This window comes from Kitasatospora sp. NPDC056731, from assembly GCF_040687675.1.
Classification (GTDB): Bacteria; Actinomycetota; Actinomycetes; order Streptomycetales; family Streptomycetaceae; genus Kitasatospora.
In genome coordinates, this window is the sequence record NZ_JBFBNR010000003.1 from 228,069 (window position 1) to 284,042 (window position 55,974).

49 protein-coding genes, 3 tRNA genes and 1 pseudogene (2 of these 53 running past the window's edge) are annotated in these 55,974 nt (G+C 72.3%); 22 read left to right on the top strand and 31 right to left on the bottom strand.

Annotation, left to right across the window (positions count from 1 at the left end; genetic code table 11):
• The 3 genes from AB0R04_RS05130 to AB0R04_RS05140 form a co-directional block, all read left to right on the top strand.
• Window positions 1-198: the final stretch of a hypothetical protein gene (locus AB0R04_RS05130; RefSeq protein ID WP_363368302.1), read on the top strand. 1,386 nt of this gene lie to the left of the window's left edge; 198 of the gene's 1,584 nt are visible here — the last part of the coding sequence; its start codon lies off the left edge, out of view; the stop codon is at window positions 196-198.
• A gap of 219 nt (window positions 199-417) precedes the next feature.
• Complete coding sequence (locus tag AB0R04_RS05135; protein ID WP_363368304.1) at window positions 418-2,016, top strand: N,N-dimethylformamidase beta subunit family domain-containing protein; 1,599 nt, start codon at window positions 418-420, stop codon at window positions 2,014-2,016.
• 73 nt (window positions 2,017-2,089) lie between these two features.
• Complete coding sequence (locus AB0R04_RS05140; RefSeq protein ID WP_063348514.1) at window positions 2,090-2,989, top strand: phosphoribosylaminoimidazolesuccinocarboxamide synthase; 900 nt, start codon at window positions 2,090-2,092, stop codon at window positions 2,987-2,989.
• Window positions 2,990-3,029: 40 nt separating this feature from the next.
• Here AB0R04_RS05140 and AB0R04_RS05145 read toward each other — a convergent pair whose 3' ends face one another.
• The 7 genes from AB0R04_RS05145 to AB0R04_RS05175 form a co-directional block, all read right to left on the bottom strand.
• Window positions 3,030-3,650, bottom strand: a complete 621-nt coding sequence (locus tag AB0R04_RS05145; protein ID WP_350876631.1) for a response regulator transcription factor — start codon at window positions 3,648-3,650, stop codon at window positions 3,030-3,032.
• 28 nt (window positions 3,651-3,678) lie between these two features.
• Window positions 3,679-4,911, bottom strand: coding sequence for a histidine kinase (locus AB0R04_RS05150; protein WP_363368306.1), 1,233 nt, complete (start codon window positions 4,909-4,911; stop codon window positions 3,679-3,681).
• A 103-nt stretch (window positions 4,912-5,014) separates the two neighbouring features.
• Complete coding sequence (locus AB0R04_RS05155) at window positions 5,015-5,848, bottom strand: ABC transporter permease (protein ID WP_363368308.1); 834 nt, start codon at window positions 5,846-5,848, stop codon at window positions 5,015-5,017.
• Window positions 5,845-6,858, bottom strand: coding sequence for an ABC transporter ATP-binding protein (locus tag AB0R04_RS05160; protein ID WP_363368310.1), 1,014 nt, complete (start codon window positions 6,856-6,858; stop codon window positions 5,845-5,847). Before AB0R04_RS05160 ends, AB0R04_RS05155 begins: the two co-directional genes overlap by 4 nt.
• A 157-nt stretch (window positions 6,859-7,015) precedes the next feature.
• Window positions 7,016-7,091, bottom strand: a tRNA-Gly gene (locus tag AB0R04_RS05165).
• Window positions 7,092-7,130: 39 nt separating this feature from the next.
• Window positions 7,131-7,203: transfer RNA gene (locus tag AB0R04_RS05170), tRNA-Gly, on the bottom strand.
• A gap of 137 nt (window positions 7,204-7,340) precedes the next feature.
• Window positions 7,341-7,658 (bottom strand): Lsr2 family protein, encoded by a 318-nt coding sequence (locus AB0R04_RS05175; protein WP_063348519.1) that lies wholly within the window; start codon window positions 7,656-7,658, stop codon window positions 7,341-7,343.
• Window positions 7,659-8,125: 467 nt separating this feature from the next.
• Here AB0R04_RS05175 and purS point away from each other — a divergent pair, with 467 nt between their 5' ends.
• From purS to AB0R04_RS05195, 4 genes are all read left to right on the top strand, one after another.
• Window positions 8,126-8,380 carry a phosphoribosylformylglycinamidine synthase subunit PurS gene (purS, locus tag AB0R04_RS05180; protein WP_045692676.1) on the top strand — a complete coding sequence of 85 codons (255 nt, stop codon included), beginning with the start codon at window positions 8,126-8,128 and terminating at the stop codon, window positions 8,378-8,380.
• Entirely contained in the window at window positions 8,377-9,078 is a 702-nt protein-coding gene (purQ, locus tag AB0R04_RS05185; RefSeq protein WP_350876623.1) for a phosphoribosylformylglycinamidine synthase subunit PurQ, read from the top strand. Before purS ends, purQ begins: the two co-directional genes overlap by 4 nt.
• Window positions 9,078-11,333, top strand: coding sequence for a phosphoribosylformylglycinamidine synthase subunit PurL (purL, locus tag AB0R04_RS05190; RefSeq protein ID WP_063348521.1), 2,256 nt, complete (start codon window positions 9,078-9,080; stop codon window positions 11,331-11,333). The genes purQ and purL overlap by 1 nt, the downstream gene beginning before the upstream one ends.
• A gap of 117 nt (window positions 11,334-11,450) precedes the next feature.
• On the top strand, window positions 11,451-12,278 hold the full coding sequence (locus AB0R04_RS05195; RefSeq protein ID WP_363368313.1) for a sterol carrier family protein: 828 nt from the start codon (window positions 11,451-11,453) through the stop codon (window positions 12,276-12,278).
• Window positions 12,279-12,296: 18 nt separating this feature from the next.
• Here the strand turns inward: AB0R04_RS05195 and AB0R04_RS05200 are convergent, their stop codons facing one another.
• The gene (locus AB0R04_RS05200; RefSeq protein WP_363368315.1) at window positions 12,297-13,175 is read right to left on the bottom strand and encodes a DUF3152 domain-containing protein; all 879 of its coding nucleotides are present in this window, start codon (window positions 13,173-13,175) and stop codon (window positions 12,297-12,299) included.
• Window positions 13,176-13,297: 122 nt separating this feature from the next.
• Here AB0R04_RS05200 and AB0R04_RS05205 point away from each other — a divergent pair, with 122 nt between their 5' ends.
• The gene (locus AB0R04_RS05205) at window positions 13,298-13,717 is read left to right on the top strand and encodes a DUF3151 domain-containing protein (protein WP_063348524.1); all 420 of its coding nucleotides are present in this window, start codon (window positions 13,298-13,300) and stop codon (window positions 13,715-13,717) included.
• Between the two features lie 113 nt (window positions 13,718-13,830).
• Here AB0R04_RS05205 and fbaA read toward each other — a convergent pair whose 3' ends face one another.
• Window positions 13,831-14,853: a class II fructose-bisphosphate aldolase gene (fbaA, locus tag AB0R04_RS05210; protein ID WP_063348525.1), complete on the bottom strand. Its 1,023-nt coding sequence runs from the start codon at window positions 14,851-14,853 to the stop codon at window positions 13,831-13,833.
• Between the two features lie 342 nt (window positions 14,854-15,195).
• On the opposite strand from fbaA, the gene AB0R04_RS05215 reads away from it, so the two are divergent.
• Entirely contained in the window at window positions 15,196-15,915 is a 720-nt protein-coding gene (locus AB0R04_RS05215) for a VTT domain-containing protein (RefSeq protein ID WP_079135742.1), read from the top strand.
• Window positions 15,916-16,016: 101 nt separating this feature from the next.
• Here the strand turns inward: AB0R04_RS05215 and pyrE are convergent, their stop codons facing one another.
• The 5 genes from pyrE to AB0R04_RS05240 form a co-directional block, all read right to left on the bottom strand.
• Window positions 16,017-16,553, bottom strand: a complete 537-nt coding sequence (gene pyrE, locus AB0R04_RS05220) for an orotate phosphoribosyltransferase (RefSeq protein WP_063348526.1) — start codon at window positions 16,551-16,553, stop codon at window positions 16,017-16,019.
• Window positions 16,554-16,583: 30 nt separating this feature from the next.
• Window positions 16,584-17,579 carry an SRPBCC family protein gene (locus AB0R04_RS05225; protein WP_363368318.1) on the bottom strand — a complete coding sequence of 332 codons (996 nt, stop codon included), beginning with the start codon at window positions 17,577-17,579 and terminating at the stop codon, window positions 16,584-16,586.
• A gap of 93 nt (window positions 17,580-17,672) precedes the next feature.
• Window positions 17,673-19,193: a polyamine aminopropyltransferase gene (locus tag AB0R04_RS05230; RefSeq protein ID WP_363368390.1), complete on the bottom strand. Its 1,521-nt coding sequence runs from the start codon at window positions 19,191-19,193 to the stop codon at window positions 17,673-17,675.
• A gap of 253 nt (window positions 19,194-19,446) precedes the next feature.
• Window positions 19,447-19,977 carry a DUF2617 family protein gene (locus tag AB0R04_RS05235; RefSeq protein ID WP_363368320.1) on the bottom strand — a complete coding sequence of 177 codons (531 nt, stop codon included), beginning with the start codon at window positions 19,975-19,977 and terminating at the stop codon, window positions 19,447-19,449.
• A 508-nt stretch (window positions 19,978-20,485) separates the two neighbouring features.
• Window positions 20,486-21,901 carry an amidase gene (locus tag AB0R04_RS05240; protein WP_363368322.1) on the bottom strand — a complete coding sequence of 472 codons (1,416 nt, stop codon included), beginning with the start codon at window positions 21,899-21,901 and terminating at the stop codon, window positions 20,486-20,488.
• A gap of 92 nt (window positions 21,902-21,993) precedes the next feature.
• Between AB0R04_RS05240 and AB0R04_RS05245 the strand changes: the two genes are divergently transcribed.
• On the top strand, window positions 21,994-22,608 hold the full coding sequence (locus AB0R04_RS05245; RefSeq protein WP_063348530.1) for a TetR family transcriptional regulator C-terminal domain-containing protein: 615 nt from the start codon (window positions 21,994-21,996) through the stop codon (window positions 22,606-22,608).
• On the opposite strand, the gene AB0R04_RS05250 is transcribed toward AB0R04_RS05245, so the two are convergent.
• From AB0R04_RS05250 to AB0R04_RS05265, 4 genes are all read right to left on the bottom strand, one after another.
• A complete protein-coding gene (locus AB0R04_RS05250) occupies window positions 22,588-23,748 on the bottom strand; it encodes a pyridoxal phosphate-dependent aminotransferase (RefSeq protein ID WP_363368324.1) in 1,161 nt (386 codons plus the stop codon). The genes AB0R04_RS05245 and AB0R04_RS05250 overlap by 21 nt on opposite strands.
• Window positions 23,749-23,867: 119 nt before the next feature.
• Window positions 23,868-24,425 carry a YbjN domain-containing protein gene (locus AB0R04_RS05255; RefSeq protein WP_063348532.1) on the bottom strand — a complete coding sequence of 186 codons (558 nt, stop codon included), beginning with the start codon at window positions 24,423-24,425 and terminating at the stop codon, window positions 23,868-23,870.
• Window positions 24,426-24,737: 312 nt separating this feature from the next.
• Window positions 24,738-27,344 (bottom strand): ATP-dependent chaperone ClpB, encoded by a 2,607-nt coding sequence (gene clpB, locus AB0R04_RS05260; protein ID WP_363368326.1) that lies wholly within the window; start codon window positions 27,342-27,344, stop codon window positions 24,738-24,740.
• An 80-nt stretch (window positions 27,345-27,424) separates the two neighbouring features.
• Window positions 27,425-28,375: a LysR family transcriptional regulator gene (locus tag AB0R04_RS05265; RefSeq protein ID WP_363368328.1), complete on the bottom strand. Its 951-nt coding sequence runs from the start codon at window positions 28,373-28,375 to the stop codon at window positions 27,425-27,427.
• Between the two features lie 70 nt (window positions 28,376-28,445).
• Here AB0R04_RS05265 and AB0R04_RS05270 point away from each other — a divergent pair, with 70 nt between their 5' ends.
• The 5 genes from AB0R04_RS05270 (at window position 28,446) to AB0R04_RS05290 (ending at window position 33,279) form a co-directional block, all read left to right on the top strand.
• Window positions 28,446-29,567: a TDT family transporter gene (locus AB0R04_RS05270; protein ID WP_063348535.1), complete on the top strand. Its 1,122-nt coding sequence runs from the start codon at window positions 28,446-28,448 to the stop codon at window positions 29,565-29,567.
• Window positions 29,568-30,145: 578 nt separating this feature from the next.
• Complete coding sequence (locus tag AB0R04_RS05275) at window positions 30,146-31,135, top strand: LuxR C-terminal-related transcriptional regulator (RefSeq protein WP_063348536.1); 990 nt, start codon at window positions 30,146-30,148, stop codon at window positions 31,133-31,135.
• A complete protein-coding gene (locus tag AB0R04_RS05280; RefSeq protein WP_363368331.1) occupies window positions 31,125-31,301 on the top strand; it encodes a hypothetical protein in 177 nt (58 codons plus the stop codon). Before AB0R04_RS05275 ends, AB0R04_RS05280 begins: the two co-directional genes overlap by 11 nt.
• On the top strand, window positions 31,298-32,302 hold the full coding sequence (locus tag AB0R04_RS05285; RefSeq protein WP_363368333.1) for a LuxR family transcriptional regulator: 1,005 nt from the start codon (window positions 31,298-31,300) through the stop codon (window positions 32,300-32,302). The genes AB0R04_RS05280 and AB0R04_RS05285 overlap by 4 nt, the downstream gene beginning before the upstream one ends.
• Entirely contained in the window at window positions 32,302-33,279 is a 978-nt protein-coding gene (locus AB0R04_RS05290; RefSeq protein ID WP_363368335.1) for a helix-turn-helix domain-containing protein, read from the top strand. The genes AB0R04_RS05285 and AB0R04_RS05290 overlap by 1 nt, the downstream gene beginning before the upstream one ends.
• Window positions 33,280-33,286: 7 nt before the next feature.
• Here AB0R04_RS05290 and AB0R04_RS05295 read toward each other — a convergent pair whose 3' ends face one another.
• The 6 genes from AB0R04_RS05295 to dnaK form a co-directional block, all read right to left on the bottom strand.
• Window positions 33,287-33,913 carry a hypothetical protein gene (locus AB0R04_RS05295; protein ID WP_063348539.1) on the bottom strand — a complete coding sequence of 209 codons (627 nt, stop codon included), beginning with the start codon at window positions 33,911-33,913 and terminating at the stop codon, window positions 33,287-33,289.
• A 547-nt stretch (window positions 33,914-34,460) separates the two neighbouring features.
• Window positions 34,461-35,468, bottom strand: a complete 1,008-nt coding sequence (locus AB0R04_RS05300; protein ID WP_063348540.1) for a helix-turn-helix domain-containing protein — start codon at window positions 35,466-35,468, stop codon at window positions 34,461-34,463.
• A 194-nt stretch (window positions 35,469-35,662) separates the two neighbouring features.
• Window positions 35,663-36,187, bottom strand: a complete 525-nt coding sequence (locus tag AB0R04_RS05305) for a helix-turn-helix domain-containing protein (protein WP_079135744.1) — start codon at window positions 36,185-36,187, stop codon at window positions 35,663-35,665.
• Between the two features lie 7 nt (window positions 36,188-36,194).
• On the bottom strand, window positions 36,195-37,352 hold the full coding sequence (gene dnaJ / locus AB0R04_RS05310; RefSeq protein WP_363368337.1) for a molecular chaperone DnaJ: 1,158 nt from the start codon (window positions 37,350-37,352) through the stop codon (window positions 36,195-36,197).
• A gap of 223 nt (window positions 37,353-37,575) precedes the next feature.
• Window positions 37,576-38,211, bottom strand: coding sequence for a nucleotide exchange factor GrpE (gene grpE / locus AB0R04_RS05315; RefSeq protein ID WP_363368339.1), 636 nt, complete (start codon window positions 38,209-38,211; stop codon window positions 37,576-37,578).
• Window positions 38,208-40,040 (bottom strand): molecular chaperone DnaK, encoded by a 1,833-nt coding sequence (gene dnaK, locus AB0R04_RS05320; RefSeq protein WP_063348543.1) that lies wholly within the window; start codon window positions 40,038-40,040, stop codon window positions 38,208-38,210. Before dnaK ends, grpE begins: the two co-directional genes overlap by 4 nt.
• A gap of 339 nt (window positions 40,041-40,379) precedes the next feature.
• Between dnaK and AB0R04_RS05325 the strand changes: the two genes are divergently transcribed.
• The 4 genes and pseudogenes from AB0R04_RS05325 to AB0R04_RS05340 all read left to right on the top strand — a co-directional run bounded on the left by AB0R04_RS05325 (window position 40,380) and on the right by AB0R04_RS05340 (window position 46,247).
• On the top strand, window positions 40,380-42,602 hold the full coding sequence (locus tag AB0R04_RS05325; RefSeq protein ID WP_363368341.1) for a (Fe-S)-binding protein: 2,223 nt from the start codon (window positions 40,380-40,382) through the stop codon (window positions 42,600-42,602).
• Window positions 42,603-42,910: 308 nt separating this feature from the next.
• Window positions 42,911-43,984: pseudogene (locus AB0R04_RS05330) on the top strand (NDP-sugar synthase); the annotation flags it as partial.
• A gap of 208 nt (window positions 43,985-44,192) precedes the next feature.
• On the top strand, window positions 44,193-45,230 hold the full coding sequence (locus tag AB0R04_RS05335; protein ID WP_363368343.1) for a Yip1 family protein: 1,038 nt from the start codon (window positions 44,193-44,195) through the stop codon (window positions 45,228-45,230).
• Window positions 45,231-45,356: 126 nt separating this feature from the next.
• Window positions 45,357-46,247, top strand: a complete 891-nt coding sequence (locus AB0R04_RS05340; protein WP_363368345.1) for a metal-dependent hydrolase — start codon at window positions 45,357-45,359, stop codon at window positions 46,245-46,247.
• An 84-nt stretch (window positions 46,248-46,331) separates the two neighbouring features.
• Here the strand turns inward: AB0R04_RS05340 and dcd are convergent, their stop codons facing one another.
• Together dcd and AB0R04_RS05350 are read right to left on the bottom strand one after the other, a co-directional pair.
• Window positions 46,332-46,907 carry a dCTP deaminase gene (gene dcd / locus AB0R04_RS05345; protein ID WP_063348548.1) on the bottom strand — a complete coding sequence of 192 codons (576 nt, stop codon included), beginning with the start codon at window positions 46,905-46,907 and terminating at the stop codon, window positions 46,332-46,334.
• A 72-nt stretch (window positions 46,908-46,979) separates the two neighbouring features.
• Window positions 46,980-47,201 (bottom strand): hypothetical protein, encoded by a 222-nt coding sequence (locus AB0R04_RS05350; protein ID WP_079135746.1) that lies wholly within the window; start codon window positions 47,199-47,201, stop codon window positions 46,980-46,982.
• A 275-nt stretch (window positions 47,202-47,476) separates the two neighbouring features.
• On the opposite strand from AB0R04_RS05350, the gene AB0R04_RS05355 reads away from it, so the two are divergent.
• Window positions 47,477-47,550 (top strand) — tRNA-Gly (locus AB0R04_RS05355).
• Window positions 47,551-47,782: 232 nt separating this feature from the next.
• Window positions 47,783-48,409: a response regulator transcription factor gene (locus AB0R04_RS05360; RefSeq protein WP_363368347.1), complete on the top strand. Its 627-nt coding sequence runs from the start codon at window positions 47,783-47,785 to the stop codon at window positions 48,407-48,409.
• Here the strand turns inward: AB0R04_RS05360 and AB0R04_RS05365 are convergent.
• The 5 genes from AB0R04_RS05365 to lanKC all read right to left on the bottom strand — a co-directional run bounded on the left by AB0R04_RS05365 (window position 48,404) and on the right by lanKC (window position 55,286).
• Complete coding sequence (locus AB0R04_RS05365) at window positions 48,404-50,176, bottom strand: ABC transporter ATP-binding protein (RefSeq protein WP_363368349.1); 1,773 nt, start codon at window positions 50,174-50,176, stop codon at window positions 48,404-48,406. The genes AB0R04_RS05360 and AB0R04_RS05365 overlap by 6 nt on opposite strands.
• A 32-nt stretch (window positions 50,177-50,208) precedes the next feature.
• Complete coding sequence (locus tag AB0R04_RS05370; protein WP_363368351.1) at window positions 50,209-52,002, bottom strand: ABC transporter ATP-binding protein; 1,794 nt, start codon at window positions 52,000-52,002, stop codon at window positions 50,209-50,211.
• Between the two features lie 148 nt (window positions 52,003-52,150).
• A complete protein-coding gene (locus tag AB0R04_RS05375) occupies window positions 52,151-52,267 on the bottom strand; it encodes a SapB/AmfS family lanthipeptide (protein WP_363368353.1) in 117 nt (38 codons plus the stop codon).
• A gap of 86 nt (window positions 52,268-52,353) precedes the next feature.
• A complete protein-coding gene (locus AB0R04_RS05380; protein ID WP_363368353.1) occupies window positions 52,354-52,470 on the bottom strand; it encodes a SapB/AmfS family lanthipeptide in 117 nt (38 codons plus the stop codon).
• A 188-nt stretch (window positions 52,471-52,658) separates the two neighbouring features.
• Entirely contained in the window at window positions 52,659-55,286 is a 2,628-nt protein-coding gene (gene lanKC / locus AB0R04_RS05385; protein ID WP_363368355.1) for a class III lanthionine synthetase LanKC, read from the bottom strand.
• 462 nt (window positions 55,287-55,748) lie between these two features.
• Between lanKC and AB0R04_RS05390 the strand changes: the two genes are divergently transcribed.
• Window positions 55,749-55,974 carry the 5' end (the start) of an ABC transporter ATP-binding protein gene (locus AB0R04_RS05390; protein WP_063351265.1) on the top strand. The gene runs 497 nt beyond the window's last position, so the window shows 226 of its 723 coding nt (coding positions 1-226); the start codon lies at window positions 55,749-55,751; its stop codon lies off the right edge, out of view.

Sequence of the window (55,974 nt, forward strand, 5' to 3'; positions counted from 1 at the left end):
TGCTGCGCCGCCGTGGACACCGCGGGCGGCGCGCCCGGCCTGGACTGGCTGGACGGTCCGGTGCTGCTGCTGGGCGGGATCCGCCGTACCGACCTGGCCGGGCCGGTCGCCCAGGCCGTCGAGCAGGGCCAGGACGGCCCGCTGCGGGCCTGGCTGGACGCCGCCGACGTCCGTCTGGAGAAACCCGTCCGGTTGTGAGCCGGACAGGCGGCGCTCGGCGCTCCGGCGCGCGCCCCCAAACCGACCGGCGGGCGGCCGTCTCCGCAGGCCGGAGACCCGGCCGGGGGAGGGCGTGAGATTCCCGGCACCAATTGCGACCACAGGGTGACGGAGCGCCAGCACTCTGTGGTGTATTAGACCGCACGCACATCCGGGGGGCACGTGCCAACCGGGCGGAAGTGCACCTGGGAGGGGCGCGTGGGCACGGAACTCAACCGCCGCTGGGAGTCCGGAACGCACGCTTACAGCGTCTCCGACCCCTTCGGCCAGGGCCCGCTGCCCTGGCTGCGCAGCCCGGACCAGTACCTGGCCGATGCCGAGGGCGCCGTCCCCTGGTACGTCTCGGTGGACGCGCCCGGCCAGCGGCCGCTGGCGGTCGGCGCCCGGCCCAAGCCGCCGGTCGGCACCCCGCAGAGCGCCAACGACGTGGACCAGCAGATCAAGGGCTTCGCCTCGGCCGGGGTGATCCGCCCCGGCGGTTCGGTGGACTTCCGGGTCACCGTCAACCCGCCCCGCGAGTTCACCGTGGACGTCTGGCGGATCGGCCACTACGGCGGCGACGGCGCCCGCCACATGACGTCCAGCCCGCTGATCGCCGGGCTGGCCCAGCCCGCCCCGCTGGTGGTCGAGCGGACGGTCTCCTGCCACCACTGGTGGCACTCCTGGCGGCTGCAGATCCCGGTGCACTGGAAGCCCGGCGCGTACGTCGCCGTGCTGACCACCGCGGACATGCTGCACCGCAGCCACATCCCGTTCACCGTCCGGGACTTCGAGGACCGGGAGCACGCCGCCGAGCTGCTCCTGGTGGTCCCGGACGTGACCTGGCAGGCCTACAACCTGTTCCCCGAGGACGGCCGCAGCGGCGCCAGCCTCTACCACGCCTGGGACGGCCGGGGCGGCCTGGTCGGCGAGCCGGAGGCGGCCGTCACGGTCTCCTTCGACCGCCCGCACGCCACCGCCGGGCTGCCGCTGCACGTCGGCCACGCGTACGACTTCATCCGCTGGGCCGAGCGCTACGGCTACGACCTCTCCTACGCCACCGCCACCGACCTGCACGCGGGCCTGGTCGACCCGGGGCGGCACCGGGCGCTGATCTTCCCGGGCCACGACGAGTACTGGTCCGAGCCGATGCGCCGGGCCGTCGAGCAGGCCAGGGACGACGGCACCTCGCTGGTGTTCCTGTCCGCCAACACCATGTACTGGCGGGTCGAGCTGACCGCCGCCGCCTCCGGCGAACCCAACCGGCTGCTCAACTGCCGCAAGCGGCAGAAGGTCCAGCCGGGCAGCCCGGCCGTCGGGGTGCCCGGTTCGGCCAGCGCGCTGTGGCGGGACGCCGGCGAGCCCGAGCAGCAGGTGCTCGGCCTGCAGTACTCGGGCCGGGTCGCCGCGCCCGTCCCGCTGATCGCCCGGCACACCGCGCACTGGCTCTGGGACGGTACGGGCTTGCAGGAGGGCGACGAACTGCCCGGCTTGGTCGCCGGCGAGGCCGACCGCTACTACCCCAAGGTGGCGCTGCCCGAGCACACCGAGCGGGTGCTGCTCGCGCACTCGCCGTACCAGGACCTCGGCGGCCGCACCCGCTACCAGGAGACCTCGCTGTACCGGGCGCCCAGCGGCGCGTACGTGTTCGCGGCCGGCACCTTCGCCTGGTCGCCCGCGCTGGGCCGCCCCGGCCTCACCGACGAGCGGATCCAGCGGGCCACCGCGAACCTGCTCGACCGCCTCGGCAAGAACGAGCCCGCCCCCGGCCGGAGCGGTGCCGCCCTCGGCCAGAAACGGGGCCTCGGGGGTTCGTGAAAGACTGCGGGGGCAGTGACCTCCCCTTTCGCGCGCCCCACGCCCGCGAACGACCCCTGAGGACTGAGACACCTTGAGCGGATTTGTCACCAAGCCCGAGCCGGTCCAGGTGCCCGGCCTGGTCCACCTGCACACCGGCAAGGTGCGCGACCTCTACCGGACCGAGTCGGGCGAGCTGGTCATGGTCGCCAGCGACCGGATGTCCGCCCACGACTGGGTGCTGCCGAACGAGATCCCCGACAAGGGTCGCGTCCTCACCCAGCTGTCCCTGTGGTGGTTCGAGCGGATCGCCGACATCGTCCCCAACCACGTGATCTCCACCGAGGTCCCGTCCGGCGCCCCCGCCGACTGGAAGGGCCGCACGCTGATCTGCCGCAGCCTGGACATGGTCCCGGTCGAGGCGGTCGCCCGCGGCTACCTGGCGGGCTCCGGCCTGGCCGAGTACCAGGAGAACCGCACGGTCTGCGGCATCGCCCTGCCGGAGGGCCTGGAGAACAGCTCCGAGCTGCCCGCCCCGATCTACACCCCGGCGCTCAAGGCCGAGGTCGGCGAGCACGACGAGAACGTCTCCTACGAGGAGACCGCCCGCCGGATCGGCGCCGACCTGGCCGCCCAGCTGCGCCGCACCACCCTGGACGTCTACGGCCGGGCCCGGGACATCGCCCGCGACCGCGGCATCATCCTGGCCGACACCAAGTTCGAGTTCGGCCTGCTGGACGGTGAGCTGCTGATCGGCGACGAGGTGCTCACCCCGGACTCCTCCCGGTACTGGCCGGCCGACGAGTGGCAGCCCGGCCGCTCGCAGCCGTCCTTCGACAAGCAGCTGATCCGCGACTGGCTGGTCTCCCCGGCCTCCGGCTGGGACCGCTACAGCGAGCAGCCGCCGCCGGAGCTGCCGGCCGAGCTGGTCGAGCAGACCCGCGCCAAGTACATCGAGGTGTACGAGCGGCTGACCGGCACCGCCTGGGCCTGACGCCCGGCCGCCCGCGAGCCGTGCCCGGACCTAGGGCGACCTAGATCCAGCCGTGCTCGCGGGCGATCCGCACCGCCGCGTGCCGGTTCTCGGCGCCCAGCTTCCCGGCCGCCGAGGACAGGTAGTTGCGGACGGTGCCGGGGGACAGTGCCGCCCGTTCGGCGATCTCGGTGATCGACGTGCCGTCGGCGGCCAGTTCCAGGACGTCCGTCTCGCGCGGGGTGAGCGGGGTCTCGCCCGCGCTGATCGCGTCCGCGGCCAGCTCCGGGTCCACGTACCGGCCGCCGGCCCGGACGGTCCGGATGATGCCGGCCAGGTCGGCCGCCGAGACGGTCTTCGGCAGGAAGCCGCGCACCCCGACCTCCAGCGCCCGCTTGAGGTAGCCGGGGCGGCCGTGGCCGGTGACGATCATGCAGCGGCAGTCCGGCAGCAGCCGGCGCAGTTCGGTGGCCACCTCGATGCCGTCCTTGCCGGGCATCTGGAGGTCCAGCACCGCGACGTCCGGGCGGTGGGCCTGCGCCATCGCCAGCGCCTCCGGGCCGGAGCCGGCCTCGGCGACCACGGTGATGTCCTCCTCCAGGGAGAGCAGCGCGGCCAGCGCGCCCCGGATCAGGTGCTCGTCGTCGGCGAGCAGGACGCGCACGGGTGCGGGGTCGGTCATCGGGCGGTCCTCCGTCGGTGGGTGCGGGTCAGAGCGGTACGGCGGCGAGCATCCGGAAGGTGCCCTGGGCGGTCTCGGGGATGGTCAGTTCGCCGTCGTGGGCGGCCAGCCGTTCGCGCAGGCCGCGCAGTCCGGTGCCGCCGCCCAGCGAGGGGAGCGGGACGGCGGGCACCCCGTCATTCTCCAGCTCCAGGACGGCGCGGCCGTCCTGGAGGTCCAGCCGGATCAGGCAGTGGGCGGCCTCGCTGTGCCGCAGCACGTTGGTGGTGGCCTCGCGGATCACCCAGCCGAGCACCGACTGGATCGGCGGCGGCAGTTGGTCGGCGTTCTCGCCGAGGTCGATCTCGCAGGCGACGTCGGCGCTGCGGAGCACCGCGCGGGCGCCGATCGCCTCGGCGTGCAGGTCGGCGGTGCGGTAGCCGCGGATGACGTCCCGGACCTCGCGCTGCGACTCCTGGGCGATCCGCTGCACCTCGGCCATCTGGTCGGCGGCCTCCGGGCGTCCGCGGCGGGCGAACTGGACGGCGAGTTCGCTCTTGAGCGCGATGGTGGTGAGGTTGCGGCCCATCACGTCGTGCAGGTCGCGGGAGAACCGCAGCCGCTCCTCGGCGACGGCCAGCCGGGACTGGGCCTCGCGGGCGGTCTCCAGTTCCCAGATGATCGCGGTCACCCAGGCGAAGCTGCGGCAGGTGCCGACGAGGGCGGTCAGGCTGATCGCCGCCCCGACCGCCAGTCCGGCCGTGGTGGCGGGGCTCACCCCGGTCAGCAGCATCGCCGGGGCGGTCAGCAGGATCAGGCCGAGTCCGGCGGCGAAGACCTGGCGCAGGGGCAGGCCCACGCTGATCGGACCGATGGCGGCGCACAGCATGGCGATGGCGATCGCCGCGGTGAACGGCGTCCCTCCGGGCTGCCCGGGTTCGGCGGCGGACGGGCCCAGCAGCAGGACGGCCCAGGAACCGGCGACCGAGAGCGCGCTGTTGACGATCAGCCAGCGCAGGTGCTCGGTGGGGCGGTGCAGGTAGTGGTCGAGCGAGGTGCGGAACGCCCGGAGGCAGAGCAGGGTGGAGGCGAGCGAGACGACCAGGGTGACCCGGACGGCGCCGACCGACCGGTCGAGGTTCGCGACGGAGGAGGCGCTGAGCACCAGGTTCACCGGAACGATGCACCAGGCCACCATGTAGAGCGACCAGCGGAAGTACAGCTCGGCGCGTTGGGGCTTGCCGAAGCCCTTCCATCTGCGAACCGGCCCCTGGACGGCCATCGAATCGCTCCCCGTATCGATCAAGATCGTGTCGCTACCTTCATATCAGAGGCGGAACGGGGGTCTGACCTTCGCACTTCCAGAGAGGGTGCCCGCCGGGGCGTCAGCGGCGCGACTCCCAGCGGAAGTAGCGCACCGCGCCCCAGACCGCCAGGCCGAGCCAGACGGCGCCGGTCACCAGGTGCGGGGCGGCGGTGGACCAGGTGCCGGCGAAGCCGGTGGCGGCGGCCGAGCCGTCGCTGCCGGTCCAGCCGATCCGGATCAGCTGGAAGGCCGGGGTGGTGGGCAGCAGGCGGCAGAAGTCGGCCAGCCCGGGGGGCATGATCTCCAGCGGGATGAGCAGGCCGGAGCCGAACTGGGAGACCAGCAGCACCGGGAGGGTGGTGATGCCGGCGGTCTCGACGGTCTTGGTGAAGGCGCTGGAGATGGCGGCCAGTGCGATGAAGACGGCGATGCTCAGGACCAGCCCGACGGCCAGCAGCAGCGGGTTCACCGGCGTGCTGAGCTTGAGGAGGGCGGCGGCGCCGATGCCGACCACGGCGCACATCATCAGGGCGAGGCTCACCGAGGGCACCGCGGTGCCGGCCAGGATCTCGATGTCCCGGGCCTCGCCGGTGCGCAGCCGCTTGAGCACCAGCTCGTTGCGGCGGGCGACGTACGCGGCGGTCAGGTTGTAGTAGACGACGAAGGCGAGGACGCCGCCGATGGTGCCGGTGATCAGCAGCGTGTCGACGTCCAGTCCGGGGTGGGACTCGGCCTGCTGCTTGAGCATGTTGCGCCGGCCGGCGATCAGCAGCAGCGGCAGCAGCAGCGCGGTGAACAGGGCGGCCCGGTTGCGCAGCAGCAGGGTGGCCTCGGCGCGGCCGAGGGAGAGCAGCCGGCGGGCGGTGGTGCTCTGCGGGCCGGCGGCGGTCTTGGCGGCGGTGGCGGTGGTCATCGGGCGGATCCGATCAGGCGGCGGCGGGCGGTGCGGGCGGTGGGGGCGGCGGGCGACTGGGGCGGTGCCTGGTGGGCGGCCTCGGAGGCGATGGCGAGGAAGGCCTCCTCCAGCGAGGCGCTGCGGGCGTCCAGGGAGCCGAGCGCGATCCCGTGCTGCTGGGCCCAGCCGAGCAGTTCGAAGAGGGTGTGCTGGAGGCCGCCGGTCTGCACGGTGACCTTGCGGCCGTCGACGGCGATCTCGGCCCCGGCGAGGACCGGCAGAGCGGTCCCGGTGAACTCGGGGAGGTCGAAGCTGATCCGGGAGGGCCGGCCGGCGATCACCTCGGCGACGGTGCCGGTGGTGACGACCCGGCCGCCGTGCATGATGGCCAGCCGGTCGGCGAGCTCCTCGGCCTCCTCCAGGTAGTGCGTGGTGAGCAGCACGGTGGTGCCCTGGGCGCGCAGTTCGCGGACCAGCCGCCAGACGGCGGCGCGCGCCTCGGGGTCGAGGCCGGTGCTGGGCTCGTCCAGGAAGAGCACCTCGGGGCGGCCGAGCAGGGCCATCGCGAGGTCGAGCCGGCGCCGCTCGCCGCCGGACAGCTGCTTGACGCGGACGTCGCGGCGGTGGCCGAGGCCGACCAGCTCCAGGGCCTCGTCGACCGGGCGGGCGCCGCTGGTCATGCCGGCCCAGCTGCGGCCGGTCTCGGCGATGGTGAGGTCGCCGGGGAAGCCGCCCTCCTGGAGCATGATGCCGATCCGCGGGCGGACGGCGGCGCGCTCCCGGTGGGGGTCGTGGCCGAGCACCCGGACGGTGCCGCCGGACGGGGCGGCCAGGCCCTCGATGAGCTCCATGGCGGAGGTCTTGCCCGCCCCGTTGGTGCCGAGCAGGGCGAACAGCTCACCGCGGCCGACGGTCAGGTCGATGCCTCGGACGGCGTGGTAGCCGGTGGTGCCGGTGCCGTAGTGGCGGTGCAGGTCGGTGACCTCGATCACGCTGTCGCCGGGGCGCAGGGGCTGGCTCGTTTCCATGGCTCAAGCCTTCCGCCTCCACGGCCGGGCGGGCAGTGCGCGCCGTCATGAGCCGGCGGTGGAGATCCACGGGTCGGCGATGACAAATGTCATGGGCCGGGATCGCGGTGGAGCGGGAATGCCGAAAGGCCCCCTCGATCGAGGGGGCCTTTCGTTCTGGAGCGGACGACGAGATTCGAACTCGCGACCCTCACCTTGGCAAGGTGATGCTCTACCAACTGAGCCACGTCCGCAGGTCTAACTATGGAGTTGTGCTGTGCTCGCGCACTGCGAGCGGACGACGAGATTCGAACTCGCGACCCTCACCTTGGCAAGGTGATGCTCTACCAACTGAGCCACGTCCGCACGGTGCCTGGTGGGGCACCCGCCGCCTCTTCGGATCTCTCCGTTGCGGCGACGAGGATTACTCTACAGCATCGTTCGGGGTGGTCGCCCCACCCTTTCGGTCCAGGCAGGCGGGGCGACCGGGGTGCCCGGGGCGGTCAGTTCGCCTCGGCGAACTGCTCGTACACGTGCTTGGGGATGCGTCCGCGGGCCGGCAGCTCCATGCCGCGCGACAGGGCCCAGGCGCGCACCGCGGCCGGGTCCGGGGTGAGCGCGGTGCGGCGGAAGGACTTTCCGGTGCGGCTCTGGCGGCGGCCGGCCGCGACGAACGGAGCGAGGGCCTCCCGCAGCTTTTCCGCGTTGTCCACGGACAGGTCGATCTCGTACGACTTCCCGTCGACGCCGAAGTGGACGGTTTCCGCCGCGGCGCCGCCGTCCAGGTCGTCGGAGAGCGTGACAACTACACGCTGAGCCATGGGTGTCAATCCTCTCGGGCAATTCGGCCGCCGGTCCGCGGGGTGCGTCCGGGGGCCTGATGTGCACCACTCGCGCAAGCGCATACGGGCAGGCCTGGTGGCCCGCCGGATACGCAGCACTTGCCGCGACAGGTGGCCCTATTCTGCACCCGAAGGGGGTCGAAATCGAAGAGTCCGGCATTCTTTTCCGGATATTCACGTGTCTTCGCCGGAGTGCCGGATACCGGAGTGCGGGACGGGTCGATCTGTCCCGGAGTGCCGTATTCGGGTGTTCTTCGGGTGTTCTCGTTCCGGGGGCCGAATCCGTGGAAACCGCGCGGCCCGGCCGGGGGTTCACGGGCGTGGATCCCTTGCCGCGTAAGGGTCTCGGGTCTACGCGCGTCGCCTGCCCCGGCCAGCAATCCCGCCCGAAACCCCCGGTAGTCTGGAGTTCCCCCGCCTCACCGAAGACACCACCGGGAGTGCCAGTGGCACGCGTCGTAGTCGACGTCATGCTCAAGCCGGAGATCCTCGACCCCCAGGGCCAGGCGGTGCAGCGTGCACTGCCCCGTCTCGGATTCACCGGGATCGCCGACGTCCGCCAGGGCAAGCGTTTCGAGCTGGAAGTGGAGGGCCCGGTCGACGACGCCGCGCTCGCCCGTATCCGCGAAGCCGCCGAGACCTTTCTCGCCAACACCGTGATCGAGGACTTCACCGTCCGCGTCGAGGAGGCGGCGAAGTGACCACCCGCGTTGGCGTCGTCACTTTCCCCGGCTCCCTCGACGACCGTGACGCCCAGCGCGCGGTCCGCCTGGCCGGCGCCGAGCCGGTCGCGCTCTGGCACCGTGACAAGGATCTCCACCAGGTCGACGCCGTCGTCCTGCCGGGCGGATTCAGTTACGGCGACTATCTGCGCTGCGGCGCGATCTCCCGCTTCTCGCCCGTGATGGACACCGTCATCGAGCAGGCGAAGCTGGGAATGCCGGTCCTCGGTATCTGCAACGGCTTCCAGGTGCTCTGCGAATCGCACCTGCTGCCCGGCGCGCTCACCCGCAACGACTCGCTGCACTTCGTCTGCCGCGACCAGAAGCTGCGCATCGAGAACACCGGTACCGCCTGGACCCGGGATTACTCGGCGGGCCAGGAAATCGTCGTTCCGCTGAAGAACGGCGAGGGCCGGTTCGTCGCCGAGGAGCGCGTCCTGGACCAACTGGAGGCGGAGGGCCGGGTGGTGGCCCGTTACGTGGCCCGCGGCGATGCCGCTGACGGATACGGTAACCCGAACGGTTCGTACCGCGACATCGCCGGCATCACCAACGCCGCCGGCAATGTCGTCGGCCTGATGCCGCACCCGGAGCACGCCGTGGAGCCGCTCACCGGTCCGACCGTCGAGGGCCTGGGCTTCTTCACTTCCGTCCTGAAGCAGCTGGTGAACGCCTGATGAGCCTCGACACCGTCAAGAACGCCGAGCAGACCCCGGACGTCGCCCAGCCCTGGGCCGAACTCGGCCTCAAGGAGGACGAGTACACGCGCATCCGCGAGATTCTCGGCCGCCGCCCGACCGGCGCCGAACTCGCGATGTACTCGGTCATGTGGTCGGAGCACTGTTCGTACAAGAGCAGCAAGGTCCACCTGAAGCAGTTCGGCGACAAGAAGCCCGACTCGGACGCGATGCTCGTCGGCATCGGCGAGAACGCCGGTGTGGTCGACGTCGGCCAGGGCTACGCCGTGACCTTCAAGGTCGAGTCGCACAACCACCCGTCGTACATCGAGCCCTACCAGGGCGCGGCCACCGGCATCGGCGGCATCGTGCGCGACATCCTCGCGATGGGCGCCCGCCCGGTCGCCGTGATGGACCCGCTGCGGTTCGGTGCGGCCGACCACCCGGACACCCGGCGCGTGCTGCCCGGGATCGTCGCGGGCATCGGCGGCTACGGCAACTGCCTGGGCCTGCCGAACATCGGCGGCGAGGTCGTCTTCGACTCCTGCTACCAGGGCAACCCGCTGGTCAACGCGCTGTGCGTGGGCGTCATGAAGCACGAGGACATCCACCTCGCGCAGGCCTCCGGCGCCGGCAACAAGGTCATCCTGTACGGAGCCCGCACCGGCGGCGACGGCATCGGCGGCGTCTCCGTGCTCGCCTCCGAGACCTTCGACGACAGCAAGCCGACCAAGCGCCCGGCCGTCCAGGTCGGCGACCCGTTCCAGGAGAAGCTCCTGATCGAGTGCACCCTGGAGATCTTCCGGGAGAAGCTCGTCAAGGGCATCCAGGACCTGGGCGGCGCCGGCCTGTCCTGCGCGACCTCGGAGCTGGCGAGCGCCGGCTCCGGCGGCATGCGGGTCGAGCTGGACACCGTGCCGCTGCGCGACAACACGCTCTCGCCCGAGGAGATCCTCATGAGCGAGTCGCAGGAGCGCATGTGCGCCATCGTCGAGCCCGGCAAGGTCGACCGCTTCCTGGAGATCTGCGAGAAGTGGGACGTCATCGCCACCGTCATCGGTGAGGTGACCGACGGCGAGCGCCTGGAGATCTTCTGGCACGGCGAACTCGTCGTCGACGTGCCGCCGCGCACCGTCGCCCACGAGGGCCCGACCTACCAGCGTCCGTACGCCCGCCCGAGCTGGCAGGACGCGCTGCAGGCCGACGCCCCCACCGGCGAGCGGCTGGCCCGCCCGACCACCGGCGAGGGCCTCAAGGCCGACCTGCTGAAGGTCGCCGGCTCCCCGAACCAGGCCTCCAAGTCCTGGATCACCGACCAGTACGACCGCTACGTGCTCGGCAACACCGTGCTCTCGGTCGGCGAGGACTCGGGCATGATCCGGATCGACGAGGAGACCAACCTCGGCGTCTCGGTCGCCACCGACGGCAACGGCCGCTACACCAAGCTGGACCCGTACACCGGCGCCCAGCTGGCCCTCGCCGAGGCCTACCGCAACGTCGCGGCCGGCGGCGCCAAGCCGCTCGCGATCTCCGACTGCCTCAACTTCGGCTCCCCCGAGGACCCGGACGTGATGTGGCAGTTCGCCGAGGCCACCCGCGGCCTGGCCGACGCCTGCCTGGTGCTCGGCACCCCGGTCACCGGCGGCAACGTCTCGCTGTACAACCAGACCGGCGAGGTCGCCATCCACCCGACCCCGGTGGTCGCGGTGCTCGGCGTCATCGACGACGTCACCCGGCGCACCCCGGCCGCCTTCGCCGAGGAGGGGCAGCTGCTCTACCTGCTCGGCGACACCGCGGACGAGCTCGGCGGCTCGGCCTGGTCGCAGGTGGTCCACGACCACCTCGGCGGTCTGCCGCCCAAGGTCGACCTGGAGCGCGAGCGGCTGCTCGGCGACATCCTGATCGCCGCCTCGCGCGACGGCATGATCGACGCCGCGCACGACCTCTCCGACGGCGGCCTCGGCCAGGCGCTCGTGGAGAGCTGCCTCAAGGGCGGCCACGGCGCGCGGATCATCGTGCCCGAGGGCGCGGACCCGTTCGTGTTCCTGTTCTCCGAGTCGGCCGGCCGCGCCGTCGTGGCGGTGCCGCGCAGCGAGGAGCTCCGGTTCAACGACATGTGCACCGCGCGCGGCCTGCCGGCCACCCGCATCGGTGTCGTGGACGGCGAATCCCTGGACGTCCAGGGCCAGTTCACCGTCTCGCTGGCCGAGCTGAAGGACGCCCACACTGGCGTCATCGAGGCTCTGCTCGCCTGACCCGCACGGTTCGAGGGGCGGACGGTCCGACGGGGCCGTCCGCCCTTCGGCGTGTGCGGGGCCGTCCGGACCCCGGTGTAGGCGGGGCTGTCCGCACCCCGGCGTATGTTGGGGGCCATGCCCCCCAAGCCCCGTACCTACCAGCCGCAGAAGGTGCGCACCGCGCTCGCGGCGCAGACCGGCGCGCTGCGCGACGCCGTCCGGCAGCTCTGTGAACGCCCGGACGCCGAGCAGTGGTTGGCCCGGCCGACCAGGCTGGGGGAGTGGACGGTCCGCGAGCTGATCGCGCACCTCGCCGTCCAGCTCGACTTCGTCCCCGAGCACCTCGACGATCCGCTGGAGGGGCGGGCGCCGTTGGACCTGCCGGGGTGGGTGTCCGCGGTCGGCACGGTCGCGCCGCTGCTCGACGAGCAGGCCCGGGCGAGGGCCGCGGGCGACTTCGGCGGGGACGCGGCCTCGGTGGCGCAGGCCTTCACCCGGGCGGCGGACGCGCTGACCGGCCTGCTGGACCGGCCCGAAGCCGCCGACCCGGTACGGCGGTTCGAGATCCGGCTCGGCTCGATGACACTCGCCGACATGCTGGTGACCAGGCTGGTGGAGACCGTCGTGCACGCCGACGACCTGGCCGCCGCGCTCGGCCTCGACGGCTTCCCGCACGACCGCCAGGCCGTCGCCGCCGTCACCCGGCTGCTGGCCGACGCCTTCGCCGACCGCACACCGGGCGGCGCGGTCGAGCTGCGGATCCCGCCGTACGCCGTCGTGCAGGCCGTCGAGGGCCCCCGGCACACCCGGGGCACCCCGCCGAACGTGGTCGAGACCGACCCGCTGACCTGGATCCGGCTGGCCACCGGCCGGGCCGACTGGGCGGCCGCGGTGGACGCGGCGGCGGTCTCCGCCTCCGGTGAGCGCAGCGACCTGCGGGAGTACCTGCCGGTGCTCGGGTAGCCGCGCTTCAGGGGCGTCCTACGGCACCGACGGCCCGCTGAGGTAGGTGCCGTTCTCCGCGTACGGCCAGGCGTTCGGCTCGCAGCCCTTGAGCCCGTAGATCTGCTGCATCATCGCGGGCGCCGGCTTGCCCGGGCCGGGGCAGGTCTCGTGCCCGTGGCCTATCCGGTGGCCGACCTCGTGGTTGATGATCAGCGCCCGGTACTCGTCGAGCGGGCCGCTGAACTGCGGTGAACCGGTGTTCCAGCGCTTGGAGTTGACGAGCACCTGGTTGCCGACGTTGCAGTTCACCTCGCCGTGGGTGTCCAGGCCGGAGGCGCCGCAGATCCGGTCCACGGTGGCCGGCGAGGCGATCTTCACGGTGAAGTCGTACCCGCCGCCGGCGACCAGCTGGAAGCCGTTCTTGCGGTCGTTGGTCCAGCCGCGCTTGTCGCCGAGGAAGCCGTGGATCTGGGCGGCGGCGGAGGCGGCGTCGATGCCTATGCCGTCCTCGACCTCCACCCGGTAGCGGCGCACGGTGCCGCGTCCGACCGGCTGGGCGGTGGCGGCGGCGATGCTGAAGGTGCCCGAGCCCTTGGCGGGGCCGGGGTCGGGCGTGGTGGGGGCGGGCGGCGAGGGCGGGGCGGGGGGCTCGCTCGGGGTGTCGCTCGGCGTCGGGGCCGGCGTCGGGGCGGCGGGCGAGGGGGCCTGCTCGGTCGGCGGGGCGATCCGCGCCTGGGCGGTCGGCCCGCCGTCGGGCGCGTCCGAGGAGCGGGTCAGCACGACCGCCGTACCGCCCAGCACCGCCACCGCCGTGACCAGCGCCGCGAGCATGCCGGGCCCGATCCGGCGCGGCGGCCGGCGGCGTCGGCGGCCGCGGGCACTGCTGCTCCTGGCGGCGGATCTGGCTGCGGGCATGATCGACACCCTGACATGGCGAACGGGTGAATGTCCACATACCGGGTATGCAGGCGCCCGGCGGCCGCCGCCGATCCCGGGACGGCGGTTGACCCTGGCGTCTCGGGTGGCAGACTGCCTGCATGGCGATTCACCGGAATCTTCTCGACGGCCCCGACCCGACCCTTCTCCCGGAGGACGAGCAGCCCTACCGCATGCTGGCGGAGGAATCGGCTTCACCCACCCAGGTGGCCGCCGACTTCCCGACCTTCTGCCTCGCCTGGGCGATGCTCGCCGACGACGCCTACGCGGCCGGCCGCTACGTCGAGTCCTACGCCTACGCCCGCACCGGCTACCACCGCGGCCTGGACGCGCTGCGCCGCAACGGCTGGAAGGGCCACGGCCCCGTGCCGTGGGAGCACCGCGGCAACCGCGGCTTCCTGCGCTGCCTGGCCGGGCTCGCCCGGGCGGCCGGCGCGATCAAGGACACCGAGGAGGAGGCCCGCTGCTGGCAGTTCCTGAAGGACAGCAGCGCGGAGGCGTACGCGGAGCTGAAGCAGTAGACCCGCACGGCTGCTGAGGCAGCAGACCCACACACAGGTGCGCCCCCCGGTGAAGTCCACCGGGGGGCGCATCCGCGTTCACACGGTGGCCGGGCTCAGCCCGGCCGCCGGGCTCACTTCAGGCGGTTGCCGGCCGAGCGCAGCTGCTGCGCGGCCTCCAGCACGCGGGCGGCCATGCCCGCCTCGGCGAGCTTGCCCCAGGTGCGCGGGTCGTAGGTGTTCTTCTTGCCGACCTCGCCGTCGACCTTCAGCACGCCGTCGTAGTTGCGGAACATGTGGTCCACGACCGGGCGGGTGAAGGCGTACTGGGTGTCGGTGTCCAGGTTCATCTTCACGACGCCGTTCTCCAGCGCGGTGGCGATCTCCGCCGCGGTCGAGCCCGAACCGCCGTGGAAGACGAAGTCGAACGGGTCGGTCTTGCCGTACTGCTTGCCGATCGCGTCCTGCAGCTCGCGCAGCAGCTCCGGCTTCAGCACGACGTTGCCCGGCTTGTAGACGCCGTGCACGTTGCCGAACGAGGCGGCCAGCAGGTAGCGGCCCTTCTCGCCCAGGCCCAGCGCCTCGGCGGTGCGCACGGCGTCGTTGACGGTGGTGTACAGCTCGTCGTTGATCTCGTGCGTGACGCCGTCCTCCTCGCCGCCGGTCGGGGTGATCTCGACCTCAAGGATGATCTTGGCGGCGGCGGCCTGGGCCAGCAGCTCCTGGGCGATCGCCAGGTTGTCGGCGAGGGTCTCGGCCGAGCCGTCCCACATGTGCGACTGGAACAGCGGGTTCTGGCCCTTGGCCACGCGCTCGGCGGAGACCGCCAGCAGCGGGCGGACGTAGCCGTCCAGCTTGTCCTTCGGGCAGTGGTCGGTGTGCAGCGCGACGGTGATGTCGTACTTGGCGGCGACGATGTGCGCGAACTCGGCCAGCGCCACGGCGCCGGTCACCATGTCCTTGTTGTGCTGGCCGCCCAGGAACTCCGCGCCACCGGTCGAGATCTGGATGATGCCGTCGCTCTCGGCCTCGGCGAAACCACGCAGTGCGGCGTGCAGGGTCTGCGACGAGGTGACGTTGATGGCCGGGTAGGCGAACTTGCCCGCCTTGGCCCGGTCCAGCATCTCGTTGTAGACCTCGGGAGTTGCGATGGGCATGCGATCCGCTCCTGTCGGGTTGCGGCGTACGGACGGTGCTGTCCGACGCTGTGTACGCCTTCGGTACGACTCCGTGCCGGCCGCCGACGCGCGGCGCTGCGGTGTGGCTCTCCGGCACCAAGGTTCGAGCGACCTCCGCGGTACGGCAATGAGGGTGGTGTGCCGCTGCGGACCGGACGCCCGTGCCATCCTCCCAGACTCGTGCCCGCAGGTCAGCAGGAGCCCGCCAGTCGGACTGTCGCCGCCGACGACGCGGACGGCCCGCTCCTACGACGTTCGGCGGACACCGGATACACCTGCCGGGCGAAGCCTCCGGACAGAACGGCCAGCTATCCTGCGGCCGTGGACTACAACCAGCTGGCCGTCAACCTTCTCGACGCCAAATCACTGATCTCGTCCGTCGGCGCCATCGGGCTGATCGCGATCATCTTCGCGGAGACCGGCCTGCTGGTCGGCTTCTTCTTCCCGGGTGACTCACTGCTGATCATCGCCGGCGTCGCGGCGTCGAACGCCGCCTCGTCGGTGCTCGGCGACGGCGCCAAGCTGCCGATCGCCGTCCTGCTCGTCGGCGCCCCGGTGGCCGCGGTCGCGGGGGCCCAGCTCGGGCACCTGATCGGGGTCAAGGTCGGGCCGAAGATGTTCGACAAGCCCGAGTCGAAGATCTTCCGCCGCGAGTACGTGATGAAGGCGGAGGAGTACTTCAACAAGTTCGGGCCCGGCAAGGCCGTGGTGCTGGCCCGCTTCATGCCGATCGTCCGGACCTTCCTCAACCCGGTCGCGGGCACCCTGGAGATGCCCGCCCGGACGTTCTTCCTGTGGAACGTCGTCGGCGGCGTGCTCTGGACCGAGTCCATGCTGCTGATCGGCTACTTCTTCGGCGACGCGCTCGCCCCGGTGATCGACAAGTACCTGATCCCGGCGGTGCTGCTGATCGTCCTGCTCTCGATCTCGCCGATCCTGATCGAGGTCCTGCGCGAGCGCAAGAAGCGGAAGGCCGGCGGCGCCGTGGAGAGCACCGAGGCCGACGCCGTGCAGAGCGGCGGCCGCCACCGGCGCGGCTGAGCACCGGGGCTTCGCGCAGTACACGCGAAGGGGCCGGGTCCCGTCTCACGTTTCACGTGAAACAGGACCCGGCCCCTTCGTGCTGTCAGGTCCGGCCGGGCTCAGAGGCCCAGGTCGTCCAGGTCGTAGGCGGTCACGTACGGCAGGCCCTGCGCCTCGACCGCGGCCGCGCCGCCGCGCTCCACGATCACCGCGACGCCGACCACCTCGGCACCCGCCTCGCGCAGCGCCTCGACGGCGGTCAGCACCGAGCCACCGGTGGTGGAGGTGTCCTCGACCGCCAGCACCCGGCGGCCCTTGACCTCCGGGCCCTCGATCCGGCGCTGCAGGCCGTGCGCCTTGCCCGCCTTGCGGACCACGAAGGCGTCCAGCTCACGCCCGCGCGCGGCGGCGGCGTGCAGCATCGCGGCGGCCACCGGGTCGGCGCCCAGGGTCAGACCGCCGACGGCGTCGTACTCCAGGTGCGAGGTCGCGTCCAGCATCACCCGACCGACCAGCGGGGCGGCCTGGCCGTCCAGCGTGATCCGGCGCAGGTCGACGTAGTAGTCGGCCTCCTTGCCGGAGGAAAGGGTGACCTTGCCGTGTACGACGGCCTTGTCCTTGATCTGTGCCAGCAGGGCGTCGCGGTCGTTGCTCATGAGCGTCCAGTCTAGGCCCTCTCCCGCGGGTCAGCGCCGACGCAAGGCCCTGACCAGCACCACGGCGCCACCCAGCAGCGCGACCCCGCCGCCGATCACCCACGGCACCGCGCTGCGGCCGCCCGAACCCGGCACCACGATCCCGCCGGCCTCGCCGCCCCACCGGGACGCCGCCCGGGCCCGGGCACTGCGGGCCGGCAGCGCCGGGGCGTACCGCCCGCGCGGCGGCGCGTGGTCCACCTCCTCGGCCGAGCGGCCGACGATGCTGCGGCGCACCGGGCCGCCGCCCGCCGGCTCCTCCTCGTACTCGAAGAGCGGCTCGGCGGGGAGCTCCTCGGCGACGCCCTCCTCGGGCCCGTCCTCGTCGCCGCCGCCGGTGGGCAGGCCGAAGCGCTCGGCGTCGGCGTCGGAGAAGGCGATCAGGTCGGACAGGTCGTCGTCGAGGTCGTCGCCGGGCTGGTCCTGGTGCTCCTCGATGAACACCACGCTGGCGTCGGTCCCGGCCCCGGCCTCGCTGCCGGCCTCGCCGCCGGTCTCCGGGTCGCTCTCGCCGTCGTTCTCGCTCTCCGGCTCGGGCTCGGCGTCCGGGGAGGCGAGCGCGGTGGCGAACCGGTCCAGCAGGCGGCGCCCGGCGGCGTCGAGGGTCTCCTCGTCGAACTCGGTGAGCCGGCCGGTGGCGCTCAGGTCGCCGGTGAAGCGGACCACCGCGGTGCCGTCCTCGGCGCCGTCCGCGACGCTGACCCGGACGGTGGCGGTCGCCTCGCCGCTGCCGCGGGCCTCCTGGCCCTCGGCGAGCACGGTCAGCACGCCCTCGCGTCCCTCGATCAGGGACAGCACGCCCTTGTACGTGATGGTGGAGCCGCCGATCCGCAGCTTCAGCCGGCCGCCGATCTCCTCCGCCGGCCCTGCGCCGACCGCGGCCGGTTCGGTGCTCAGCCCCGGCACGCTACGGGCCAGCAGAGCCGGATCCTGCAAGGCCTGCCGCACCAACTCGGCGGGCATCGGGACGACAACCTCATGCTCCATGTCAGGGAGCCTACCGACCCGACCCCGCCCGGTCCCTACCCACCGCCACCCGACTTCCCCGGGACCACCGGTGTCCCGCCCCGCGCCCCCGGCTCAGCGGGGGCCGAGCAGGGTGAGGGCGGCCGGGGGGTGGGCGGGGCGGAGGGCGGCGAGGCGGGTGGCGGAGCCGCGGAGGGCGTCGGGGGTGAGGGCGCGGGGCGGTGGGGCGTCGGGGGCGAGGGTGAGCGGGGGCCGGGCGGCGGCCGCGAGGAGGAAGGTCTGGGCGGCGCCCGGCGGGTCGGGGCGGCAGCTCGCGGTGGCGCTGCCCTGGACGGCGTACGGGACGGTCTGCAGCCCTGCCGTCCGCAGGCCGGACTCGATCGGCCAGAGGCCGCCCGGGTCGCCGCCGGCCCGGACGGCGACGCGGCCGCCGGGGGAGAGCAGCCGGGTGGCGAGGCCGTAGAACTCCTGGGAGTGGAAGGTGACCGGTCCGCCGTCGGCGGGCGCGGGCAGGTCGGCGAGCACCACGTCGTACGGTCCGCCGGTCGTGGCGCCGCGCAGCCAGGCCATCGGGTCGGCGGCGGTGGCGTGGACGCGGGGGTCGTCGAGGGAGTGGTCGGTGAGGGCGGCGAGCCCGGGGTCGGTGCGGGCGAGTCGGGGGAGCTCGGGGTCGGCGTCGACGAGCCGGACGGAGCGGACGCCGCGGTGCCGGAGCACCTCGCGCAGGGCGAGGCCGTCGCCGCCGCCGAGGAGCAGGACGCGGGCGTCCGGGCCGGCGGCCATCGCCGGGTGGACCAGGGCCTCGTTGCCGCGGTACTCGTCGGGTCCGCAGACGGTGAGACGGCCGTTCAGGTAGAGCCGGAGCGGGCCTTCGGCGGGGCCGGTGAGCACGATCTCCTGGGAGTGGCTGCGGGCGGCGAAGCGGACCTGGGCGCCGTAGAGGGCGTGCCGGGCGGCGCGTTCGATGGCGCCGGAGCCGGCGGCGGCCGCGGCGAGCAGGGCGAGGACGAGCGCGCAGCCGCCCCAGAGCAGGAGCCGTATCCGGGGGGCGGGTTCCTCGCGGAAGAGCCAGAGCACGACGGCGGCTCCGGCGACGGCGTTGACGGCGCCGGTGACGAGGGCGCCGTCGCCGGGCCCGAGGCCGGGGAGGATGAGGAAGGGGAAGGCGAGGCCGCCGATCAGCGCGCCCACGTAGTCGGCGGCGAAGAGGTCGGCGGCGGCGCGGCCGGCGTCCTCGCGCCGGATCCGCTGGATGAGGGTCATCAGGAGCGGGATCTCGGCGCCGATGAGGATGCCGATGAGGCAGGTGAGGCCGACCATGGCGGCCTGGTAGCGGCCGATCCAGGCCCAGCAGGAGTAGAGCGCGAGGACGGAGAGGCCGCCGGTGAGCGCGAGGGCGCATTCGACCAGGGCGAAGGCGGTGGCGGGCTGCCGGGTGAGGCGTTTGGCGAGGAGCGAGCCGAGGCCCATCGCGAACACCATGACGGAGAGCACGACGGAGGTTTGGGTGACCGCGTCCCCGAGCAGGTAGTCGCCGAGCGCCACGAGTTCGAGTTCGTAGACGAGTCCGCAGGCCGCACAGACGAACGCGGCGAGCAGGACGGTGAGGCGGGCCAGTCGGGGGTGGGAGCGCAGCCGGGACCGACGGCGGGCGGGCAGGGGGGCGAGGCTCCGCCCGGGCCGGGGTGGGGCGCCGTCGTCGAGGTCCACTCGCGAGCGGGCGGGTGGACCGGCCGGATGGTTGATCACGAACAAACGCTAGGGGACGTTCGGGACGGATAGCTGCGCCCATTCGACGGACAGTGCGGGACGCCGGATTGACGAATCGTTCCTGCGTGCGATTCATAGGCCATGGAGGGATCCGTGACCCTGGTCGGGCGGCCGGCGGTCATGCCCCGGACACCACCAGCGAGGAGCGGGTGCAGACCAGCCGGCCCTCCTGCGGGTAGGCGTGCCAGGTCCGCCAGAGCAGCCGGTCGGCGCCGCCCTGGGTGACCAGCGCGGTGAAGGCGCTCGGGTCGCCCGGGAACACCCCGGCCAGGCCGCGCGGGTGGCCCTCGACCAGGGCCAGCAGTTCCTGGGCGCGGGCCGCGAAGTCGTGCGGGGGCAGCGCCTCGATCCGGGCCGCGAACTCGTACTCCCAGCCGCCGACCTGCTTGGCCACCCGGGCCGGCAGCGGGGTGCGGCGGCCGGGCAGGCAGGCGACGGTCTCCAGGCACTCGCCAGGGCCGGCGGCGATCACCACCTGGTGCGAAGCGCCCAGCAGTCGCAGCTGGAGGGTGCCGGTCGTGGCGGGGTGGCCGCCTCCGTCGAGTCTCAGGTCGCGGACCGCGAGAGCGGGCAGCGGGTCGCCGCCCAGGCACCAGGCCAGGTCACCGGCGCGGGTGTCCGTGTAGGAGGTCTGCAGTGTGGTGAGCATGCTCGGCTCCGCGTTTCAGCTCCGTGCGCGCCCGCCGAGCAGCACCGAGTAGGCCTAGGCGATGGCGAGGCTGTTCGTGGCTGTGCGGCCCTGGGCGCGGCCGACCGTGGAAGGAGGGATTCCGGCTGGAGATTCAGCAGCAGAGAAGCATGAATACGCCGGGTCCGCCGGTGATTTACCCAACTTTGTCAAGCATTCACCGTTTCGAGCACACCTGCTTCCCGGCTCTGATCGACCCGGTGTGCGACTCTGCACAGCGCGCGCCCCTATGGCCGGGTCGTGCGCCGTGCACGCTGGTAGTGCGCCGGGCACGCGCCTCGTGCGCCACCGCCCTGCACGCACCGGGCGGGCAGGGCGGTCGGAGCGTTCCGCCGAGGTTGAGGGAATTGCCTCACAGGCATCATTCAATCGTCAACCAGGTGTCAACCAGGCATGACTGTCAGGCGAGTTGAGGAAGTCCAGCCCGCTCGCCGGGCCATCATTGCTCCCCTCACGGCCGGGGGTCGATTCACGGCCGGGGGTCGATCGGCGCGAGGACCCCGAGCCGGTCCTCGACCGCCTGGGCCGCCTCCAGGCAGAGGTCCTCCCGGAACGCCCGTCCGACGAGCTGCACCCCGGTCGGCAGTCCGTCGGCCAGGCCGGTGGGCACCGCCACCGCGGGCAGCCCCGCGAAGCTGGTCACCTTGCACAGCCGCATCGCCGTGCGGACCAGCTCCCACCCGGCCGCGTCCCGGGATTCGATGCCCGGCTCGACCGGCGGTTCGGTGAACACCGGTCCGAGCAGCAGCGGGTACTCGTCCAGGAATTCGGCCCAGGAGCGGCGGATGCCCAGCCAGCTCCCCATCAGCTCCATGAGCTCGGCGGCCGTCGCGGGCGGGGTGCGGGCCATCGTCAGCTCGATGTAGCGGTCGCCGCCCGGGCCGAGCAGGGGGCGTACGGCGGGCCACTTGGGCGCGAACTCGGTCATGGTGATCCGGTCGCACACCTCCAGGGCCTCGTCGAGCCGCGGGACGTCCGCCACCTCGCGCACGTCGTATCCCGCGTCCCGCAGCGCCGCCGCCGCGCGGTCGATCGCGGCCCGGACCGTCGGGTGGACGCCGTGGCCGCCCGGATCGGCCACCACCGCGACCTTCACCGGCCCGGGCAGCGGCTCGCCGTAGCGCGGCACGGGCAGGGCGCGAGGGTCGCGCGGATCGGGGCCGGCCAGCACCTCGTAGGCCAGCCGCAGGTCGGCGACGCTCCGGGCGAGCGGGCCGTCGGAGACCAGCCACTGGGAGGCCGGCCCCGGGTCCTGCGGCCCGAACGCGCGGTGGTCGGCGGGGAAGCGGCCGCTGGACGGGTTCAGCCCGGCGACCCCGCAGAACGAGGCCGGGACGCGGATGGACGCGCCGGAGTCGTTGCCGAGCCCGAGCGCGGCCAGGCCGGTCGCGACGGCCGCGCCGTCGCCGCCGCTGCTCCCGCCCGGGGTGCGGCCGCGGTCCCACGGGTTGGCGGTGTCGCCGTAGAGCTCGCTGCGGGTGTGCATCCCGGCCAGGATCATGGTGGGCATGTTGCTGTGCCCGATCGGTACGGCCCCGGCCGCGCGCAGCCGGGCGACCGGGGGAGCGTCGGCCCGCGCCACCAGGTCACGGAAGCGCGGCACCCCGAAGGTGGTGGCCACGCCCTCGATGGCGGTGGTCTCCTTCACGGTGAACGGCACGCCCGCCAGCGGGCCGGGGTCCTCGCCCGCGGCCAGGCGCCGGTCGAGCTCCTGGGCCTGTGCCCGGGCGCGCTCCGCCAGGACCTGGGTGACGGCGTTCACCTGCGGGTTCACCGCGCTGATCCGCTCCAGGTGGCTGTCGAGCAGTTCGACGGCCGAGACCTCCTTGCCGCGTACCGCCGCCGCCTGCGCGGTGGCCGTCAGTCGCCACAGGGCGTCCTGCATGACGTACTCCCCTCCTCGTTCCGATGCGCTCGTATCGGTACCGTAGCCTGGGAACCGATACGAGTGCATCGAATAAATCGGAGGGGGAGCCCGTGCCCAGACAGGTGGACCACGACGGCCGACGCCGACGGATCGCCGAGGCCGTCTGCCGGCTCGCCGACGAACGCGGCCTGGAAGGGGTGACCCTGCGCGACGTGGCCGACCGCGCGCAGGTGTCGACCGGCGCCGTCCAGCGCTGCTTCCGCACCAAGGACGAGATGCTCCGCTTCGCCCTCGGCCACGTCGGCGAGCAGATCACCGCCCGGGTCCAGGCGTACCCCGCCGACGACCCGGCGCCCTCGCCCGCCGCCGCCCTGGCACACGCGGCCGCCGAGGTGGCGCTGCTCGGCGACGGACAGCGCTCCCAGGCGCGGGTCTGGCTGGCCTTCGTCGCACAGGCCGCCGTCGACGAGCGGCTGGCGGGCCCGCTGAACGCCGACTACGCCGCCCTGGAGGGCCTGTTCGCCCGGCTGATCGCCGAGGCCTCGCCGGCGGCCGGGCCGGACGCCGCCCGGGAGGCGAAGACGCTGCTGGCCCTTGCCGACGGGCTCACCACGCACGTCCTCGTCGGCCGCCTCACCGCACCCGAGGCCCGGGCGATCCTGAACGCCCACCTGTCCGGCCTCGGGCGGCGGCCGGGCGACGGCTCAGAGGCGCTGGAGCCGTGACACCGCTTCCTCCAGCACGGAGTCCTGCTTGCAGAAGGTGAATCGAACCAGGCTGCGGCCGGCCTCGGTGTTGTCGTAGAAGACGGCGTTCGGGATGGCGACGACGCCGCAGCGCTCCGGCAGGGCGCGGCAGAACTCGATGCCGTCCTTCTCGCCGAGCGGGGTGATGTCGGTGGTGATGAAGTACGTGCCCTCGGGGGTGAACACCCGGAAGCCGGCCGCGGTGAGCCCGTCGGCCAGCAGGTCGCGCTTGCGGAGCAGATCGGCGCGGAAGCCGTCGAAGTAGCTGTCGGGCAACCGCAGCGCCTCGGCGACGGCGTACTGGAAGGGGCCGGCGCTGACGTAGGTGAGGTACTGCTTGGCCGTGCGGACGGCCGTGACCAGGGCCGGGTTCGCGGTGACCCAGCCGACCTTCCAGCCGGTGAAGGAGAAGGTCTTGCCGGCGGAGGAGATGGAGACGGTGCGCTCGCGCATGCCGGGCAGGGCGGCGATCGGGTGGTGGGTGGCGCCGAAGACGAGGTGCTCGTAGACCTCGTCGGTGACGACCAGCAGGTCGTGTTCGACGGCGAGGGCGGCGATGGCGGCCAGCTCGTCGGCGGTGAGCACGGTGCCGGTCGGGTTGTGCGGGGTGTTGATCAGCAGCAGGCGGGTGCGCGGGGTGATCAGGGTGCGCAGTTCGTCCAGGTCGGGGCGGAAGTCCGGGGCGCGCAGGGTGAGCGGGCGGCGGGTGGCGCCGGCCATGGCGATGCAGGCGGCGTAGGAGTCGTAGAAGGGTTCGAGGGCGATCACCTCGTCACCGGGCTCCAGCAGGGCGAGCAGGGTGGCGGCGATGGCCTCGGTGGCACCGGCGGTGACCAGCACCTCGGTGTCCGGGTCGTACGACAGGCCGTGGAAGCGCTGCTGGTGCTCGGCGATCGCGGCCCGCAGCTCCGGGATGCCGGGGCCGGGCGGGTACTGGTTGCCGCGGCCGTTCAGCACGGCGTCGGCAGCGGCCCGGGCCACCGAAGCCGGGCCGTCGGTGTCGGGGAAGCCCTGGCCGAGGTTGATCGAGCCGGTGGCCGTGGCCAGGGCCGACATCTCGGCGAAGATGGTCGTCCCCATACCGGCCAGTCGGCGGTTCAGCAGCGGCCTGTTGCCCATCGGTGGCTCCTCACACGTCGTCGTCGGCCCCATCCTGGGTCAGCCGGGGGCCGGGGACAAGGACGGCCCGACCACCTGGGGCCAAGTGGTCGGGCCGTGCGCTCGCGGGGCGGGCAGGGTCACGCCTCGTTGGTGCCCTCGGGGGTCTCGCCGTCCTCGCCCTCGATCTCGTTCTGCAGGCCGAGGCGCTCGACGATCCACTGCTCGAAGCCGACGGCGGCCTGGGTCCAGTTGGCGGTGGTGGTGACGAAGTAGTCCAGGTTGACGCCGGTGCCGACGATCATCTGGGCCTCGCCGATCAGGCGGACCACGCCGTCCTCGTGGGTGTGGGTGTAGACCTTGGGCCAGAGGGTCTCGCGGTTCCACTCGTCGATGAGGTCGAGGATCTCGCCCTTCTTCTCCAGCGGGTACGCGCGGTCGTAGAAGGCGCGCACCGCGAAGAGTTCCTTCTGCTCGCCGCGGAACATGTAGTAGACGCGGAAGCCCTCCCAGGGGGCGGTGAGGTCGCCCTCCTCGTCCACGACGTGCTTGAGCTGCATCTGGTCCAGCAGCTGGGTCACCAGGCCCTGGTCCGGGACGATGATCGGCGGCGGGCCGGCCGGCCGCCCCTGGTCGCCGGGCTGGCCGCCGCCCTGGGGCGCGCCGAACGACGGGATGGACGACGGGTCGATGCTCATGGGGTCCTCTTCCTCAGTGCACGTGGTGGCCGGCAATGAGAGGCCGCCCTTTCCACTTCCCATCCTGCCTCATCCGGGGCCTGCCTCACAGGGGCACCCGGCCACGCGTCGATCTTCGTCCGGGGCGCTCCGACGCCCGCCGCAAGCGGTGATGGTGACGGAGCGTGTCCGGCTGGAAGGGCGCCTCGGCCGGGGCGCCGGCGGGGCGCGGCGGGGTGCGACCGTGGCCGAGCGGGCCGTCAACTGTGCTGTACGACAAGGGTGTTGACCGGGTCGCCCGCACGACAGTGCGGGCGGCCCGGTCTGGTGGTGCTACTTCTCCAGCAGTCCGCGGCTGCGGACGGTGAGGCGGTCGCCCTCCTCGTCCCGCTCGACCAGGACGGTGTCCCCGTCGTGCACCTGGCCGGACAGGATGGCCCGGGCCAACTGGTCGCCGATCGCGGACTGGACCAGCCGGCGCAGCGGGCGGGCGCCGTACGCCGGGTCGTAGCCGGTGAGGGCCAGCCAGTCGCGGGCGGCCTCGGAGACGTCCAGGGTGAGCCGCCGCTCGCGCAGCCGGTCGCCGAGGCGGGCCACCTGGAGGTCGACGATCCGGCTCAGCTCGGCGGTGCCCAGCGGGTCGAAGACCACGATGTCGTCCAGCCGGTTGAGGAACTCGGGCTTGAACGCGGCCCGGACGGAGTCCAGCACCAGGGCCTTCTTCCGGTCCTCCGGGATGGCCGGGTCGACCAGGTACTGGGAGCCCAGGTTGGAGGTGAGGATCAGGATCGCGTTGCGGAAGTCCACCGTGCGGCCCTGGCCGTCGGTGAGCCGGCCGTCGTCCAGCACCTGGAGCAGGACGTCGAAGACCTCCGGGTGGGCCTTCTCCACCTCGTCCAGCAGCACCACGCTGTACGGGCGGCGGCGCACCGCCTCGGTGAGCTGGCCGCCCTCCTCGTAGCCGATGTACCCGGGCGGGGCGCCGACCAGGCGGGAGACGGAGTGCTTCTCGCCGTACTCGCTCATGTCGATCCGGACCATGGCCCGCTGGTCGTCGAAGAGGAAGTCGGCCAGGGCCTTGGCGAGTTCGGTCTTGCCGACGCCGGTCGGGCCGAGGAAGAGGAACGAGCCGGTCGGGCGGTCCGGGTCGGCGATGCCGGAACGGGTGCGGCGCACCGCGTCCGAGACCGCTCGCACGGCCTCCGCCTGGCCGATCAGGCGCTGGCCCAACTCCTCCTCCATGCGCAGGAGTTTGGCGCTCTCGCCCTCCAGCAGGCGGCCGGCCGGGATGCCCGTCCAGGAGGCGACCACGTCGGCCACGTCGTCCGGGCCGACCTCCTCCTTCACCATCGAGGCGGAGGCGTCCTGGTCCGCCGCTCGCTCCTGGGCTTCGGTGAGCTCCGTCTCGGCGGCCGGGATCTCCGCGTACATCAGCTTCGACGCCCGCTCGAAGTCCCCGTCGCGCTGGGCCCGTTCGAGCGCGCCGTGCAGGTCGTCCAGCCGCTCCTTGAGCTCGCCGACCCGGTTGAGGCTCTTCTTCTCCTGCTCCCAGCGCGCGGTCAGGGCGCTCAACTGCTCGTTCTTGTCGGCGAGATCGCGCCGCAGCCGGGCCAGCCGGTCGATCGAGGCGGCGTCCGACTCCTTCTCCAGGGCCAGCTCCTCCATCCTCAACCGGTCGACGGAGCGCTGGAGTTCATCGATCTCGACGGGGGAGGAGTCGATCTCCATCCGCAGCCGGGAGGCCGCCTCGTCGACCAGGTCGATCGCCTTGTCGGGCAGGAAGCGGGAGGTGATGTAGCGGTTGGACAGGGTGGCCGCGGCGACCAGCGCGGCGTCCGCGATCTGCACCTTGTGGTGCGCCTCGTAGCGGCCCTTGAGACCGCGCAGGATGGCGATCGAGTCCTCCACGCTGGGCTCGCCGACCAGCACCTGCTGGAAGCGGCGCTCCAGGGCCGGGTCCTTCTCGATCCGCTCGCGGTACTCGTCCAGCGTGGTGGCGCCGACCATCCGCAGCTCGCCGCGGGCCAGCATCGGCTTGAGCATGTTGCCGGCGTCCATCGCGGAGTCGCCGCCGGCGCCCGCGCCGACCATGGTGTGCAGCTCGTCGATGAAGGTGACGACCTGGCCGTTGCTCTGCTTGATGTCGTTCAGGACGGCCTTCAGCCGCTCCTCGAACTCGCCGCGGTACTTGGCGCCCGCGACCATCGCGCTGAGGTCCAGCGAGACCAGCCGCTTGCCGCGCAGCGACTCCGGCACGTCGCCGGCGACGATGCGCTGGGCCAGGCCCTCGACCACCGCGGTCTTGCCGACGCCCGGCTCGCCGATCAGCACCGGGTTGTTCTTGGTCCGGCGGGAGAGCACCTGGACGACCCGGCGGATCTCCTGGTCCCGGCCGATCACCGGGTCGAGCTTGCCGTCCCGGGCGGCCTGGGTCAGGTCGGTGCCGTACTTCTCCAGCGCCTTGTAGGTGCCCTCAGGGTCCGGAGAGGTGACCCGGCCGCTGCCGCGCACGTCCTTGAACGCGGCGAGCAGGCCCTTCGCCGTCGCGCCCTGCTGCGCCAGCAGTTCGGCGACCGGCCCGCCCTCGGCGGCCAGGCCGACCATCAGGTGCTCGGTGGAGACGTACTGGTCGTCCAGGTCGTCGGCGCGCTTGCCGGCCTCGGTGAGCACCGCGAGGGTGTCCCGGGCGAGCTGCGGCGCGGCGACCGTCGAGCCCATCGCGCTGGGCAGGGCGGTCAGCTGGCGGCGGGCCTCGGCGTCGATCCGGGTGACGTCCGCCCCGACGGCCTCCAGCAGCGGCCGGGCGATGCCCTCGGGCTGCTCCAGCAGGGCGATCAGGATGTGCACCGGCTTGACGTCCGGGTTCCCGGCCGCGCCCGCCTGCCGGATCGCGGCGGACAGGGCGTCCTGCGTCTTGGTGGTGAACTTGCTGGCGTCCACTGCTGGGGGGTCCTCCCTCGTCGTCCTTCAATGCTGCTATCTACAGCATGCACTAAGTTGAGTCTATTCCGCTCAAGTTTTTACGCCCGTTCCGCGCGTTCCGTGCGTTCCACCCGCTGCGCGCGGGGCACCTGGCGGGTCAGCCCCAGCAGCTCCCGGGCCGGCCCGCTCGGCCGCTGCCCGGCCGGCCACACCGCGCGCAGCGGCCGCCGCAGGTCCAGTCCCTCGGCCAGCGGGACGGCCACCAGTCGCCGGACGGCCAACTCCTCCATCACCGCCAGCTCGCTCAGGCAGACCGGCCCGGCCCCGGTCATCGCCGCCGCCTTCAGCGCGGTGGACGAGGCCAGCTCCAGCCGGGGCCGCACCGCGCCCCCGTACGGCGCCAGCGCCATCTCCAGCACCTCCCGGGTGCCCGAGCCCGACTCGCGCAGCACCAGCGGGGTGGCGGCCAGCTCCGGCCCGGTCAGCGGCGTCCGGCGGCGCGCCCACGGGTGGCCGGGCGCCACCACGACCACCAGCCGGTCCGCCGCCACCACGGCGCCGGCCAGCCCGGGCGGGGTGGACGGGCCCTCGACGAAGCCGAGGTCGGCGTCCCCGGCCAGCACGTGCCCGGCGACCTCCGCCGAGTTCGCCGTCCGCAGCGTCACCGCCGTGCCCGGACTGGCCTCGGCCAGGGCCAGCAGCCAGCCCGGCATCAGGTACTCGGCGACGGTCAGGCTGGCCACCACCCGCAGCTTGGCGTCCCGCCGCTCGCGCAGCGCGTCGATCCCGGCGTCCAGCGCCTGCGCCGCCTCCACCACGTGCCCGGCCCACTCGACCACCAGCCGCCCCGCCACGGTCGGCCGACTGCCCCGGGGGGAGCGCTCCAGCAGCGGGACGCCGATCTGCCGCTCCATGCCCTTGATCCGGGCGCTGGCGGTCGGCTGGCTCACGCCCAGTTCGGCCGCGGCCCGCCCGACGCTGCCCAGCCGGGCCACCGCGAGCAGCAGTTCCAGGGCGCCGAGCTCGGGGACGCGGGGGGAGAGGGCCATAGGTCCAGGCTATGTCCTCATAGAGCCCGCGGCGCTACCGGAGCCCGGCCCGGGGCGGCACGGTGGAACCATGTCCACCTTGGCCGATGCCCGCCCGCTCACCCGCCCCTCCCGTTCCTCGCTGCGTGCCCGCCTCGACCTCGCCCAGCTCGGCCCCAACTGGTACGCCGCCGTCATGGGCACCGCGATCCTGGGCAACGGCGCGGCCGTCCTGCCGCTGCGGCTGCCCGGGCTGATCGGCTTCGGCGAGGTGATGTGGGCGCTCGGACTCGCCGCCCTGCTGGTGCTGGGCGCGGCCCGGCTGGTCCACCTCACCCGGCACCGCGAGGCCGCCCGCACCCAGCTGCTGGACAACCCGGCCACCGCCGTCTTCTACGGCTGCCCGCCGATGGCCCTGCTCTCGGTCGGCCTCGGCACCCTGCTGCTCGGCTCCCGGGTGATCGGCACCGGCCCCGCGGTCGCCGTCGACGCCGTGCTGTGGGGCGTCGGCACCCTGTACGCGCTGGCCGTCGCCGGCGGCATCCCGTACCTGATGATCACCCGGCACCCGGTCTCCGCCCTGGAGGCCAACCCGACCTGGCTGCTGCCGGTGGTCGCCCCGCTGGTCGCCTCCGCCACCGGCCCGGCCCTCATCCCGCACCTGCCGGCCGGGCTGGCGCAGCAGACCATGCTGTACGCCTGCTGGGCCCTCTTCGGGATCGGCCTGCTGGCCACCCTGGTGCTGCTGCCGGTGGTCTTCACCGGGCTGTTCCACAGCAAGCTGCCCACCCTGGTGCTCACCCCCTCGCTGTTCCTGGTGCTCGGCCCGCTCGGCCAGTCCGTCACCGCCGTCCACCAACTCGCCGACGCCGCCCGCCCGGTGCTGCCCGCGCTGGCCCCCGCCATGCTCCCCTTCGCCGAGCTGTACGGCGTCGCGGTGCTCGGCGTCGCGATGCTCTGGCTGGCCGTCGCGCTCACCGCCAACCTGCGCGCCCGCCGGGCCGGCATGCCGTTCGCGATGACCTGGTGGGCGTACACCTTCCCGATCGGCACCTGCGTCACCGGCGCCTCCGCGCTCGCCCGGCACACCGGGTTCGGCGGCTTCACCGCGATCGCCACCGGGCTCTACCTGCTGCTGGCCACCGCCTGGGTGCTCGCCGCCGGCGGGACCGCCGCCGGGCTCGCCCGCGGACGGCTGCTGGCGCGTGCCTGACGATTCCCGCCGCACGCCGCCGTTGCAGGAACCCGCACCCGCTGCCCGACCGCGCGCGGCCAACCGACCGTACGGGCGGGTGCCCCCCGCGAGCCCCGCTGGCCTCGGCCTTTACCGGAACCCGTCCCGCCGCTCGACCCCGCCCGCCCCACCCGCCGTGCAGATAGCTGCAATTGCGCGAACCTGCACTCGGGCGACACTTGTTCACCGGCCGTCACACTGTGAGGGTGGAGTCACGCCAGGCCGACCGGGCACCGCAGCCCGATGGTGGCGACTTGCTCTTCGAAACTGACCACGGGTGCAACGTCCCGCACGCGTGAAACGGGGGGGAAGAGCGCCGGTCGGGGCGCCATGTGTGGTGATGGCCCCCGGAACCGGAGCCGTCGAGGCGTTGCTGCTCCGCCTCGACGGAAGCGCCTTGGCATGGGCGTAGCGACGGTGGCCCCCGGGCCCCCCGGAGTGCGACGGCACCCGGACCCCGGAGGCCGCCGTCAGCCCGGTACCGTGACCGCCGAGCCCCGCGCCGGACGGCGCGACGGCGGCAACGAGGGAGAAGCGTCCGGCAGGGAGTGTGCGACGTGACGGTGGAACCGGCGGTCGCGCCGCAGCACGGACAGCCCCCGGGCGAGGAGCCCGACGAGGCCGCCCGGCAGTTCTACCTGGCGATCCTCGCCCGGGGCGGACGCATCCCGTTCGCCGACACCCCGGACGCCGACCAGGCCGCGCTCCAGCAGCTCGTCGACCTCGGCCTGCTCATCGCCAACCCGATGGACCACTGCTACACCGCCATCAGCCCACGCTCCGTCACCGACCGCCTGGGCGCCGAACTCCGCAGCGAGGCGACCAGGCTGCTGGTCCGCGCGGAGAACCTCCCCGGCGCCCTCGACGGCCTCACCCGCGCCTACGACGCGATGCCCCGGCCCTCCGGCCGGGCCGGCGGCGCCGTCCACGTCGAGGGCCACGTCCACATCCGCCAGCGGATCTCCCAGCTCGCCTCCGACTGCCGCTCCGAAGTCCTCGCCGCCCAACCCGGCCACCGCCCCGCCGGCACCCTGCAGGTCGCCCTCCTCCAGGACGTCCACCTGCTCCAGCGCGGCTGCTCCCTGCGCACCATCTACCAGCCCGTCGCCCTCGCCGACCCGCCCGCCCTCGCCTACGTCGAGGAGGTCACCCGGCACGGCTCCCTCATCCGCGTGCTCGACGAGCCGTTCCAGCGGCTGCTCGTCTTCGACCGCGCCGTCGCCGTGATCTCCGCCAACGACGACAACAGCACCGCCGCCTTCATCACCGACCCGGCCGCCATCACCTTCCTGGTCGGCGCCTTCGAACGCGACTGGGCCCGCGCCGAAACCGCCGACACCGCCGCCACCCTCGGCCCCACCCGCACCGTCCCCGACCGGATCGGCCGCCTCCTCGCCCGCGGCCTCACCCAGCGCGCCGTCGCCACCCGCCTCGGCCTCAGCGAACGCACCGTCGCCGCCCACATCTCCCGCCTCCGCGACCGCCACGGAGCCCAGACCCTCTTCCAACTCGGCTGGCTGATGAGAGGCGCCCGCGATGACCGATGAACCCGGCCCCGCCGAGCGGCCCGCCCTCCACCTCACCGCCCTCCGCCTCACCGCCGTCCACCTCACCGCCGTCCACCTCACCGCCGTCCACCTCACCGCCGTCCGCGACGGCGGCCGCCCACACCCTCTTCCACCTCGGCCGGCAGCTCCGGGGGGAGCCCCATGACCGACCCGTCGACCTGCCCCCTGCCCGACTCTCCGCTGCCCGACGACGCCGCTCGGGCGCTGTACCTCGCCGTCGTCGGCAACGGCGGCATCCTCCGGGCGGCCGACCTGCCTCCGGGTGACGAACCGGTCCTGGAGCGGTTGCTCGACCTCGGACTGGTCGTCCCGAGGGTCGAGGACGCGGCCTACGCCGCGGTGAACCCGCGTGTCGTCATCGGCCGAATCGGGTCCGAACTGCGTTCCACGGGTGGCGAATTGCTGGCCAGAGCGGATGAAATGCCCGAGCAGTTCGCCGAGTTGGCGCAGGCCTTCGACGTCACGCCGCGCCACCCCGAGTGCTCCGTCGAGGTCACGTACGTGCACGGCTTCGAACAGATCCGCCTGCGCCTGGCCCAACTCGACGCCGAGTGCTCGCAGGAGATGCTGGCCGCCCAGCCCGGCGGGGCCCGGCCCGTCGAGGGGCTCCCGGATGCCCTCGACCGGATGCGGCGACTCGCCGAGCGCGGCGGCACGGTCCGGGGCATCTACGAGCCGGCGGCGGCCGCCGACCCGGCGACCGCAGCCTTCGCCGCCGCGGCCGCCGAGGTCGGCTGCCGGTACCGGGTGCTGGGCGAGCCGTTCCGGCGGGTCCTGATCTACGACCGGAAGGTGGCCGTCATCCCCGCCGCGTCCGACAACAGCCGCGCGGCCTTCGTCGAGGACCCGGTGGTGGTCGACTTCATGGCCGACGCCTTCGAACGCGACTGGCAGCGCGCCGCCCGGGTCCGCTGGGCCCGTGGCCCGGAAGCCCCCGAGCCGGCCGACTCCCTGCCCGACCAGGTCGGCCGTTTCCTCGCCCAGGGCCTCACCCAGCGCGCCATCGCCACCCGCCTCGGCCTGAGCGAACGCACGGTGGCCGGCCACATCGCCCGGCTGCGCGAACTGTACGACGCCGAGACGCTCTTCCAGCTCGGCTGGCAGCTCCGGTCGGCGGCCGACGCCGCCCGTCGGCGGGTGCCGTGATGCACGGGCGCGGCACCGGGCGGCCCGACCAGGCCGCACACGACCTGTACCTGCGCATCCTCCGGCACGGCGGCTGGATCGACCGGGCCGAGGTGGCCGACGCCGACCGGCCGGCCCTGGAACACCTGCTCGCGCTCGGGCTGCTGCTCGCCCGGCCCGAATCCGACGTCTGCACCGCCGTCAACCCGCGTACGGTCGGCGACCGGATCAGTGCCGAGCTCCGGGCCGAAGGCACCCGGCTGTTGGTCCAGGCCGCGCAACTCCCGCAGGCCCTCGACGACCTGACCAAGGCCTACGACACGGCCCCGCGCCCGACCGACCGTGCCGGTACGGTGCATCACGTCCAGGGCCTCGGCGCGGTCATCCGGCGATTCGCCGAGGTGGAGGCGGACTGCCGCCAGGAGATCCTCGTCGCCCAGCCCGGCCGGCCCCGCCACGCCCACCAGCTGGAGGACGCCCTGGAACGGATCGGCCGGTTCTGCGGCCGGGGCGGCCGGATCCGGGTGATCTACGCACCCGGCGCCGTCCGGGACCAGGCGACCGCCGACCACACCGCCCGCGGCACCGAACTGGGCGCCCGCTTCCGGGTCCTGGCCGAGCCGTTCCGCCACCTGCACATCTTCGACCGCCGGATCGCCGTGCTCCAGTCCGCCGACGACCTCCGGAGCGCGACCTTCATCGAGGATCCGGCGACCGTCGACCATTTCCTGGCCGTGTTCGAACGGGACTGGGCCCGCTCCGGCCGCCTCCTCTGGCACCCCGACCAGGCGTCCGCTCCCGAGTCGACGGCCCACGAGCAGGTCGGCCGGCTCCTCGCCCAGGGCCTCACCCAGCGCGCCATCGCCGGCCGCCTCGGCCTCAGCGAGCGGACGGTGGCCGGCCACATCGCCCGGCTGCGCGAACTGCACGACGCGGAGACGCTGTTCCAGCTGGGCTGGCAGCTGCGGGGAGCCCGGACGGGGGAGCCCGATGGGTGAGCGCTGGTCAGCCGGTGGCGGCGCTGGTCGGCCAGTAGCCGGCCCGGCCGACGACGGGGGGCTGCTGCCGGGGGACGTTGAACTGCTCACCGGGGGCGGTCCAGAAGCCCTCGCGCAGGGACAGCGCCATGCCGGCCCAGTCGAGCGCGGTCTCCACGGTGTGGTTGAGGGCCTCCTGCGACCAGGTGTCGTCGAAGACCAGCGGCAGGACGGGGGCGACCTGCTCGATGGTGGCGATCAGCGGGTTGTGCGTGATGGCCTCGTCGACGAGGAGGACGATCGGCTTCCGCAGCGCCGACGCCCACCCCAGCTCCAGGCTCACCCCGGCCGACAGCGGCGCCCCGACGTAGGCGAACACGAGGTCCGCGGACTGCAGGGCCCGGAAGTCGGACGGCACCCGGGGCTCCGGCGCCTGCCCGGCGACGGTCCAGGCATCACTGTGGTGCGCGCTGTACACGGCGGCACCGCTGCGGAGCAGGGTGGTGCGGAGCGTCGTCAGCCGCGTCCGGCTGGCGAGCGTCACCACACTGTCCGCGGGCCCGGTCAGCCGCATCAGCGGCGCGGCCAGGAACACACGCGCACGCCGGCCCTCGGGGGTCTGTCCGGCGTGCTCTCGCAGGTAGGGCTCACTCATTGTCGACTCCGGGGATAGGTGCCAACCAGGCCGATCGCCCCGTTGGGTGGTGACTATCGGAATGCTGCTGTGCATTCGTTGTGGTCGAAACGAACTAGTCATGGACATGTTGTTTGTGGTGTCCCCGTCTTCCCCCTCCCGCGAGAGGGGTTGGGGAGTGCACTGATCGTCTCTGTCGACCGTCGCCACCGTCCACAGAGCCGTGGTGTCATCTCGATGCCTGGCAGAGAGATGACGCACTGGGGTAGCAGGCCCCCTGGCTTCCGGCATGGGCTTGCGGCATTATGTGGCAGGTTGTTCGAAACAATGGCTGGGTACCCGCGCCAAGTCTTAAACAAAGAGAGGGGGCACCATGTCTCGGATACGCCGGGTGGTGCGATTTGTCCTGGTTCCAGTCGTTGTGGGTCTGGCGCTTTTCATCGGGAGCGGTTCGAGCCCGGCTGACGACACGATCTGGAACATCGGGGTTTCCCACGATGCGGCAGCGCCTCAGACCATGGCGCTGGCCAATGACACGATCTGGAACTGAGACCGCCGCGACGCTTGGTCAGTGATAGCTGTCGGAGTCGGTCGGAATGCTGTTCCGGGCCAATGCGTACCCGAGTTGGAACAGCGACTCGACATTGTGCTCGTCGCGCATCTCGGCCAGGTGCCGCGCGAGCGTCCGTTCGCTGATGCCGAGTCTGCGGGCGATCACCCGGTGGTTCACGCCTTCGAGCATGAGGTCGATGATCGTCTGCCGCATCCCGGAGACCACCTGCTGCGGAACGGCGCGCGCGCCGTCGAAGTCCAGCGCCCGGCTCCAGTTCCGCTCGAAGATCTCGCTGATCAGGTAGCTGATGACGGCCCGATCGTGCACGAAGGCGGCCAGATTGAGGTCCTCGGCGATGGGGATGACCGCGATTCGGCGATCGATGACGATCAATCGCGTGTAGGGCTCCTCCAGCGTCCGGAACCGTCCGCCGGCCTTGGTTATCGTGGCCACGTACTCCCTGGTGGGAGCGTGGTACCGGGTGCTCGGGTGGTAGATCGTCCTGAGCGTGATGCCCAGGCGGAGGGCTTCGAGGTCGCGGGCGAGGATGCCGGTGAGCGCCTCGGACGGGCGAGGCCCGCCGGGTTGGGCGGCGAGGATCTCCTCCGAGGCGCTGGCGACGATCTGCTGCACCCGCTGGTTGATCAGCACTTTTCCCCGCACGTACTCGATCGCGCCGCCGGCCTGCTCCGGTGAGTGGTAGGCGGCCGTCAGGTCGTGGAGATCGGTGGCGAGGGCCGACGCGCGGGTGAGCAGGTCGAGTGCCTGGCGCTGCCAGGTCACGGAGAGGCTCTCGGACAGCTGCTGAGGGTCGACCGCGACGAGGACACCGGGTTCGTCGGTGTCGGCGACCAGAAGGCCTATCGCCACCAACTCCTCCTGGGCCCCGCCCGCCTTGGCGAGGTCGGAGTCCTTCGGAAACCGCCCGTTCTCGCGGATGACCGCCAGATACAACTCCCGCGCTTCTTTCGAGAGGACGGAGGGCCCAATCGCGGCGGTACCGGGCTGTTCTCGTCCACTCATCTGCGGGCTCCTTGCCGTGGCCGTGTCTGCACTACCTGCCGGGCACCAATACCGGAATCGCAGTGCAGCATGCCAGATCGGGTGGCATCGGTGAGGGCGGCCAGATTTGTTCGACAGCACTCTCTCACCACGATCAAGCCGCCGGCACCCCCCGGGCGGAGGGGAGCCGGCGGCCGGAGGTGTTCAGCCAAGTCTCAGCGCTTGGGGCGCCAGACGACCAGGGCGCTGGACTGGGTGGGCGGCTGGTAGGGGACGAGGTCGCGGCGGTAGGAGGCGTGGACGGCGGCCTCGCGCTGCTGGAGGGCGCTGGTGGCGCCGTCGAGGGAGTCGACCAGTTCGCCGATGCGGGACTGGAGCGCGGTGACCTGGTTCTCCAGCTCGATGATCCGCTTGATGCCGGCCAGGTTGATGCCCTCGTCCTGGGAGAGCCGCTGGACCTCGCGCAACTGCTGGATGTCGCGCGCGGAGTAGCGGCGGCCCCGGCCGGCGGTGCGGTCGGGGCTGACCAGACCGAGGCGGTCGTACTGGCGGAGGGTCTGCGGGTGCAGGCCGGAGAGCTCGGCGGCGACGGAGATGACGTACACCGGGGTGTCCTCGGTGAGGACGTACTGCGGCGGGGCGGTGGGCCGCCGGGTGCGGCGGCCGTCGCCCGGCAGGCCGTCGCCGATGCCGGGCAGGCCTTCACCGATGCCGGGGCCGATGGGACTGTTGGGGATCATCTGGTCGTCACGCTCCCTTCGCCGCCCGGAACAGGGCGGCTCGTGGGTCGTCGGAGGCGGTGGCCTCGCGGTACTGCTCCAGGGCGTTCAGCGCGTCCCCGGTGATGTGCCGCGGCACCACGACCTCGACGGTGACGAGGAGGTCGCCGCGGGTGCCGTCCTTGCGGGTGGCGCCCTTGCCGCGGGCGCGCATGGTGAGGCCGTTGGCGCTGCCGGGGGGCAGCTTCAGCTTCACGGCCGGCCCGTTCAGCGTGGGCACCTCGATGGTGGCGCCGAGGGTGGCTTCGGGGAAGGTGACGGGGACGGTGACGGTGAGGTTGTCCCCCTTGCGCCCGAAGACGGGGTGCGGGTCGACGTGCACGGTGACGTAGAGGTCGCCGGGCTGTCCGCCGCGTTCGCCCTGGGCGCCCTTGCCCTTGAGCCGGATGCGCTGGGCGTCCTGGACGCCGGCCGGGATGCGGACCTGCATGGTGTGGGCGGAGCTGGCCCGGCCGCTGCCGTGGCAGTCGACACACGGGTCGTCGACGATCATGCCGCGCCCGCGGCAGTCCTTGCACGGCTCGGAGAGCGCGAACGCGCCCTGGCCGCGGCTGACGGTGCCGGCGCCGACGCAGGTCGGGCAGACCCGCGGGGTGGTGCCGGACTTGGCGCCGGTGCCGTTGCAGGTGCGGCAGGGAGCCTGGCTGGTCATCCGCAGCGGGACGGTCGCACCGTCGACGGCCTCGTCGAAGGCGAGGGTCACCTCGGTCTCGACGTCGGCGCCGCGCCGGGGCTGGGCCTGCCGGCCGCCGCTGCGGTTGAAGAGTCCGCCGAAGACGTCGCCGAGCCCGCCGCTGCCGGTGTTCTGGCTGCCGCTGAAGAGGTCGCCGAAGTCGAAGCTGTAGCTGCCGTTGCCCTGGCCGGGGCCGCCGGCCCGGAAGCCGCCGTTGGCGAAGAGGCTGCGGGCCTCGTCGTACTCCTTGCGGCGCTTCTCGTCGGACAGGACGTCGTAGGCCTCGGAGATGTCCTTGAAACGGTCCTCGGCCTTGGCGTCGCCCTTGTTGGCGTCCGGGTGGAACTCGCGCGCGAGCTTGCGGTAGGTCTTCTTGATCTCGGCGGCGGTGGCGTCCTTGGGCACGCCGAGGACCTTGTAGTAGTCCTTCTCCACGTAGTCCTTGCCACTCATGCGTCCACCTCGCTCCGCTCGGCAGCCGCTCCGCGCAACACGCGCCTTTCAACGATTCGCTCGCTGCGCTTGCTCATAGCTGCCGCCACCTCCCGATGTCCATCCTCGCTGCGCTGTCAACAGCCGCTCCACCGGGCGCTGTTGACAGCGCGCTGCGGAGTCGGCCGCCGTACTGGCCGGCGTACGACTCCGCAGCGCACTGGTTGTCAGCTGTCACAGGTTGTCAGCTGTCCGAACCACCGTCGGACTTGTCCGCGTCCCCGGACTTCGCCTCGTCGTCGGGCGCGGCCGTGGTCTGGGTGCCCGGCTGGGGCTCCGCGACGGCGACCATGGCGGGGCGGATGATCCGCTCGCCGATGCGGTAGCCGGGCTGGAGGATCTGCACGCAGGTGTCCTCGGTGACGTCCGAGGAGTAGCTGTGCATCAGCGCCTCGTGCATGGTCGGGTCGAAGGGCTCGCCCTCCTTGCCGAACTGCTGGAGGCCCAGCTTGGCGACGACCGTCTCCAGGGACTCGGCTACGGACTTGAAGCCGCCGGTGACCTCGCCGTGCTCGCGGGCGCGGCCGATGTCGTCGAGCACCGGGATCAGGGACTCCAGGATGTTGGAGACCGCGATCTCGCGGACCGTCAGCCGGTCGCGCTCGACCCGCTTGCGGTAGTTCTGGTACTCGGCCTGCAGGCGCTGCAGGTCGGCGGTGCGCTCGGCCGACTCCCGCTTGGCAGTGGTGAGTTCGTCGGAGCCAGCACCGGAGCCGGAGTCGGCGGCGCCGGCTGCGGCGGCCTCCTCGGCGGCCTTGATCACAGCCTCGTCGGCGGCGGAGTCGTCGCCGGGCTTGCCGCCCTGCGGCTTGTCCGTCATGCCGCACCGCCCTTGGGCTTCTCGTCGTCCACGATCTCGGCGTCGACGACGTCGTCGTCCTTGGCCTGGGCGGACTCGCCGGCCGGGGCGGCGGCGTCGGCGTTGGCGTACAGCGCCTGGCCGAGCTTCTGCGCGGTGGTGGAGACCTTCTCCGAGGCTTCGCGGATCTTCGCGATGTCCTCGCCCTTCAGGGCCTCCTTGAGCTCGCCGATGGCGGTCTCGACCTCGGCCTTGACGTCGGCGGGGAGCTTGTCGGTGTTGTCCGCGATGAACTTCTCGGTCGAGTAGACGAGCTGCTCGGCGGAGTTGCGGGTCTCGACGGACTCGCGGCGCTTGTGGTCCTCCTCCGCGTACTGCTCGGCCTCGCGCATCATGCGCTCGATGTCGTCCTTCGGCAGCGCGGAGCCGCCGGTGACGGTCATCTTCTGCTCCTTGCCGGTGCCGAGGTCCTTCGCGCCGACGTGCATGATGCCGTTGGCGTCGATGTCGAAGGTGACCTCGATCTGCGGCAGGCCGCGCGGCGCCGGCGGCAGGCCGGTCAGCTCGAACATGCCCAGCTTCTTGTTGTACGCCGCGATCTCGCGCTCGCCCTGGTAGACCTGGATCTGCACGGACGGCTGGTTGTCCTCGGCCGTGGTGAAGATCTCGGAGCGCTTGGTCGGGATCGTGGTGTTGCGCTCGATCAGCTTGGTCATGATGCCGCCCTTGGTCTCGATGCCGAGGGACAGCGGGGTGACGTCGAGCAGCAGGACGTCCTTGACCTCGCCCTTGAGGACACCGGCCTGGAGCGCGGCGCCGATGGCGACGACCTCGTCCGGGTTGACGCCCTTGTTGGCGTCCTTGCCGCCGGTCAGCTCGCGGACGAGCTCGGCGACGGCGGGCATGCGGGTCGAGCCGCCGACCAGGACGACGTGGTCGATCTCGGAGAGCGAGATGCCGGCGTCCTTGATCACGTTGTGGAACGGGACCTTGCAGCGCTCCAGCAGGTCGGAGGTGAGCTGCTGGAACTGGGCGCGGGTGAGCTTCTCGTCCAGGTGCAGCGGGCCCTCGGCGGAGGCCGTGATGTAGGGCAGGTTGATCGAGGTCTCGGAGGACGAGGACAGCTCGATCTTGGCCTTCTCGGCGGCCTCGCGCAGACGCTGCAGGGCCATCTTGTCCTTGGACAGGTCGACGCCGTGGCCGGCCTGGAAGACCTTGACCAGGTGGTCGACGACCTTCTGGTCCCAGTCGTCACCACCGAGGTGGTTGTCACCGTTGGTGGCCTTCACCTCGACGACCCCGTCGCCGATCTCCAGCAGGGAGACGTCGAAGGTGCCGCCGCCGAGGTCGAAGACCAGAATGGTCTGGTCGTCCTTGTCGAGGCCGTAGGCCAGGGCGGCCGCGGTCGGCTCGTTGACGATGCGCAGGACGTTGAGGCCCGCGATCTCACCGGCCTCCTTGGTGGCCTGGCGCTCGGAGTCGGAGAAGTACGCCGGGACGGTGATGACGGCGTCGGTGACGGTCTCACCCAGGTAGGCCTCGGCGTCCCGCTTCAGCTTCTGCAGCACGAAGGCGCTGATCTGCTGCGGGTTGAAGTCCTTGCCGTCCAGGTTGATCTTCCACCCGGTGCCCATGTGGCGCTTGACCGAGCGGATGGTTCGGTCGACGTTGGTGACCGCCTGACGCTTGGCCACCTCGCCGACCAGGACCTCGCCGTTCTTCGCGAAAGCGACGACGGACGGCGTGGTCCGCGCGCCCTCGGCGTTCGTGATGACGGTGGGCTCGCCACCCTCCAGAACGCTGACGACCGAGTTCGTCGTACCGAGGTCGATGCCGACCGCGCGTGCCATCGTAAATACCTCCACGGAAGAGTTGAGCTTTACAGGCTCAAGGATGCACGACCGGGTGGGTGCCGTCAACAGGGATGAGTCGCTGCCGCTCAACTTTGCTGAGCGGTCCGCTTTCCGCGGCCGCGGCGACTTCCCGTGGCCTCGGTCGTGGCCGTGGTCCTGGCCGTGGCGCGTGTGGCGCCACGTGACTGCCGCCATAGCTTGGGAACCTTCTGGAGGACTGGTGGCGGGCGGTAATGTCCGGGCCGTCGGCCCGGCAAGTTACCGGCGAGTACAATCCGTTCCACGCAAGACCGTTCAAAGACCGCTCAACAGCAAGCCGCAGGAGACGGAGAGCCGATGCAGCTAGCAGCGATCGTCATCTCGCTGGTCACATTCGTGATCGGCACCGCGCTCGCCGCCCGTGCGGCGCTGTACATCTACAAAGTGGTGCGGACCGGCCAGCCGGACCCCACCCGCTTCGGCCGGCCCGCCCAGCGGGTGAAGACCGTCGCGGTCGAGTTCATCGGCCACACCCGGATGAACCGCTGGGGGATCGTGGGCATCGCCCACTGGTTCGTCGCCGTCGGCTTCTTCAGCCTGGTGCTGACCATCGTCAACGCCTTCGGCCAGCTCTTCGACGCCGAATTCGCGCTGCCGATCATCGGCCACTGGATGCTCTGGCAGCTCTTCGTCGAGCTCGTCGGCACCCTCACCACGCTGGGCATCGCGACGCTGATCGTGATCCGGCTACTCAGCCTGCCGTCCCGGTCCGGCCGCAAGTCCCGCTTCGCCGGCTCGATCGCCTGGCAGGCCTTCTACGTCGAGTACACGATCCTCGGCATCGGCCTGTGCATCCTGATGCTGCGCGCCCTGGAGGGCGCCCTCAACGGCGTCGACTCGTACGGGCCCGAGCACCTGGTCTCGTACCCGCTGGTCTCCGCCCTCAGCGGCCTGTCGCACGGCACGCTGGAGAACCTGATCTACCTTTTCGCGATGCTGAAGATCTGCATCTCGTTCGCGTGGGCGACCACCATCGGCATCAACCCCTCGATGGGCGTGGCCTGGCACCGCTTCCTCGGCTTCTTCAACATCTACTTCAAGCGCGAGGAGGACGGCGGCACCGCGCTCGGCGCCCTGCGTCCGATGGCCAGCGGCGGCCAGCCGATCGACTTCGAGGACCCGGCCGAGGACGCCGTCTTCGGCGTCTCCCAGGTCGAGCACTTCTCCTGGAAGGGCATCCTCGACTTCTCCACCTGCACCGAGTGCGGCCGCTGCCAGTCGCAGTGCCCGGCCTGGAACACCGGCAAGCCGCTCTCGCCGAAGCTGCTGATCATGAGCCTGCGCGAGCACGCCTTCGGCAAGGCGCCCTACCTGCTGGCCGGTGGCGGCAAGGACATGGAGGGCGAGGAGAAGGCCACCGCCGAGCAGCTCAAGGACGTCCCGGCGGCCGCCCTGGCCGAGGCCGAGCGCCCGCTGATCGGCACCGCGGAGGAGAACGGCGTCATCGACCCGGACGTCCTGTGGTCCTGCACCACCTGCGGCGCCTGCGTCGAGCAGTGCCCGGTGGACATCGAGCACATCGACCACATCGTCGACATGCGCCGCTACCAGGTGATGATCGAGTCCTCGTTCCCGACCGAGGCCGGGACGATGCTCAAGAACCTGGAGAACAAGGGCAACCCGTGGGGCATGGCCACCAAGGCCCGCCTGGACTGGGTCAAGGAGCTCAAGAAGGAGACCGGCATCGAGGTGCCGGTGATCGGCGAGGACATCGACCCCGCCGAGGTCGAGTACCTCTACTGGGTCGGCTGCGCCGGCGCCCTGGAGGACCGCGCCAAGAAGACCACCAAGGCCTTCGCCGAACTGCTGCACACCGCGGGCGTGAAGTTCGCCATCCTCGGCAAGGAGGAGTCCTGCACCGGTGACTCCGCCCGCCGGCTGGGCAACGAGTTCCTCTTCCAGATGCTCGGCGCGCAGAACGTCGAGACGCTGAACGCGGCCCTGGAGGACGCGCCGGTCAAGCGGATCGTCGCCACCTGCCCGCACTGCTTCAACACCATCGCCAACGAGTACCCGCAGCTGGGCGGCCACTTCGAGGTCATCCACCACACCCAGCTGCTGCAGCACCTGATCGACGAGGGCAAGCTCGTCCCGGTCAACCCGGTCGAGGGCCTGATCACCTACCACGACCCCTGCTACCTGGGCCGCCACAACAAGGTCTACAGCCCGCCGCGCGAGATCATGGACAAGGTCCCCGGTCTGCGCCAGCAGGAGATGCACCGGCACAAGGAGCGCGGCTTCTGCTGCGGCGCCGGCGGTGCCCGGATGTGGATGGAGGAGCGCATCGGCAAGCGGATCAACACCGAGCGCGTGGACGAGGCGCTGTCCCTCAACCCGGACATCGTCTCCACCGCCTGCCCGTTCTGCCTGGTGATGCTCTCCGACTCGGTCAACGGCAAGAAGAACGAGGGCGCCGCCAAGGAGCACCTGAAGGTGGTCGACGTCGCCCAGCTGCTGCTCGACTCGGTGAAGGCGACCCCGCCGGCCGGCGCCGAGGAGCCTGCGACGGTGGACGCGTAGCGTCCTCTGTTCGACAGTTCTGCTACAACTGCCCGGCCCGGTGGTCGCCGCGAGAGCGCCCGCCGGGCCGGGCTTTTGGGGGGCCGGGACGGGCCGGACCGGGGGTGGATCCGGGGCGGGACCCGTAGGGGAGTGGTGCCAATCGCACGGCCGCCTGAGTGTCCGCCCGTTGGGAGGAAATACAGTAGGCGGCAGACCGGCCTCGCGCCGGTCGACCCGTTCCGGACGGCCGGACGGGTCCAGACCACCGACGGAGGTATCGGCCCGCCGGGCCGGGGCCGCAGAGCACAAGGGGAACAGCGCAGACCATGACCGAGGCGATCATGCTGGTCGGTGGTAAGGGCACGCGACTGCGTCCGCTGACCACCCACACCCCCAAGCCCATGCTGCCGGTGGCGGGCGTCCCCTTCATCGCCCACCAGCTGGCCCGCGCGGCCGCCGCCGGCGTCACCCGCGTCGTGCTGGCCACCTCGTACCTGGCCGAGGTCTTCGAGGACCACTTCCAGGACGGCACCCCGTACGGCATCGAGCTGGTCTACCTGACCGAACGCGAGCCGCTGGGCACCGGCGGCGCGATCCGCAACGCGGCGTCCGGGCTGACCTGCGGCCCCGACGAGCCCGTGCTGGTCTTCAACGGCGACATCCTCTCCGGCGTCGACATCGCCGCCCTGCGCGACGGCCACGTGGCCGCCGGGGCCGACGTCACCCTGCACCTCACCCGGGTCGAGGACCCGCGCGCCTTCGGCCTCGTCCCGACCGACGCGAACGGGCGGGTGCTGGAGTTCCTGGAGAAGCCGGAGACGCCCGAGCAGATCGTCACCGACCAGATCAACGCCGGCTGCTACGTCTTCACCCGGTCCGTCATCGACCGCATCCCGGCCGGCCGCGAGGTGTCCGTCGAACGCGAGACCTTCCCCGAGCTGCTGGCCACCGGCGCGCTGCTGCGCGGCGTCGTCGACACCTCGTACTGGCTCGACCTCGGCACCCCGGCCGCGTTCGTCCGCGGCTCGGCCGACCTGGTGCTCGGCAAGGTCGACTCCCCGGCCGTCCCCGGCCCGACCGGCGACGCCCTGCTGCTGCCCGGCGCCACCGTCCACCCCGGCGCGGTGCTCAGCGGCGGCACCGTGGTCTCCGCGAACGCGGTGGTCGAGGCCGGCGCGATCGTCGAGGGCAGCGTGATCCTGCCGGGCGCGGTGGTCGGCCCGGAGACCCTGGTCAAGGACTCGATCGTGGGCGCCTTCGCCACCGTCGGCGCCCGCTCGGCGCTGGACGGCGCGGTGATCGGCGACGGCGCGATCGTCGAGTCCGACAACGAACTGCCGAACGGCATCCGGATCGCCTGCGGCACCCTGCTGCCGGTCGGCGCGGTCCGCACCTCGGCCGGCCCGGGCGGCTGCCCGGCCGGCACCGCCGCGGCCGCCGCGGTGCACGGGCCCTCGGTCAGCGCGCAGCGGTAGGACCCGGACCGGGCCGGGCCGCTGGCGCCGTCGGCGGCGGGATTTCGGCCGCGTTCGTCTCAGGCTCGCTGCAAACCGGCCCCGGCTCCGTCCAGGCCCCACGCGGATTGGGCCGGACGGGTACCGTCAGAGCGTGGCTGGTAATCGATACGACAGCGGGCAGGGCGCCGACCCCCACGGCGGGTGGGCGCCCCCTCCGCCGCCGGCGGGGCCCGGGGGGCACGGGCAGACGGACGGGCCGGAGTACTTCACGGCCCCGCACCGGGGCGTGGCCGACGGCCCCGACGGCACGCCCGGAGGCCCCGGCGCCCCGGGCCCGCAGGGCGGCTACGACCCGTACGCCGCCGACCGGCCCGGCGGCACCCGGGCCTTCCCGACCGGCGACCCGTACGCGCAGGAGCCGCCCCACCACGGGTACTACGACCAGGGCCAGTACCCCGGGCACCCCGGGTACCCGCAGGCGGGGTACGGCGCCGAGGGCTACGACCAGGGCTATGACCAGGGCGGACACCCGCAGGGCGACGGCTACGGCCAGGACGGTTACGGGCCGCAGCAGCAGCCGCCGTACGGCCAGGACAACGTCACCGTCTACCGGGCCGGCGGCCAGTCCGCCCCGCACGTCGCCGGGCCCCGCCCGCACTGGCGCGAACTGCTCATCGGCATCTTCCGCGCCCCCACCGCGACCTTCGACCGCGCCCGCGACCACCAGGTCTGGCTGCCCGCCCTCACCGTCTCGATGCTGTACGGCGCGCTCGCGGTGCTCGGCATCGGCCTGACCCACGACGACATCGTCGACTCGACCTTCACCGTCGCGCTGACCGGCATCGCCGCCGCCGCGATCGGCTTCGCCGTGGCCGGAGCGCTCTTCGGCGGCGTCACCTACGCGCTGGCCCGCCAGCTCGGCGGGGACGGCCCGTGGAAGTCGACGGTCGGCCTGGCCGCGCTGATCGGCTGGCTGACGGACGCGCCCCGGCTGCTGCTCGACCTGGTGCTGCCCTCGGGCAGCGCGGTCGTCCAGGTCGCCGGCTGGGCCACCTGGGCGTTCTGCGCGTACCTGCTGACCAGCATGGTCCGGCGGGTGCACGACCTGCCCTGGGGCAAGGCGGCCGCCGCCTCGGCGGTGCAGCTGCTCGCACTGCTGGTGCTGATCAAGCTGCCGACCCTGGGCTGACGGCCGGAGGGCACAATGGTGGGCGGATCCCGGTCAGGCCGGGGCCCGTCCACCCTCTTCACCCCCCTCAGCCTTCACCCCCTCGCCCCTCACTCCCTCACCCGTTCCACGTCACCGGAGCCAGGAATGACCCTCCCCACCACGCACGTCAGCTTCCCGGCCGGGGCGGTGACCGGCGAGTCGACGGTGATCGCGGTGCACCCGCTGGGGGACGGCCGGCACGCCGTCGTGACCGGGGCCACCCCGTTCCACCCGCTCGACCACACCTGGCCCGACCAGCCCGCCGACCTCGGCACCCTCACCGTCGACGGCACCGAGCTGGCCGTCGTCGACTGCCTCACCGGCGCCGTCGGCCCGGACGGCGGAACGCCGCTGGCCGGCGCCGACATCCCGGTCCGGCGCGGCGACGAGGAGTGGTCCTGGCTGGTCCTGCACGTCGTCGACACCGACCCCGGCGACCTCGTCGGACGCACCGCCGTCCTCGCCGTCGACGCCGACCGCCGGGCCGCCCTCAGCGCCTCGCACAGCGGCTGCCACCTGCTCGCCCTCGCCCTCAACGAGGCCCTCGCGCCGCGCTGGCGCAAGGACCCGGGCCGCTCCGACGCCCTCGGCCACCCCGACTTCGACAGCCTCGCGATGGCCACCTCGGTGATGGACACCGAGGCCAGCACCGACACCTACCGGCTCGGCAAGTCGCTGAAGAAGAAGGGCTTCACGGCGGACGCCACCGACGAGCTCCCCGCCCTCGCCGACGCCCTGCCTGCCCTCACCGAGGCCGTCAACACCCGGCTCGCCGCCTGGGTCGCCGCCGACGCCCCGGTCCGCATCGAGGTCCCCGGCCCCGAGCTCACCGCCCGCCGCCAGTGGCACTGCGAGCTGCCCGAGGGCGGCGCGCAGATCTTCTGCGGCGGCACCCACCTGCACCACCTCGGCGAACTCGCCGAACTCCGCACCGAACTGCGGCTCTCCGAGGACGGCACCGAACTGGTCGCCGTCACCCGCCCCAAGCGGGCCTGAGCACGCGGGAAACGCGACGGGCGGCCGCCCCTCGTCCGTCATCGGCGAGGGGCGGCCGCCCGTGCTGCGTGCGCTCCGCCCGGATCAGACGTCGGTGCGGTGGAAGTTCATGAACGAACGGGACGGCGTCGGGCCGCGCTGGCCCTGGTAGCGCGAGCCGTACCGCTCCGAGCCGTACGGGTGCTCCGACGGCGAGGAGAGCCGGAACAGGCAGAGCTGCCCGATCTTCATCCCCGGGTACAGCTTGATCGGCAGCGTCGCGACGTTCGACAGCTCCAGCGTCACGTGACCGTTGAAACCGGGGTCGATGAAGCCGGCCGTCGAGTGCGTCAGCAGGCCCAGCCGGCCCAGGCTCGACTTGCCCTCCAGCCGGGACGCCACGTCGTCGGGCAGCGAGATGACCTCGTACGTCGAGGCCAGCACGAACTCGCCCGGGTGCAGGATGAACGCGTCGTCGCCCTCGGGCTCCACCAGCCGGGTCAGGTCCGGCTGCTCCTCGGAGGGGTCGATGTGCGGGTAGCGGTGGTTCTCGAACACGCGGAAGAAGCGGTCGAGGCGCACGTCGATGCTCGACGGCTGGATCATCGCCGGGTCGAACGGGTCGACGACGACCCGGCCCAGGTCGATTTCGGTCCGGATGTCCTTGTCAGAGAGCAGCACGCTTCGAGGTTACGTGCACGACAGGGCCCCGGACGAATCCGCCCGGGGCCTGTTCCGTCCTCGCGTCGACCGTCAGGCCAGGAACTCCGCGGCCTCCAGCCGCAGCGCCCGGTCCAGTTGCGGCGCCGACAGCTCCCGCACGTCGGCCAGCACCGAACTCCTCAGCCGCCCGCACTGCGGACAGCGGATCAGCCGCCCGGGCCCGAGCCGGCCCGGACCGAGGTTCTGCATCGGGAACGTGGTGGTGCTGAACAGGTGCCCCTCGGCACAACGAACGACGGCGCGCTGCTCCATCGATCCCCTTCCCATCCCTAACCCAGTACTCACCCGTACTCATCGCGCCCCACGGGACCTCGCCCCGGGACAGCGTCACATTAGGGGATGCTCCGGACATTCCATACCGTGGCTCGCCGCCCCGAAACCCACCCGCCGGAGCACTCGTACGCGGCCCACACAGTACGCCCCCGCCCACCCCCACCCGCCCCACCATTCCCCGGGCGGGCCGTGCAACCACAGTCGCGAATGGGGTACAGTGACACTGGATTGAGCGGTCTCTGACGGCTCATCAGGCGGGCGTAGTTTAATGGTAGAACATGAGCTTCCCAAGCTTAGAGCGCGAGTTCGATTCTCGTCGCCCGCTCCAGTGGTAGAGCCGCAGGTCATCTGACCTGCGGCTCTTTTGTTGTCCGGACCACTTCGGGTCCGTTGTGCCGGATCCGTGTTCGTGGAGGGCCGGCCGTAGTTCGATCGGTTTCGCACTGTTGTTTCCGTCGCGCGCGGTAACGCATGGTGGATCAATCGGATACGGGCTGCCCGCAGCCCTGTTGTCTCATGGAGCCGCGCGGGCAGCGGTTGCCTGGCAGGGGAGGACGCAGATGATCAGGGTTCTGTTAGCCGAGGACATGACCATGGTGCGCAGCGCGTTGATGGCACTCCTCGCGTACGAGGACGACCTGGAGGTCGTCGCGGACGTCGAGCGTGGTGACCTGGTGGTGCCGACGGCTCTGCGGGTCCGGCCGGACGTGGCGGTGCTCGACATCGACATGCCCGGTCTGGACGGGCTCCGGGCCGCGGCCGAGTTGCACGAGAAGCTCCCGACGTGCGGGACGCTCATCCTGACCGGGCTGGCGAGACCCGCGCATCTGCGCAGTGCGATGTCCGTTCACGTGCTCGGGTTCCTCGGCAAGGACGCCCCGGCACAGGAGCTGGCTGCGGCGATCAGGAAGGTGGCGGCCGGCGAGCGCGCCATCGACCCGGAGCTGGCCCTCGCCGCCCTGGGGGCGCGTGAGAACCCGCTGACGCCCAGGGAGCTCGACACCCTGCGCCTGGCCGCGGAAGGTGCCTCCGTCTCGGAGATCGCCGCCCGGCTGTTCATTTCGGCGGGAACCGCCCGCAACCACCTGGCCGCCGCGGTGACCAAGGCGGGGGGACGCAGCCGGGTGGATGCCATTCGGATCGCCGAGGAGATGGGATGGCTGTCCGCCGGTCCTCGCCCCTCATAGGGCCCCGGCGCCGGCGGGTCGCTGCCAGTGGCCGGCCAGGTCACGGTAGAGCCCTGAGCGCGCCAGCAGTTCCTCGTGGCTTCCCACGGTGGCGTCCGTCCCGTCCATCACGAGGACTCGACGGGCCCGCAGAGCCGAGCTCATCCGGTGAGCGATGATCACCAGGGTTCCCGGGCGCCGGACGAACGCCTCCTCTGCCCGAGCCTCCGAGACCGGGTCGAGATGGCACGTCGCCTCGTCCAGGATGACGAGTTCGGCAGGCGACAGGTAGGCGCGGGCCAGGGCGATCTGCTGGCGCTCACCGGCCGAAAGCGCATCCGCCGAGACGGCGGTCCGGTAGCCGCCGAGCCGTTCGACCAGCCGTTCCAGACCGATGGCGGTCACGGCCTCCTCCCACTCGTTCGAGCTCGCGGCGGGGTTGAGGTAGGTCAGGTTCTCGGCCAAGGTCCCGGAGAAGACGTAGGCCTCCTGCGGGATCAGGACGCGGCGGTGGACCAGCGCGGCTGCGAGGTCGGGCAGCGGGCGTCCGTCGAACCGCACCTCGCCGCTCGTGGGCCGGAGGAGACCGGCGATCAGGCCGGCGAAGGTTGACTTCCCGATCCCGCTGGGGCCGACCACGACCAGGTGGTCCCCGGCTTCGATGACGAGGTCGAGGTCGCGCACCACCGGTTCGGCACCGGGGCCGTAGGCGAAGGTGACCTGGTTCAGCTCCACGCCGCGCCCGAGGCCGGTTCCGCCGTGCGCGGCCGCCGGTTGGTGGGGGCCTTCCACCGCCCCGGCCGCCGGGGCCTGCACGGCCGGAGTGGATTCCAGGATGCGGCGCAGGGTGACGGCCAGTCGGACACCGCTCCCGCCCAGGCCCTGGACGAGGGTCTGCAGCGCGGGTTGGAGTCCCTGCATGATGTAGGTGACCGAGCCGAGGAGGGCCCCGGCCGTCACCCCCTGCCCGGTCAGCCAGGATGCGCTGGACAGCAGGAGGACCAGCGGTAGCCAGCCGCCGACGGCCAGCACCATGGTCCGGTTCGCCGTCAGCCGGGCGATCCGCTGCGCTGCATCGGCCTGCCGGCGGACGGCCGCCTCCAGCCGGTCGCCCGTCCACCGTTCGGCGCCGGCGGCGGTCACGTCGCGCAGTCCGGCGATGACGGTGCCGGCCATCGCGGCGAGGTGCTCGTCCGCGAGGAGCAGTTCGCGCTGGCCGTCGGTCGTCCGGCGGAGCATCAGCGCCAGCAGGCCTGCTGCGGCGACCAGCGGCGGCAGGACCACGGCCAGGACCACGGGCTCCAGGAAGCACATGCCCAGCAGTGCGCCGCCCACCGTGAAGACGAACCTGCGGACGACCATGGTGATCCCGGCGTACGCCTCGCGGACGATCTCCACCTGGTGCGTCAGCCTGGCAACGCCCGAGGTGTCGGGACGCCCCGGAAGTGTTTCGACCGCGTGCAGCCCGCCGGTCACCACCCGCCGCACCAGCTCGTCCCGGAGGGGTTCCACCAGGGCCGCCAATCGCGGGTACACCTGGCGGGTCGCCCATGCGCCGAGGAAGACCGCGGCCCCGAGCAGTGCCAGGTAGGCCATCCCGGCCATCGGCCGGCCGGCGCCGAAGCCGGAGTCGACCGAGGCCGCCACCAGCCGGCCGGCGGCGAACCCGGGCACCGCCTCCACCATCGACCACAGCGCCAGTTGCCCGACCACGCGGGGCTGACGGCGAAGCGGGGCGATCAGCTCGGTCCGCAGCGGGACGGGTCGGCCGGCCGGCGGCCCGCTCACACCGCTCACACCGTTTATGCCGCTCACGCCGCTCATGCGGTCACCTCGGCCTGTCGGGGACGCTCCGCGGTGTGCTCCGAGCCGCCCCCGCCGGGCGACGGCTCGGGTTGGAACACGGCCCGGTACTCGGGCAGGCCCCAGAGCTCGCTGTGCGGGCCGACCTGCCGGATGCCGCCGTCGTCCAGCCACGCCACCAGATCGCACCGGGCAGCGGTGGAGGCCCGGTGGGCCACGATCAGGCGGGTACGGCTGCCCGACTCGGTGGTGAGGGCGGCACTGATCCGGAACTCGGTGACGGTGTCGAGGCTGGAGGTCGCGTCGTCGAGGATCAGGACCTTGCCCCGGTGTGCGAACGCCCGGGCCAGGCCGATCCGTTGGATCTCGCCCCCGGACATCGGCACCCTCCGGACGTCGGTGCGGTAGCCCTCCGGCAGCCGTTGGACGAACGCGTCGATGCAGGCGGCCGCGGCGGCCCGGGCGATTCGCGGCCGGTCCGCCTCCGCCGCGTCGCCGAGCGTGATGGCCTCCCCGACCGTCCCGCCCAACAGGGCCGGGCGTTCGAAGGCGTACGCGATCGCGCCGCGGAGCCCGTCGTGCGACAGATCCGGCAGCGGCACCCCGTCCAGCAGCACCGTGCCCCCCTGTGGGTCCGTCAACCGTCCGGCGACGGAGGCGAGTACGGACTTGCCCGCGCCGGAGCGGCCCACCAGGGCGAGTGAAGTCCCGCCGGGCACCGTCAGGTTGACGCCTTCGAACAGCGTCTCCTGCGCGACCCGCACGGTGACGTCGCGGAGTTCCAGACGCCCGGTGCCGGCCGGCAGCTCCCTGGTCCCGTACGCCATGGCGGGCTCCGCCAGGACCTCCTCGATCCGTCCGGCGGCGGCCCTGGCCCGGGCGATCCTGCCGAGGAGCATCGCGGTCATGCCGACTCCCGCGCCCAGGGCGGCGTAGCGGGCGGCGGCCAGCATCTCGCCGGGCGTGACGCGGCCCGCCGCCAGGCCGAACCCGGCGACCGAGAGCACGGCGACCTCCAACAGCGGCACCAGGAGGGCGCTTTGTGCCGCCACCTTGGTCTGTGCCCGCCAGAACCCGTGTCCGAGGCTGCTCAGTTCGGGGAGCGGGCGCAGGACCCGTTCCGCCTCCCGGTCCGCGGTCCCCGCCGCGGCGATGGTCCGCATTCCGCCCAAGGCCTCGACGAAGCCCGCGGCGATGGCCCCTTGGACCCGCTGGTAGCGGGCGATCAGGGCCGACATGTCCTGGGCGTACGACCGCAGGAAGAGGATCAGTGCGGGCATGCCGAGGAGGAAGGTCGCAGCCAGCCGCGGGTCGATCAGCCAGAGCGCGACGACGCTGGTGAGCGTCGGGATGACGGACAGTGCCGCCCACACGGCGGCCTCCCCCACGGCGCCCGCGTCCGCGGCGCCGCCGATCAGCCGGGTGGTGAGGTCGCCGGGGCCGAAACGGGCGGTGGCCCGCCCGCCCAGGGTCAGCAGATGGGCGAGTTGGGCGCGGCGCAGCCAGGCCGTGGCGGCGGCGGAGCTCCGGCCCGCCGCGAGGTCCGCCAGCACCTCGCAGACGATGAACAGGGCGATCGCGAAGGAGCAGGTGGTGATCCGCCCGTCCGCGGTGCGGCCGGCCATCGCGCTGTCCACCGCGGCGCCGACCAGGGCGGGGAGGAGCACCTGGGCCACCACGCTCCCGAGCGCCGAGAGCACCAGGAGGACGGCCCAGCCGCCGGCCTGCCGCGCCGTGCGCAGCAGCAGCCGGTCAGCGGTACGGCCGAGCCGGGGGTCGGCATGGTCGCCCGTTTCCAGGGAGTCGGTCATCGCTCTGCCCGTCCAGGTCGTCGCGGTGGACTGCTGAATCTTCGGCCGTGCGTCGACCGTGCGGAGGACGCGAGGCGCAGGCCACCCGGTCCTGGGCAGGTGCTTGCCCAGGACCGGGTGGCCTCACCGACTAATGGGTGAGTCGGCGTCAGTTACAGAACAGCCAGCTGGAGTTCGAGCAGTCGTTGCTCTGACCGCTGCCCATCGGGGTCATCTCCTCCGCCTCGGCGGGGAGTTCCATCGTCTGCAGGTCGAGCAGTGCCATGGTCGTTCCTTTCGGGTTGTCGTACGGGTGGTCGTACGGTGGTCAGTGCTGTGCCGGGTGCTGCGACCGAACCGAACCGGTCGGCGTCAGTTGCAGAACAGCCAGCTGGAGTTCGAGCAGTCGTTGCTCTGGCCGCTGCCCATCGGGGTCATCTCCTCCGCCTCGGCGGGGAGTTCCATCGTCTGCAGGTCGAGCAGTGCCATGGTCGTTCCTTTCAGGTGGATGCGGTCTTGCCCTTGTGGGCACCCTTCCGGGGTCGGAAGGGGGGTCTGTGGGGTGGCGGCGGGCGCGCGGCCCGGTGGAGGGCGTCGCCCGGCCGGGAGGGCTGCTGCGGCCGGCGGTCCGTACCGGTTCAGGCGGAGCCGGTGTGGTTCAGGCGGTCAGGGCCGGTTCAGGCGGAGCCGGTGCGGCCGAGGAACGGCAGGTGGACCGGGCCTTCGCCCAGGGCCGAGCCGAGGGCGAGCAGCACCCCCGCGGAGCCGGTGGCGAGGTCCATCGACAGCCGGAGCAGCTGCTCGCCGGGGTAGGCGAGGTGGCCCTGGTAGGAGAGGGCGTGCCAGGAGAGGGCCTTGATCTGCACGGCCACGTCGGGGTCGTCCGCCGGCCGCGGGTGCCGTGACGTCGAGGCGAGGTGCTGCAGGATGCCGGCCCTGCCGTTGAAGAGGCCGGACAGGACGTAGTGCTCGGACTGCGAGGAGATCCGGACCCCGGCGGTGGCGGTGCGGAACTGCTCGTCCTCGCGGTGCGCCAGGTAGAGCTCCAGAACCATCGCGAGGCCCGCGCTGCCGGTCGCGAGGTAGGGCATCGAGCGCCACCCCTCGTTGACGTGCAGGGCGCCGTCCCCGCGGACCAGGCAGCGGCGCAGGTCCTGCCTCAGCGCGGTGGCGGCCAGGTCCAGGAAGGCCTCGTCGCGGGTCTGTTCGTACAGTCGGACGAACATCAGGGCGGGTCCGGCGGAGCCGCGCATCAGCCCCGCATGCGGATGGCGTCCGCCGCTGGTCACGGGCACGTCGTCCGCTCCGCCGAGCTGGCCCGACACCAGGTCGGCGGCCCGGAAGGCGGCGTCGCGCAGCGAGGACTCCCCGGTGGCGTCGGCGAGGTGCGCGAAGTTGAGGGCGAGACCGGAGAGACCGCTCAGGAGGTCGGCCCCCAGGCTTTCCCAGGCCTCGGCGAGGCAGAGCTCGACCACCTTCAATGCCTCGGTCCGATGACCGAGACGGTCGAGGACGTGGGCCACGCCGTGCAGGCCGTCGTAGAAACCCAACCGGGCGCGCTGGTCCCTCCGCAGGGCGCGGTCCAGCAACCACTGTTCGTGTTCCGGGAAACGGCCGGCTCCGGTCACGTCCAGGGCGTACAGCACTCCGGCGGCGCCGTGGGCGAGGTTGAGTCCGCCCGTCTTGAACTGCTCGATGTCGCCGGGGAAGAGCCGGTCGTCACGGTCCGGGGTGGCGCTTGCCAGGATGGCGCTCGCCAGCGAGTCGCGGGTGCCTGCCCAGTCGGCCTGGCGCGGCGTCGGCAAGGGCGCTGCGGCCGGCCCGGAGCTGGAACCGGAACCGGAGCCAGAGCGGGAGCCGGCCCCGGAGCCGGCGCCGGTGGCGTCGGTGCGGGCCGGGCCGAGGATGTCCCGCACCGCGGCGTCGAGGAAGTCCGGTGGCACCGGGAACCGGGCGGCGATCTCCTCCGCCAGGTGCCTGGCCTTGCCGATGTCCTGGCGGAGCAGGGCGGTCAGGGGCAGGAACATCGCGAGCCGGATGCAGCCCAAGGCGTACCGGTCGATGTCGAACCCGGTCCGGTCGCGCGGCGCCGCGTAGGCGGGGTTGCCGAGCGCCGGTTTGGACTCGGCCTCCACCCCGGCCGCGACCTCGTAGTCGATCAGCGCGACGCGGCCGTCGGGCCGGACCATGACGTTGAACGGATGCAGGTCACCGAAGACCACTCCGCGCCCGTGCAGCGCGTCGACCGCTTCCTCGATGGCGCGGCAGATCCCGAGGGCCCAGTCCGTGTACTCGGCGATTTCCGCCTCGTCCGGCCTGGACTTGTTGTACGGGTAGCGCTGGCCGAAGAACTTGTTGAGCGGCTGGCCGTCCAGGAATTCCTCGACCAGGAAATGGTGGTCGCCGACCACGAAGTAGTCGATGGCCCTGGGCACGACGCTCAGTCCGGCGAGCCGTTCGAGGACGTCCCGCTCGCGTTGGAGCCGGGCGACCGCGTCCGCCCCATCGCTGGTCAGACCGGCGTGGGCCCGGGCCTCCTTGAGTACGATCTGCTGCCCGGTCCGTTCGTCCTCGCCGACGTAGAGGCCGCCGCCGTTCGAGAAGTGCAGCACCTTTTGGATCCGGTAGGGCAGGCCCTCGACCGACTCCTGCTGGCGGGCCCTCAGTTGGGGAGCCAGGAAGTCCGGAAGCGTCACCCACGGCGGGACGTGGAAGGCCGGGTCGCGCCGGTCGGGCACCAGCGTTCCGTCGGGCGTCTCGATGGCCTGGACGAGCAGGCCCTGGTCGGAGACCATGTGCCGCTCGGTGAAGCCGCCGTAGCGCACGTACAGCGGGCCGGTGTTCCAACGCAGGTCACTCAGGATGTAGGGCCCGGTCTCGCCCCCGATGCGGAGGTCGAGCGCCTCCAGCACGGCCTTCAGCTGGGCCTCGTCCCGCGGGTAGATGGTGACGAGCTTGCCGCTGGAGCCCCGGTGCGCGTACTTCATGTTCCGGGTGTGCAGGATGTGGCGGCCGGACAGGTGCTTGAACGCGATGCGCTCGGTGAGGCAGTGGTCCCAGACCTCGTCGAGAATCCTGTCGGCGTTCTCCGCTCGGCCGGACGTGTGGATCTTCCAGCCCTGCCCGGGCAGCGGCCTGCCGCCCTCGGGGCGGTATATCACCCAGTCACCGTTGCGGATCCGGTTCCAGCCCTCGGGCACCGCCCGGTCGGACAGGGCGAAATCCAGGCCCTCCTCCTTCAACTCGGTGGGCGAGTCGAAGAATGTCGGATCAGCCATACAGTACACATCGTAATGCTGGGACATCACTACCCCCGTGACTTCTTCGAAGTACTCCAAAGCAATGAGTGGCCGAACCGTCGGAAGTCCGGAAAACCGGACAGGAGCTATCTTCGCCGAATTCCGGAGGTTCGCGTTTGATTATTTCGAACAAGTACGATCCTGGCATCCGGGTGGCCTTTTGGCTACGAGGTACTCCATGAAATGCCCCATGCGATTCGCATGGATGTGTCCATGGGTTGTCCACTTCCGGACCCTCCCGGGCGGGCAGCCGACAGGCTTGGCAGCCGGTTGACCTGGGAAGGAACCTCTGGGGGCGCCGCTCGAACGCTGTCCGGAAGCCGTCGGAGGTCCAAGCGGGCGGTGTGGATTTGGCTAAGCTTGCGGTAAATGAGGGCAGGGCGCCACATCGAGGAGGGGATTCCCGTTTTCTCTCGGACTGCGGATTCCAGCGATCCGGAACAGGCCCATTCCACTTCGGAGCCGGACCTGGCGGTGCGGCTCGACGGGGTGAGCAAGGTGTACGGGCGCGGAGCGGGGGCCGTGCACGCCCTGCGCGAGGTGTCGATGGAATTCCGGCGAGGCGGGTTCACCGCGGTGATGGGGCCCTCGGGGTCCGGGAAGAGCACGTTCCTGCACTGCGCCGCCGGGCTCGACCGCCCGACCTCCGGGCAGGTCCGGCTGGCCGGCCTGGAGCTGGGGGCGCTCGGCGACA

What these genes read in the sequence shown, in the direction of transcription:
- AB0R04_RS05145 (WP_350876631.1), bottom strand. Translation starts at nt 3,650, where the DNA reads ATGACCGACCCCGCACCCGTGCGCGTCCTGCTCGCCGACGACGAGCAC.
- AB0R04_RS05150 (WP_363368306.1), bottom strand. Translation starts at nt 4,911, where the DNA reads ATGGCCGTCCAGGGGCCGGTTCGCAGATGGAAGGGCTTCGGCAAGCCC.
- AB0R04_RS05155 (WP_363368308.1), bottom strand. Translation starts at nt 5,848, where the DNA reads ATGACCACCGCCACCGCCGCCAAGACCGCCGCCGGCCCGCAGAGCACC.
- AB0R04_RS05160 (WP_363368310.1), bottom strand. Translation starts at nt 6,858, where the DNA reads ATGGAAACGAGCCAGCCCCTGCGCCCCGGCGACAGCGTGATCGAGGTC.
- AB0R04_RS05175 (WP_063348519.1), bottom strand. Translation starts at nt 7,658, where the DNA reads ATGGCTCAGCGTGTAGTTGTCACGCTCTCCGACGACCTGGACGGCGGC.
- purL (WP_063348521.1), top strand. Translation starts at nt 9,078, where the DNA reads ATGAGCCTCGACACCGTCAAGAACGCCGAGCAGACCCCGGACGTCGCC.
- AB0R04_RS05195 (WP_363368313.1), top strand. Translation starts at nt 11,451, where the DNA reads ATGCCCCCCAAGCCCCGTACCTACCAGCCGCAGAAGGTGCGCACCGCG.
- AB0R04_RS05200 (WP_363368315.1), bottom strand. Translation starts at nt 13,175, where the DNA reads ATGCCCGCAGCCAGATCCGCCGCCAGGAGCAGCAGTGCCCGCGGCCGC.
- AB0R04_RS05205 (WP_063348524.1), top strand. Translation starts at nt 13,298, where the DNA reads ATGGCGATTCACCGGAATCTTCTCGACGGCCCCGACCCGACCCTTCTC.
- fbaA (WP_063348525.1), bottom strand. Translation starts at nt 14,853, where the DNA reads ATGCCCATCGCAACTCCCGAGGTCTACAACGAGATGCTGGACCGGGCC.
- pyrE (WP_063348526.1), bottom strand. Translation starts at nt 16,553, where the DNA reads ATGAGCAACGACCGCGACGCCCTGCTGGCACAGATCAAGGACAAGGCC.
- AB0R04_RS05225 (WP_363368318.1), bottom strand. Translation starts at nt 17,579, where the DNA reads ATGGAGCATGAGGTTGTCGTCCCGATGCCCGCCGAGTTGGTGCGGCAG.
- AB0R04_RS05235 (WP_363368320.1), bottom strand. Translation starts at nt 19,977, where the DNA reads ATGCTCACCACACTGCAGACCTCCTACACGGACACCCGCGCCGGTGAC.
- AB0R04_RS05240 (WP_363368322.1), bottom strand. Translation starts at nt 21,901, where the DNA reads ATGCAGGACGCCCTGTGGCGACTGACGGCCACCGCGCAGGCGGCGGCG.
- AB0R04_RS05250 (WP_363368324.1), bottom strand. Translation starts at nt 23,748, where the DNA reads ATGGGCAACAGGCCGCTGCTGAACCGCCGACTGGCCGGTATGGGGACG.
- AB0R04_RS05255 (WP_063348532.1), bottom strand. Translation starts at nt 24,425, where the DNA reads ATGAGCATCGACCCGTCGTCCATCCCGTCGTTCGGCGCGCCCCAGGGC.
- AB0R04_RS05265 (WP_363368328.1), bottom strand. Translation starts at nt 28,375, where the DNA reads ATGGCCCTCTCCCCCCGCGTCCCCGAGCTCGGCGCCCTGGAACTGCTG.
- AB0R04_RS05270 (WP_063348535.1), top strand. Translation starts at nt 28,446, where the DNA reads ATGTCCACCTTGGCCGATGCCCGCCCGCTCACCCGCCCCTCCCGTTCC.
- AB0R04_RS05280 (WP_363368331.1), top strand. Translation starts at nt 31,125, where the DNA reads ATGACCGATGAACCCGGCCCCGCCGAGCGGCCCGCCCTCCACCTCACC.
- AB0R04_RS05285 (WP_363368333.1), top strand. Translation starts at nt 31,298, where the DNA reads ATGACCGACCCGTCGACCTGCCCCCTGCCCGACTCTCCGCTGCCCGAC.
- AB0R04_RS05290 (WP_363368335.1), top strand. Translation starts at nt 32,302, where the DNA reads ATGCACGGGCGCGGCACCGGGCGGCCCGACCAGGCCGCACACGACCTG.
- AB0R04_RS05295 (WP_063348539.1), bottom strand. Translation starts at nt 33,913, where the DNA reads ATGAGTGAGCCCTACCTGCGAGAGCACGCCGGACAGACCCCCGAGGGC.
- AB0R04_RS05300 (WP_063348540.1), bottom strand. Translation starts at nt 35,468, where the DNA reads ATGAGTGGACGAGAACAGCCCGGTACCGCCGCGATTGGGCCCTCCGTC.
- AB0R04_RS05305 (WP_079135744.1), bottom strand. Translation starts at nt 36,187, where the DNA reads ATGATCCCCAACAGTCCCATCGGCCCCGGCATCGGTGAAGGCCTGCCC.
- dnaJ (WP_363368337.1), bottom strand. Translation starts at nt 37,352, where the DNA reads ATGAGTGGCAAGGACTACGTGGAGAAGGACTACTACAAGGTCCTCGGC.
- grpE (WP_363368339.1), bottom strand. Translation starts at nt 38,211, where the DNA reads ATGACGGACAAGCCGCAGGGCGGCAAGCCCGGCGACGACTCCGCCGCC.
- dnaK (WP_063348543.1), bottom strand. Translation starts at nt 40,040, where the DNA reads ATGGCACGCGCGGTCGGCATCGACCTCGGTACGACGAACTCGGTCGTC.
- AB0R04_RS05325 (WP_363368341.1), top strand. Translation starts at nt 40,380, where the DNA reads ATGCAGCTAGCAGCGATCGTCATCTCGCTGGTCACATTCGTGATCGGC.
- AB0R04_RS05340 (WP_363368345.1), top strand. Translation starts at nt 45,357, where the DNA reads ATGACCCTCCCCACCACGCACGTCAGCTTCCCGGCCGGGGCGGTGACC.
- AB0R04_RS05350 (WP_079135746.1), bottom strand. Translation starts at nt 47,201, where the DNA reads ATGGAGCAGCGCGCCGTCGTTCGTTGTGCCGAGGGGCACCTGTTCAGC.
- AB0R04_RS05360 (WP_363368347.1), top strand. Translation starts at nt 47,783, where the DNA reads ATGATCAGGGTTCTGTTAGCCGAGGACATGACCATGGTGCGCAGCGCG.
- AB0R04_RS05370 (WP_363368351.1), bottom strand. Translation starts at nt 52,002, where the DNA reads ATGACCGACTCCCTGGAAACGGGCGACCATGCCGACCCCCGGCTCGGC.
- AB0R04_RS05375 (WP_363368353.1), bottom strand. Translation starts at nt 52,267, where the DNA reads ATGGCACTGCTCGACCTGCAGACGATGGAACTCCCCGCCGAGGCGGAG.
- AB0R04_RS05380 (WP_363368353.1), bottom strand. Translation starts at nt 52,470, where the DNA reads ATGGCACTGCTCGACCTGCAGACGATGGAACTCCCCGCCGAGGCGGAG.
- lanKC (WP_363368355.1), bottom strand. Translation starts at nt 55,286, where the DNA reads ATGTCCCAGCATTACGATGTGTACTGTATGGCTGATCCGACATTCTTC.